This window comes from Mycobacterium sp. DL440 (genome assembly GCF_011745145.1).
In the GTDB taxonomy this organism is placed as follows: Bacteria; Actinomycetota; Actinomycetes; order Mycobacteriales; family Mycobacteriaceae; genus Mycobacterium.
The window spans coordinates 5,300,886-5,357,957 of the sequence record NZ_CP050191.1; the positions used below are offsets into that span (position 1 = coordinate 5,300,886).

54 protein-coding genes and 1 pseudogene (2 of these 55 running past the window's edge) are annotated in these 57,072 nt (G+C 65.1%); 35 read left to right on the forward strand and 20 right to left on the reverse strand.

Going from position 1 to position 57,072, the window contains the following annotated elements; genetic code table 11:
• From HBE63_RS31205 to HBE63_RS25875, 3 genes are all read left to right on the forward strand, one after another.
• Window positions 1-1,885: the 3' portion of a hypothetical protein gene (locus HBE63_RS31205; RefSeq protein WP_208301212.1), read on the forward strand. Its footprint begins 581 nt before the window's first position; only the last 1,885 of its 2,466 coding nucleotides appear in the window; its start codon lies off the left edge, out of view; it ends in the stop codon at window positions 1,883-1,885.
• 1 nt (window position 1,886) lies between these two features.
• A complete protein-coding gene (locus HBE63_RS25870; protein ID WP_166907445.1) occupies window positions 1,887-3,044 on the forward strand; it encodes a hypothetical protein in 1,158 nt (385 codons plus the stop codon).
• An 84-nt stretch (window positions 3,045-3,128) separates the two neighbouring features.
• Complete coding sequence (locus HBE63_RS25875; RefSeq protein WP_166907447.1) at window positions 3,129-3,638, forward strand: pyridoxamine 5'-phosphate oxidase family protein; 510 nt, start codon at window positions 3,129-3,131, stop codon at window positions 3,636-3,638.
• 4 nt (window positions 3,639-3,642) lie between these two features.
• Here the strand turns inward: HBE63_RS25875 and HBE63_RS25880 are convergent, their stop codons facing one another.
• Window positions 3,643-4,608: a pirin family protein gene (locus tag HBE63_RS25880; protein ID WP_166907449.1), complete on the reverse strand. Its 966-nt coding sequence runs from the start codon at window positions 4,606-4,608 to the stop codon at window positions 3,643-3,645.
• Between the two features lie 45 nt (window positions 4,609-4,653).
• Here HBE63_RS25880 and HBE63_RS25885 point away from each other — a divergent pair, with 45 nt between their 5' ends.
• Complete coding sequence (locus HBE63_RS25885; protein WP_166907451.1) at window positions 4,654-4,920, forward strand: DivIVA domain-containing protein; 267 nt, start codon at window positions 4,654-4,656, stop codon at window positions 4,918-4,920.
• A gap of 230 nt (window positions 4,921-5,150) precedes the next feature.
• Here HBE63_RS25885 and HBE63_RS25890 read toward each other — a convergent pair whose 3' ends face one another.
• Entirely contained in the window at window positions 5,151-5,444 is a 294-nt protein-coding gene (locus HBE63_RS25890; RefSeq protein ID WP_064878633.1) for a WhiB family transcriptional regulator, read from the reverse strand.
• 385 nt (window positions 5,445-5,829) lie between these two features.
• Here HBE63_RS25890 and HBE63_RS25895 point away from each other — a divergent pair, with 385 nt between their 5' ends.
• Window positions 5,830-6,621, forward strand: a complete 792-nt coding sequence (locus HBE63_RS25895) for a transcriptional regulator (RefSeq protein ID WP_166907453.1) — start codon at window positions 5,830-5,832, stop codon at window positions 6,619-6,621.
• 10 nt (window positions 6,622-6,631) lie between these two features.
• Here HBE63_RS25895 and HBE63_RS25900 read toward each other — a convergent pair.
• Window positions 6,632-8,093, reverse strand: a pseudogene (locus tag HBE63_RS25900) (MinD/ParA family protein).
• 392 nt (window positions 8,094-8,485) lie between these two features.
• On the opposite strand from HBE63_RS25900, the gene HBE63_RS25905 reads away from it, so the two are divergent.
• From HBE63_RS25905 to HBE63_RS26000, 20 genes are all read left to right on the forward strand, one after another.
• Window positions 8,486-9,994 carry an EspA/EspE family type VII secretion system effector gene (locus HBE63_RS25905; protein WP_166907455.1) on the forward strand — a complete coding sequence of 503 codons (1,509 nt, stop codon included), beginning with the start codon at window positions 8,486-8,488 and terminating at the stop codon, window positions 9,992-9,994.
• A 29-nt stretch (window positions 9,995-10,023) separates the two neighbouring features.
• Window positions 10,024-10,335, forward strand: coding sequence for a type VII secretion target (locus HBE63_RS25910; protein ID WP_166907457.1), 312 nt, complete (start codon window positions 10,024-10,026; stop codon window positions 10,333-10,335).
• Window positions 10,336-10,349: 14 nt separating this feature from the next.
• Window positions 10,350-11,198: an ESX secretion-associated protein EspG gene (locus HBE63_RS25915; RefSeq protein WP_166907459.1), complete on the forward strand. Its 849-nt coding sequence runs from the start codon at window positions 10,350-10,352 to the stop codon at window positions 11,196-11,198.
• A 14-nt stretch (window positions 11,199-11,212) separates the two neighbouring features.
• The gene (locus HBE63_RS25920; RefSeq protein WP_166907461.1) at window positions 11,213-11,749 is read left to right on the forward strand and encodes a YbaB/EbfC family DNA-binding protein; all 537 of its coding nucleotides are present in this window, start codon (window positions 11,213-11,215) and stop codon (window positions 11,747-11,749) included.
• A complete protein-coding gene (gene eccA, locus HBE63_RS25925; RefSeq protein WP_166907463.1) occupies window positions 11,742-13,466 on the forward strand; it encodes a type VII secretion AAA-ATPase EccA in 1,725 nt (574 codons plus the stop codon). Before HBE63_RS25920 ends, eccA begins: the two co-directional genes overlap by 8 nt.
• 3 nt (window positions 13,467-13,469) lie before the next feature.
• The gene (eccB, locus tag HBE63_RS25930; protein WP_166907465.1) at window positions 13,470-14,912 is read left to right on the forward strand and encodes a type VII secretion protein EccB; all 1,443 of its coding nucleotides are present in this window, start codon (window positions 13,470-13,472) and stop codon (window positions 14,910-14,912) included.
• Entirely contained in the window at window positions 14,909-17,140 is a 2,232-nt protein-coding gene (eccCa, locus tag HBE63_RS25935; RefSeq protein WP_166907467.1) for a type VII secretion protein EccCa, read from the forward strand. The genes eccB and eccCa overlap by 4 nt, the downstream gene beginning before the upstream one ends.
• Entirely contained in the window at window positions 17,137-18,909 is a 1,773-nt protein-coding gene (eccCb, locus tag HBE63_RS25940; RefSeq protein ID WP_166907469.1) for a type VII secretion protein EccCb, read from the forward strand. Before eccCa ends, eccCb begins: the two co-directional genes overlap by 4 nt.
• A 159-nt stretch (window positions 18,910-19,068) precedes the next feature.
• Window positions 19,069-19,362, forward strand: coding sequence for a PE domain-containing protein (locus HBE63_RS25945; protein WP_166907471.1), 294 nt, complete (start codon window positions 19,069-19,071; stop codon window positions 19,360-19,362).
• A gap of 42 nt (window positions 19,363-19,404) precedes the next feature.
• Window positions 19,405-20,733, forward strand: coding sequence for a PPE family protein (locus HBE63_RS25950; protein ID WP_166907473.1), 1,329 nt, complete (start codon window positions 19,405-19,407; stop codon window positions 20,731-20,733).
• Between the two features lie 91 nt (window positions 20,734-20,824).
• Window positions 20,825-21,127, forward strand: coding sequence for a WXG100 family type VII secretion target (locus tag HBE63_RS25955; RefSeq protein ID WP_166907475.1), 303 nt, complete (start codon window positions 20,825-20,827; stop codon window positions 21,125-21,127).
• A 31-nt stretch (window positions 21,128-21,158) separates the two neighbouring features.
• On the forward strand, window positions 21,159-21,446 hold the full coding sequence (locus HBE63_RS25960) for a WXG100 family type VII secretion target (RefSeq protein ID WP_166907477.1): 288 nt from the start codon (window positions 21,159-21,161) through the stop codon (window positions 21,444-21,446).
• A 130-nt stretch (window positions 21,447-21,576) separates the two neighbouring features.
• Window positions 21,577-23,007, forward strand: coding sequence for a MinD/ParA family protein (locus HBE63_RS31595; RefSeq protein WP_166907479.1), 1,431 nt, complete (start codon window positions 21,577-21,579; stop codon window positions 23,005-23,007).
• A complete protein-coding gene (gene eccD / locus HBE63_RS25970; RefSeq protein WP_166907481.1) occupies window positions 23,004-24,536 on the forward strand; it encodes a type VII secretion integral membrane protein EccD in 1,533 nt (510 codons plus the stop codon). Before HBE63_RS31595 ends, eccD begins: the two co-directional genes overlap by 4 nt.
• A gap of 436 nt (window positions 24,537-24,972) precedes the next feature.
• Window positions 24,973-25,308: a DUF4333 domain-containing protein gene (locus HBE63_RS25975; protein ID WP_243858286.1), complete on the forward strand. Its 336-nt coding sequence runs from the start codon at window positions 24,973-24,975 to the stop codon at window positions 25,306-25,308.
• 425 nt (window positions 25,309-25,733) lie between these two features.
• The gene (locus HBE63_RS25980) at window positions 25,734-26,543 is read left to right on the forward strand and encodes a hypothetical protein (protein WP_166907483.1); all 810 of its coding nucleotides are present in this window, start codon (window positions 25,734-25,736) and stop codon (window positions 26,541-26,543) included.
• A gap of 31 nt (window positions 26,544-26,574) precedes the next feature.
• The gene (locus tag HBE63_RS25985) at window positions 26,575-27,744 is read left to right on the forward strand and encodes a hypothetical protein (protein WP_166907485.1); all 1,170 of its coding nucleotides are present in this window, start codon (window positions 26,575-26,577) and stop codon (window positions 27,742-27,744) included.
• A 5-nt stretch (window positions 27,745-27,749) separates the two neighbouring features.
• A complete protein-coding gene (locus HBE63_RS31600) occupies window positions 27,750-30,011 on the forward strand; it encodes a hypothetical protein (RefSeq protein WP_243858289.1) in 2,262 nt (753 codons plus the stop codon).
• 225 nt (window positions 30,012-30,236) lie between these two features.
• On the forward strand, window positions 30,237-31,790 hold the full coding sequence (locus HBE63_RS31790; protein WP_166907487.1) for a hypothetical protein: 1,554 nt from the start codon (window positions 30,237-30,239) through the stop codon (window positions 31,788-31,790).
• Between the two features lie 524 nt (window positions 31,791-32,314).
• Window positions 32,315-33,001 carry a hypothetical protein gene (locus HBE63_RS26000; protein ID WP_243858291.1) on the forward strand — a complete coding sequence of 229 codons (687 nt, stop codon included), beginning with the start codon at window positions 32,315-32,317 and terminating at the stop codon, window positions 32,999-33,001.
• A gap of 54 nt (window positions 33,002-33,055) precedes the next feature.
• On the opposite strand, the gene HBE63_RS26005 is transcribed toward HBE63_RS26000, so the two are convergent.
• The 8 genes from HBE63_RS26005 to mycP form a co-directional block, all read right to left on the reverse strand.
• Window positions 33,056-33,625: a hypothetical protein gene (locus tag HBE63_RS26005; RefSeq protein WP_166907489.1), complete on the reverse strand. Its 570-nt coding sequence runs from the start codon at window positions 33,623-33,625 to the stop codon at window positions 33,056-33,058.
• A 2-nt stretch (window positions 33,626-33,627) separates the two neighbouring features.
• Window positions 33,628-33,957: a type VII secretion target gene (locus tag HBE63_RS31980; protein WP_166907491.1), complete on the reverse strand. Its 330-nt coding sequence runs from the start codon at window positions 33,955-33,957 to the stop codon at window positions 33,628-33,630.
• A 9-nt stretch (window positions 33,958-33,966) separates the two neighbouring features.
• Window positions 33,967-34,758 carry an EspA/EspE family type VII secretion system effector gene (locus tag HBE63_RS26015; protein ID WP_166907493.1) on the reverse strand — a complete coding sequence of 264 codons (792 nt, stop codon included), beginning with the start codon at window positions 34,756-34,758 and terminating at the stop codon, window positions 33,967-33,969.
• A gap of 770 nt (window positions 34,759-35,528) precedes the next feature.
• On the reverse strand, window positions 35,529-35,918 hold the full coding sequence (locus HBE63_RS26020; RefSeq protein WP_166907495.1) for a hypothetical protein: 390 nt from the start codon (window positions 35,916-35,918) through the stop codon (window positions 35,529-35,531).
• A gap of 27 nt (window positions 35,919-35,945) precedes the next feature.
• Entirely contained in the window at window positions 35,946-36,092 is a 147-nt protein-coding gene (locus HBE63_RS26025; RefSeq protein ID WP_166907497.1) for a hypothetical protein, read from the reverse strand.
• Between the two features lies 1 nt (window position 36,093).
• The gene (locus tag HBE63_RS26030; protein WP_166907499.1) at window positions 36,094-36,432 is read right to left on the reverse strand and encodes a YbaB/EbfC family nucleoid-associated protein; all 339 of its coding nucleotides are present in this window, start codon (window positions 36,430-36,432) and stop codon (window positions 36,094-36,096) included.
• A gap of 49 nt (window positions 36,433-36,481) precedes the next feature.
• Window positions 36,482-37,879 (reverse strand): type VII secretion protein EccE, encoded by a 1,398-nt coding sequence (gene eccE / locus HBE63_RS26035; protein WP_166907501.1) that lies wholly within the window; start codon window positions 37,877-37,879, stop codon window positions 36,482-36,484.
• On the reverse strand, window positions 37,876-39,225 hold the full coding sequence (mycP, locus tag HBE63_RS26040; RefSeq protein WP_166907503.1) for a type VII secretion-associated serine protease mycosin: 1,350 nt from the start codon (window positions 39,223-39,225) through the stop codon (window positions 37,876-37,878). Before mycP ends, eccE begins: the two co-directional genes overlap by 4 nt.
• 344 nt (window positions 39,226-39,569) lie before the next feature.
• On the opposite strand from mycP, the gene HBE63_RS26045 reads away from it, so the two are divergent.
• The 5 genes from HBE63_RS26045 to HBE63_RS26060 all read left to right on the forward strand — a co-directional run bounded on the left by HBE63_RS26045 (window position 39,570) and on the right by HBE63_RS26060 (window position 43,536).
• Window positions 39,570-39,935 (forward strand): WXG100 family type VII secretion target, encoded by a 366-nt coding sequence (locus HBE63_RS26045; RefSeq protein ID WP_166907505.1) that lies wholly within the window; start codon window positions 39,570-39,572, stop codon window positions 39,933-39,935.
• A 2-nt stretch (window positions 39,936-39,937) separates the two neighbouring features.
• Window positions 39,938-40,222: a WXG100 family type VII secretion target gene (locus HBE63_RS26050; RefSeq protein WP_243858293.1), complete on the forward strand. Its 285-nt coding sequence runs from the start codon at window positions 39,938-39,940 to the stop codon at window positions 40,220-40,222.
• A gap of 419 nt (window positions 40,223-40,641) precedes the next feature.
• Window positions 40,642-41,982 carry a hypothetical protein gene (locus HBE63_RS26055; RefSeq protein WP_208301213.1) on the forward strand — a complete coding sequence of 447 codons (1,341 nt, stop codon included), beginning with the start codon at window positions 40,642-40,644 and terminating at the stop codon, window positions 41,980-41,982.
• 290 nt (window positions 41,983-42,272) lie between these two features.
• Entirely contained in the window at window positions 42,273-42,698 is a 426-nt protein-coding gene (locus HBE63_RS31985) for a putative adhesin (RefSeq protein WP_371815057.1), read from the forward strand.
• Window positions 42,699-42,765: 67 nt separating this feature from the next.
• The gene (locus tag HBE63_RS26060) at window positions 42,766-43,536 is read left to right on the forward strand and encodes a hypothetical protein (protein ID WP_243858295.1); all 771 of its coding nucleotides are present in this window, start codon (window positions 42,766-42,768) and stop codon (window positions 43,534-43,536) included.
• A gap of 323 nt (window positions 43,537-43,859) precedes the next feature.
• Here HBE63_RS26060 and HBE63_RS26065 read toward each other — a convergent pair whose 3' ends face one another.
• From HBE63_RS26065 to HBE63_RS26075, 3 genes are read right to left on the reverse strand one after another with little or no spacing between them, the layout of a single operon-like run.
• Window positions 43,860-44,459: a hypothetical protein gene (locus tag HBE63_RS26065; protein WP_166907513.1), complete on the reverse strand. Its 600-nt coding sequence runs from the start codon at window positions 44,457-44,459 to the stop codon at window positions 43,860-43,862.
• Between the two features lie 50 nt (window positions 44,460-44,509).
• Complete coding sequence (locus tag HBE63_RS26070) at window positions 44,510-44,830, reverse strand: type VII secretion target (RefSeq protein WP_166907515.1); 321 nt, start codon at window positions 44,828-44,830, stop codon at window positions 44,510-44,512.
• Window positions 44,823-45,710: an EspA/EspE family type VII secretion system effector gene (locus HBE63_RS26075; protein WP_166907517.1), complete on the reverse strand. Its 888-nt coding sequence runs from the start codon at window positions 45,708-45,710 to the stop codon at window positions 44,823-44,825. Before HBE63_RS26075 ends, HBE63_RS26070 begins: the two co-directional genes overlap by 8 nt.
• A gap of 132 nt (window positions 45,711-45,842) precedes the next feature.
• Between HBE63_RS26075 and HBE63_RS26080 the strand changes: the two genes are divergently transcribed.
• Window positions 45,843-46,283 (forward strand): hypothetical protein, encoded by a 441-nt coding sequence (locus HBE63_RS26080; RefSeq protein ID WP_166907519.1) that lies wholly within the window; start codon window positions 45,843-45,845, stop codon window positions 46,281-46,283.
• The gene (locus HBE63_RS26085) at window positions 46,280-46,726 is read left to right on the forward strand and encodes a hypothetical protein (protein WP_166907521.1); all 447 of its coding nucleotides are present in this window, start codon (window positions 46,280-46,282) and stop codon (window positions 46,724-46,726) included. Before HBE63_RS26080 ends, HBE63_RS26085 begins: the two co-directional genes overlap by 4 nt.
• 85 nt (window positions 46,727-46,811) lie before the next feature.
• On the opposite strand, the gene HBE63_RS26090 is transcribed toward HBE63_RS26085, so the two are convergent.
• The 4 genes from HBE63_RS26090 to HBE63_RS26105 are packed head-to-tail and all read right to left on the reverse strand — an operon-like array spanning window position 46,812 to window position 50,841.
• Window positions 46,812-47,069, reverse strand: coding sequence for an HPr family phosphocarrier protein (locus tag HBE63_RS26090; protein WP_166907522.1), 258 nt, complete (start codon window positions 47,067-47,069; stop codon window positions 46,812-46,814).
• Window positions 47,070-47,078: 9 nt separating this feature from the next.
• Window positions 47,079-49,112, reverse strand: a complete 2,034-nt coding sequence (locus HBE63_RS26095; RefSeq protein WP_166907524.1) for a fructose-specific PTS transporter subunit EIIC — start codon at window positions 49,110-49,112, stop codon at window positions 47,079-47,081.
• The gene (locus tag HBE63_RS26100; protein WP_166907526.1) at window positions 49,109-50,077 is read right to left on the reverse strand and encodes a 1-phosphofructokinase family hexose kinase; all 969 of its coding nucleotides are present in this window, start codon (window positions 50,075-50,077) and stop codon (window positions 49,109-49,111) included. Before HBE63_RS26100 ends, HBE63_RS26095 begins: the two co-directional genes overlap by 4 nt.
• Window positions 50,074-50,841, reverse strand: a complete 768-nt coding sequence (locus HBE63_RS26105) for a DeoR/GlpR family DNA-binding transcription regulator (protein WP_166907528.1) — start codon at window positions 50,839-50,841, stop codon at window positions 50,074-50,076. The genes HBE63_RS26100 and HBE63_RS26105 overlap by 4 nt, the downstream gene beginning before the upstream one ends.
• Before the next feature lie 102 nt (window positions 50,842-50,943).
• On the opposite strand from HBE63_RS26105, the gene ptsP reads away from it, so the two are divergent.
• Together ptsP and HBE63_RS26115 are read left to right on the forward strand one after the other, a co-directional pair.
• Window positions 50,944-52,623: a phosphoenolpyruvate--protein phosphotransferase gene (ptsP, locus tag HBE63_RS26110; RefSeq protein WP_166907530.1), complete on the forward strand. Its 1,680-nt coding sequence runs from the start codon at window positions 50,944-50,946 to the stop codon at window positions 52,621-52,623.
• Window positions 52,624-52,770: 147 nt separating this feature from the next.
• A complete protein-coding gene (locus tag HBE63_RS26115) occupies window positions 52,771-53,745 on the forward strand; it encodes a pirin family protein (RefSeq protein ID WP_166907532.1) in 975 nt (324 codons plus the stop codon).
• 4 nt (window positions 53,746-53,749) lie between these two features.
• Here HBE63_RS26115 and HBE63_RS26120 read toward each other — a convergent pair whose 3' ends face one another.
• Together HBE63_RS26120 and HBE63_RS26125 are read right to left on the reverse strand one after the other, a co-directional pair.
• Window positions 53,750-55,894 (reverse strand): FUSC family protein, encoded by a 2,145-nt coding sequence (locus tag HBE63_RS26120; protein ID WP_166907533.1) that lies wholly within the window; start codon window positions 55,892-55,894, stop codon window positions 53,750-53,752.
• Between the two features lie 11 nt (window positions 55,895-55,905).
• Window positions 55,906-56,481: a TetR/AcrR family transcriptional regulator gene (locus HBE63_RS26125; protein ID WP_166907535.1), complete on the reverse strand. Its 576-nt coding sequence runs from the start codon at window positions 56,479-56,481 to the stop codon at window positions 55,906-55,908.
• 123 nt (window positions 56,482-56,604) lie between these two features.
• On the opposite strand from HBE63_RS26125, the gene HBE63_RS26130 reads away from it, so the two are divergent.
• Window positions 56,605-57,072, forward strand: the 5' portion of a protein-coding gene (locus HBE63_RS26130; protein ID WP_166907536.1) for a TetR/AcrR family transcriptional regulator. It continues 168 nt past the right edge of the window; only the first 468 of its 636 coding nucleotides appear in the window; it begins with the start codon at window positions 56,605-56,607; its stop codon lies beyond the right edge, outside the window.

Sequence of the window (57,072 nt, forward strand, 5' to 3'; positions counted from 1 at the left end):
TGCGGCAGCACAGTGGATCGGGTTGGTGAGTTTCCTGATGTCGCCGGGAACCGCGGCGAGACTGAGCTTTTCCACGTTCGATCGGGCCGAGCAGATTGCGCTGCACGGCGGGCAGGTGCTGAGCGCGGTGCCGATCGAAGACCTTCCTGCGGTCGAACCGGGCCTGGTGGTGATCAGCGAATCCGAGACCGTGTCGCTGGGTGAGCTCGGCGGCGATCCGCACCGCACTGCGGGCGGGCACCGGATCGAGGTGACCCGGTGGTCGGTGATGGCGCAGGTGGTGCTTCTCGACGTGGCCTCGGCGCGCGGGGTTCTCGACGACATCGACACGTTGTCCAGCCAGGTACGCGATGACGGGCTGCATCCGGCCTGGCCGATCGCGATGGCGGTGGCCGGACACCCGGAATTCGCCGACGCGCAGGCCGAGGCCCACGAGGTGATCGCCGCGCATTCTCCGGCGGGTGCACTGGTCGGGTCCGAGGCGGCCCACATCATCGCCGATGTGCTCGCGGCGGTGGTCGGTGTCACCACAGCCGACGCCTGGCGGGCGCGGCACGAGTTGCCGGACGGAGCCGGGGCGACGTACGCCGACGCCACCTACTTCGCCCGGGCCATCGTCGACGACGCGTGGATGGCCCAAGACGGACCAATCCCGTTGGGGCCGAGAATGTTTCACGGGAAACCAACCCCTTCGTCACTGCGGGTGGCCATCGGGCCGGCCCTGGATCGCGGCCGGCAGCAGGGCGCCGACCGGTTGCTGAGGGTCGTTGACCTGCTGTTACGGGCGGGGGTCGTCGATGACCGGCTGCAGGCGGCGTTGGTCGCCGATGTGGTGCCCGGCCTGGCCGATCCGGGGGTGCGCGGTTTGATCAGTACCGCCGATCGGCTGTCGTTGGGCGTCTGGTTGCTAGGCGAGGGCGACACCGACGGCAGCGCCATCGGTGACGATCTCCTGGACTGGCTCGCCGAGGCCGGCCCGGTGCCCGAGCCTGCCGAACTCGCCCGCGCCCAGCCCTGGGATGCGGTGTGGATCCGGGCTGCGCTGCGCGGGCTGCGGTCGCGTCGTCGCGGAGCGCGGCAGCCGGGCGATGCCGGTGCGCAGTTGTGGTGGCTGCGGGTGACCGATCCGGAGAATTTCGAGGCCGCTGCGTCGGCCTCAGTCTGGAATCCGTCGGACCTGCTGCTGGCGGTCGGGGCCGCCCCGCTGCCGGGCCGGGCTGCGGTGCGCACGCTCGTGGGTGCTGCGGATTCGGCCGTGCTGCAGCAGTTGGCCGGCAAGGTGATCGACGACAACGATGACGGCGACGGTGTGGTGGTGGCTTGCGCGGCGGTTCGCCACATCGAGCCGCGGGACTGGCTGCAGCAGCGCTACCTGCACACCCACCAGGGCTCCTATGCGCCGCTGTGGGATCAGGTGCTGGCCGAGGTGGAACCGGAGTCGGTCCACAAGGATTTCTCGGTGCGGCTGCTGGCGTTCGCGCTGTTGGGCGTGCTCGCCGGGCAGCCCTATCCGCAGGCCTGCAACGCGTTGGCTGCCGAAACCGGTTGCGGCACACAGGCGGTGGATCGAGTACTACCGTTGGTCGACGGCGGTCTGTTGGCGCCGGTGACGGTGGTGGCGATCAGCCTGCTGCGCACCGCGGCAGCCGAGTCCGCCGCTTATGTCCTTGATCCGGTGGATGAGCTCGCGGGCGTGCTGGCCGGCAAGCTGGCTGCCACCATGGGGGGCGCCGACGCCGAATCCGTGGTGGTGTTGATGGCGCAGTTGTCGGGTGATTCCTCTGAGGGGACGATGCGCGGGTACCGCAAGATGGTGAACAGGCTGCTGACGCGGCGGAGTGAGAGTCCGTCGCTGGCGGAGCGACTGAGGGGGAGCCGGGGCTGACATGAGTAAGTGCCCGCGTTGCTTCACCCTGTTGAGTCCCAACAACCACCTGTGGACCCTGCCCGCCCAGGCCGGCGGTACCCGGTACCGCGACGACGTCGCCTCGGCCTATGTGGGTGCACCCGCCGACTGCGGTCCGCTGTACACCTGGACCCGAAGCCCGGGCTACAACGGTCCGCCGCCGCCGACGTCTGAGGCCAACCGGGCGTTGCAGGGCGCCGCGGTGGAGATCTGTCCCGTCTGCCACTTCACCCTCCCCGAGGGTTTTCGGGAGGGCCACGCCATCTGTATCGCGCTGGCCGGCGCGCGGGCGACCGGCAAGAGCCTCTACATCGCGGTGCTGATCAAGCAGTTGGAATTGCTCTGCGAGCGCTTCGGTGTGGTGTTGGAACCGGTTACCCGGGCCACCGCCCAGAACTACGCCACCAACTACGAGGGGCCGCTGTACGTGCAGCGGGGCCTGTTGCCTCCCACCCCGACAGTGCACACCCAGGCCCCGAATCAGCGTGAGCCCCTGGTGTTCTCGATCGGTGTCTGGCATGGCGTGCGCCGGTTCTTGGTATTGCGCGACGTGGCGGGCGAGGACTTGGAGAACGGTGACCTGCGCGCGCCACCCTTTCAGTTCTTCGGCCACGCCGATGCGGTGTTCTTCATGTTCGACCCGCTACGGGTCAAGGCCATCCGCGATCAGTTGCAGGATCTGCTGCCGCCCCAGCCGTTCAGCGGTGGGGAGCCGCGGTCGGTCCTGGGCAATCTGCTGGTGGCGGTCAACCCCGGTCAGCCCAAGCTCGCGGTGATCCTGTCCAAGTTCGACGTGCTGCGGGCGCTGCGCGACGTGCAGGGTTCGGAATGGGCCCTCGTCATGTCCAACGGGGGAGCGGCCTTCCTGCGGGACACCTCCGACGGCAAGCAATACGACGACGTCGACGGTCAACTGCTGGACCAGGAGGTGCGCAGCCTGCTGGTCCGTCTGCACGGCGGCTCGATCGTGGCGGCAGTGGAGAACCCGTCCGCAGGTGCCCGGCTGGCCAGCCGGTACTTCGCAGTCTCCGCGCTCGGGCATCCGCCCACCGGAAACCGGTTGCACGCCAGGGGTATTGCCCCGTTCCGGTGTGTGGATCCGGTCCGTTGGGTGACCTCACAGTTCGGCGTCCTGTAGCCGGCAGGTCCGGTTACCGACCGCGTTCGCAGGTCGCTGTGAGGCCGTGGCTATGGTGGGCTGACCGATCAGAGAGGTGACCAGGTGGGCACGAACGAGCGCACGAAGATCGTCATGAGCGACGACGAGATCGCCGAATTCATCGAACGCAGCCGGACCGCGACGATGGCCACGGTGCTGCCCAGTGGCCGACCTCACCTGGTCGCCATGTGGTACGCGGTGCTCGACGGTGAGATCTGGTTCGAGACAAAAGCCAAGTCGCAGAAGGCGGTCAACCTGCGTCGCGACCCCACGATCACGGTGATGATCGAGGACGGCGACACCTACAACACCCTGCGCGGGGTGTCGATCGACGGCACCGCCGAGATCGTCGACGATCCGGAAACCATTCTGCGGGTGGGCATCAGCGTGTGGGAGCGCTACACCGGCCCCTACACCGACGAGATGCGCCCGTTTGTCGACCAGATGATGAACAACCGCATCGCGGTGCGGGTGGTGCCCAGCCGGCTGCGCAGCTGGGACCACCGCAAGCTCGGACTGCCCGAGATGCCGGTGGGCGGCAGCACGTCGGAGTATTTGAACGCGAGTACCTGAATCTCTAGCCCGCCGGGCGCGGCCGCGGCTTGAGCCGTCCATTCGGCAAGGGCGGTGCGGGTAGCCGCGGGATGTTGCCGCTGTAGCCCTGTACATCGCCGAAGCGTGCATCGTTGGCCTGCCAGAGTTCGCGGTAGGCCGCGATGTCGTCGTGGCTGCGGCCGACGAAGTTCCACCACATCACCAGTTCCTCGGTGAACGGTGTCCCGCCGAGCAGAAGCGCCCGGGCCGGGTCGCCGCCGCGGTTGACCAAATGCAGCTGGGTACGCCCGGGGGCCTGATATCCCAGATCGGCGACGGCCAGCGTGGTGCCGCACACCTCGATCGCACCTTGATCGAGCAGCACGCCATGTTCGAAGGCCGGATCGACGTCGAGCGTCAACTCGGCACCCGGGTCGAGGTCGATCTGTGCGCCCAGCAGCGGAGTGAAGGTGTGCACCGGCGACTGCGACTGGGCCAGCTCGCCGAGGAACACCCGGACGGTGGCGCCGTCGACGGTCCGCGGCGGCGGCGCGTAGTGGGCGAAGTCGCGGCCGGTGTCGCGGGCGGCACCGGGCAGCGCGACCCACAGCTGCACGCCGTGCAGGATCGGCGCCTCGGGCATCGAGACCTCCGAGTGGCAGATCCCAGCTCCGGCCGTCATCAGGTTGAGCTCGCCGGGTCGGACCATGGCGTGGACTCCGGCGCTGTCGCGGTGTTCGATGAGGCCCTCGAAAAGCCAACTCACCGTTTGCAAACCGGTGTGCGGATGGGGCGGCACATCCATGCCTCTGCCGGTTCGGGTGTCGTACGGGCCGTAGTGGTCGGCGAAACACCAGGCACCGATCATGGACCGGTCCCGTTGCGGCAGGGTGCGCCGGACCAGGATCGCGCGCGGTCCACCCAGCGGCACCTCGCGCGGGTGCAGCACCCCGGTGAACTCCGAGTTGGCGCACGTGACTTCGGTAGGCGCCGTATCGGTGTTGCTCATGAACCTGACGGTAACCGCGTTCGGCTGAACCGGCGCGCGGTTAGCATGACGGGCATGACCGGGGGATTGACTGCCGAAGCTGTTCGGACCACCGAATTTTCGAAGCCGCCGCTGGGCAAGCGAGGTTACGACAAGAAGTCGGTCGACGATTTTCTGGCGTTGGTCGCCCGCAGGCTCGACGGGCGCGGGCACCTCGGACCCGATGATGTCCGCAACATCGTGTTCCCGAAGCCGCCGATGTTTCAGCGCGGGTATGACGAAGACGAAGTGGACCGGCTGCTCGATGCGGTGGTCGTCACGCTCGAGCGGTAGGCGAAAAAGAAGTTCGGGGACGGTGCCGTCACTGCGCCTCGCGGCGAGTGGTCGCTCGAAGCGACGGTTCTGGTGTGGGGCCCGGGGCAATGCCCGGCACCGTCTGCGGGTGTAACGACATACCCCGGGCCCCTATTCCTCCCCCGGTGGAAACTCGCCCTCGCCCTGCCGTCCCCTCGAATCGGCAGGGAAAGGGCCAGACAAAAAGATCTGGTGTTGCGCGAGCGGGATCAGGCGGCTTCGGGGAAGACCAGGCCGAGCTTGCGCACCGGGTAGCCGTTGCGCTCGGCCAGCGATCGCAGCTGCTTGAGCGCGAAGCTGCGGCCACGGCCGGCCTCGGGAACCATGATGCCGGCCCAAAGCCCTTCGGCGCGGGGCAGTTCGCAGGCCTCCCGGGCGCACAGCCAGCGCCGCGGGCATTCCCGGCAGATGACCTTGGCCTGATCGTCGGGCGTGGAGGTCCACCGCTCCGGGTTGCTGGTGCAGACACCGAGTGGGATGCCGTTGGCCATGAGTGCGTTCATGCTGCTGCTCCTGTTGGGGCTCCTGTTGCGGTGTGTACCGCGTTGAGGGGAACGCTATAACAAGAACCGTAGCAATGCAACAGTTTGGCTCCAACCGCAGCGGTGCAACGCTACGGAAATTTGCATTGGTAACGATGCGGAACCACCAGGGGAAAGTCGCTATGGATCTAAATGCGCACGTCAGGCCCCGACAGGTACTTCGATGTACCCGTAGCAGGGCTGCGGTTTGTCCGGCTGAGAAGCCGTAGCGTCGAAGTTGTTTGCTACAGATGAGAAAAACCCAAGGTGTAGCGGTGCTGCAGTCTGGGGTTAGGATTGAGAGGTCCCGGCAACCGCTTCGGCACGTGCGCTGAAGCTGAGCACATCGGCGAGGAAACAGCCCCGTATGACCGACGCTGAGTACGATCTCGCCACTGGCGAGTTCGATGTCGGACTCATCCGCGCTGGTGCTGCAGCCGCAGCCAGGCGCCGCGAACTGGACATCAGCCAGCGCAGCCTCGCCGCCGACGGAATCATCAACGCCGGGGCGCTCATCGCGTTCGAGAAAGGCCGCAGCTGGCCCCGCGAGCGCACTCGGCTCAAGCTCGAAGAGGTGTTGCGCTGGCCGCCGGGCACCATCGCCCGCTTGCGACAGGGCGGGCCGGTACCCGATCCGACCATGCCCGCTCCGGCACACGTCGAGCCGCCCACCGTGGTCACCGCGATACCGGGCGCCGTGCCATTGGCCACCACACCGCCGGCCAGCGACGAGGTACCGCTGATCGCCCAGGCGGTCCTCACCGCGGTGAACACCCTCGAGTCGACGATCGCCACCTTGCCCGCCGTCGGGGAACCGGAGTTCACGCCGCGGGTCACGTCGGTACTGGCTGACCTGCGTCAGCTCGAGGCGGTGGCCGCCCGTGCGGCGCGGCTCAGCATGGTGACCCCGGCACTGATCAAGGCGCTCAGTGCGGTGCGGCGCCAGATCGATGAGCTGACCACCCTTGCCGCCACCGCCCCCGGCGCCACGCTCGGGCAGCGACTGTATGCCGCCCGTCGGCAGTCGAATCTCACGATCAGTGAAACCGCAACGGCCGCCGGCGTTTCCGAGGACATCGTGGCGCGCGCCGAGGCGGAGTACCCGGTCGACGCGCCCGCAGTCCACGCCCTGGAGGCGCTGATCGGCGCGATGCGCTGATCAGACCCGGCTAGCGGTCCCGCCGCTCGTCATGCGTCGGGAAGTGCTCGGCCAGCGCCGCGGCGATCTCCAGGAACCGGCGCCGCGTCGGGGTCGACATCTCCCGCGGGTCCACGACGCCACCGGGCCGCAGATGCCCGTCGAACGGGACCTCGATCACCCGCTGACCCTGACCCGAAAACTGCCCGGCCAGGATCGTCCGCGTGCGTTTGTCGGCGTGGCCGTCGGAGTCGTTGAGCACCACGACGGTGCGCTGCAACAGGTCCGTCATCTCGTGGGCGGCCAGCCAGTCCAGGGTCTGCCCGGCAGTCGCGGCGCCGTCGACCCACGGGGAGGACACCACGATCAAGCCGTCGAGATCGCGCAGGACCTCCTGGGTCACCGGCGAGTCCATGGTCGAGCTGCAGTCCACCACAGAGATGGAGAAGTGCCTGTCGAGCCGGGTGGTGGCCTCGCGGTAGATGGCCGCGTCGAGCACCCGGCGGCGGGCCGGGGTGCCCTCGCCCGCGAGGACGAAAAGCCCCGCGGCGTTGGTGCCGACCCGGCTGCGCACGTCGGCGAACGAGTCCAGGTGTTTGTCGTTGGCCAGCTCCCAGTACGAGCTCTGGGCCCCGGGATCAACGCGGCTGCCGAGCTTGCCGAATGACGTGTCGGCGTCGATGGCCACCACGCGATCGTCCTGGCGCAACTGGGCGAAGATCGATCCGACGCTGGCCGAGACGGTCGTCTTGCCGACCCCGCCCTTGCCCATCACCCCGACCTTGTAGTGGCCGCGCAGGAGACCCTTGATCTTGGTCTCCAACTCGGTCATCCGAAGGTCTTCCGGCGACGGGCCGGGATTGATCATCCCGAAACTGGCCCGGTACACGAACAATCGCCAACCGCTGCCCGGTGGCTGACGCTTCGGCGGAACCAGGTCGTTGACCCGGATGCGATCGGCGTATGACCCGGTCGGCAGGGGCGGCACGCCGGGTGCGGCCGCACCCGGATCCGGTGCGAATCCGCCCTCGGCGGGCCAGGGCTGACCGGGTGGTGGCCCGTACGGACGCTGCGGTGGGCCCCCGGGTCCGGGCGGACGCTGCGACGGAAGCTGCCAGCCGGGCGGGTTCTGCTCCCACGCATCCGGCCGGCGGCTGTCTCTTAGACACCTCTGACGCGGCCTACGATGCGGCGAGTGTATCTCTCCGCCGGCACTGTACGCTCCAACACAGCATCCGTCCGTGCCGTTGGCATACACCTGAGGCGCGCTCGGCGTCACGGTCGACGGGTACGACCTGCGATTGGCCGGAATCGTCGGAGTCGGAACCGGCCGGGGCCTTCGACGGTATGAAATCCACCGGCGGCCGCCCAGGTATCGACGGCGGCGGCTCTGGGGGTTTGCGGCGGGTCGGCCGGGTGTCGGGTTCGAAGTGTGATTCCTCCGGCCCCGTCCAGCCGAGCTCTCTACGCAAGGTGTCGTCGGGGTCGGGCACGCCTGAATCTCCTCCGGAACTCACACAAGGGAACTTGGACCGTGTTCAAGTATCGACTACAACCCGTCCGGCTTGCAGGATCCGTCCGTAATCCGGCGGAACTAACGTCGCAGCAAATTCGGATGGCAAATCCCGCAGCAGGTCGCGGAGCGCGTGGGCGGCGCGCTCGGCGACACCCCGAAGTGCCCTTGGGTCGGTGCCCCGGGGATGCCGCACTGTAGTGCGGCCCACCCCCTCGGATGCTTCCGGAAAAACGACCAATCAACTGCAATAGGTGGTGGTCGGAGCGAGTTCTGGGGCTGTCGTCCGGAGGCCGTCGGAGACGCGAAATTGGTGCGCTGACCGGGTCGGATGCGCTGGTAATCTCTGTTCCGGCGAAGGGGATACGGGGCATGGGACTGCTGGGGGATATTGCCGATTTCGGCAAAGGCGTGATCGAGAACAATCTCAAGTGGACCGAGCATGCCGCGAAGGTCGGAGAGTTCATCGCATCGCAGATCGGCCGGCGTCTGATCAGAGCCGCCCGGTCGCCCATCCTGGTCGCCGGTCAGCAGACCATCGAGTCGATGAAGCACAGCACCGGAGTCGGCGATCCGGAGAACGGGCAACGTTTCGGTGAGGGGGCCGACAAGATGGGCGCGGTAGGGCAGGTGCTGGTATCGGCCTTCCCGGACGACAGCTGGGACAGCAGCGGGGCCAGTGCCTACGCGGGCCGCAACAGCGAACAGGTCGGCCGGGTCCAGACGATGCTCGGGTTGGACAACGTGGTGGCCGGGGTGCTGTCCACCGAAGCCGGCCAGATCGCGGCCACCCGCGACAGCCTCGACGGACACTCGGACTGGCTGGGCGCGATGAGCCTGCTCACCACGACCGCGGGAATCGTTCCGGGTTTCGGGACGGCGGCCCAGATGGCGGCCGAGTTCGCGATGGTGGCCAAGGCCGTCGGCGACTCGAACAGCGATCTCCGAACTCTGTGCGGCCACATCGATGAGAACGCGGCCGTATTGCAGACCACGGTGGCGCAGTACGAGACCCTGGCCGGCGGCGCCACCTCCACCGCTGCGGAGTTCCAGCCCCCGGCCGGCGAGCCCCAGGTGCCGACCGCACCGGGGGATCCCGGAGCCAAGGATCCGGGCGGTCCCACGGGCGACGATGCTCCGTCGGGCGACGATGCTGAGTCGGGCGGCCTCCCGTCGGGTGGCGGTGGCGGTGTCCCGTCGACCGGCGGTGGGGGAGGCACTCCGTCGGGCTCCTCGTCGGCGCCGTCGATGCCCACCGGCATGTCAGGTACGGGATCCCCGTCGCCCGATGCGGCCTCAAATGCGGCCGGTGCCCTCGGCGGGATTCTGGGCTCGCTGGTGAGCCCGCTCAGCGGAATCCTCGGCGGGATCACCCAGGCTGCCGGACAGGCGGCGCAGGCGGCCACTCAGGCCGGGACCCAGGCTGCGCAGATGGCCAGCCAAGCGGCCGGGCAGGCGGGCGGCCCCGCCGCCGATGCCGGCCAGCTCGACAAGGCGTCGGGCAGCACCGGCGTCGACCCCGACGACCGAGACGACGAGGATCGGAACGGCCGCGACGAGGACGACGAGAAAGACGAGCACGCCAAGGATCGCGAGAAGGACGGCGAGGACCAGGTGGGCGAGCCCGAAGAGGGCGAGGCCGGTGGTCTGCCTGCCACGGATTCTGTGGGTGGGCCGGCCGATCCGCTGGGCGCCGGTGAGGATGACGAAGCCGCCAAGACACTGCCTCCCGACCTGGAAGCCATGGCCGCCGGCGGTGCCGCGGCGGGTCCGGCTCCGGTGCATGTCGGGGCGGATTTCGAGCAGGGCCAGCTGCATGTGGCAGCGGCGGCTACATTAGATCGCGGTGTACCCGGATCTGCAGCCGTAATCGACAGGTAATTCGGGGACAGGGATCGAGGGGAATATTCATGGCGGGTGATTTGCGGGTTGCCACCGCGCATTTGCACGAGCTATCGGCCAAACAAGGCCAGGCTGCGACCAGCCTGACCGTCGCTACCGGCGTGGTCGAAGGTGTCGACACCGCGGTGCGCCTGACGCATGGGCCGATTTCGTCGTCGACGGCCTCAGCCGTCGCGGCTGCACTCAACGCGCGTCGAGCCGCGGGAACTTGTATCGCCAGTGTGTCGCGAGACCTCGGGGCGAAGCTCTCCCGTGCAGCGATCGGGTACGACCGGGCGGATTCGACGATGTCCGGCGCCCTCCACGGGACCGTTCGGTAGAGGCGGAGCGGACGATGAGTACTCCCTATGGCGCCGACGCGAATGCTGCGGCGATCGACGATGTCGTCGGGGTCGAGCTGACCATCGACGGGATCCTGGTGGTCGCCGACAAGCTGGGGCTGAGCGATTTCCCGCCATCGATGGGAATCCGGTTGAACATCCCGCAGCCCGACTTGCGCAACATCGTGTGGGAACAGGTGACCCGTGATCTCACGTCCCAGGGCGTGCTGGATGTCTTCGGCAACCCCCATCCCGAGGTGGCGGCGATGCTCGACACCCTGAGCCGGCCCGAGCGCACGCTGGAAGGGCGGTGGTGGCGTCGCGACTTGGGCGGCAAGATGATCCGGTTCGTGGTGTGCCGCAAGGGTGGTCGGCATGTGGTCGCGGCCCGCGACAACGACATGCTGGTGCTGCAGCGGGTGGCCGCACAGGTGGGCCTGGCCGGCATGGTGATGACCGTGCTCGGCGAGGGTCTGCCGGCCAGCGTCGAGCCGTTGACCGGGGTCGCGGCGACGCTCGCCAATTGCCGGACCGCCGACGAGCTGGCGGGCTACGGGATCCCACCGACCTCGGCGCGGGTCTACGCGAACATCATCTCCGAGCCCGAGAGCTGGGTGGAGCTGGTGGTGTCCGAGCGGAATCCAGGCGGCACCATCGCTCAGGTCGACGTGGCCGCAGGCGTGCTCGACTCGAAGCAGGGACGCATCGTGTCCATCCCGCGCCGGGTGAACGGGGAGCTCTACGGCAGCTTCCTGACCGGGACCAAGGACAACCTGCAGCGGGCTTTGGACGGTTTGATCGAATTCCTGCCGTCGGGTTCGTGGTTCGACAAGTCTGATCCGGACAGCTCCTACGCGTACTGAAAGAGGCCGCCACGGTGGGTGACTTTCCGCCACATTCTCCGGACGACGATGACGACTATGACGACCTCTCGGCGCTGGATGCCTCGTACTCGGACGACGCGTCGAACGCGGCGGGCCTCGATGCGCTCGGCACCTACGACGACTTCGTGCCGGTCGACGATGCGGCATCGGGCGACGGGTTCTCGGAGGTGTCCGGTGCTGAGGACGAGCAACTCACGGTGCCGCTGTTCACCGTCACCAACCCGCCTGAAACCGTCACGGTGACGGCGTTCATGGATGGCCGGGTGCATCAGATCGAGTTGGCGCCGAAAGTCACCAGCCTGACCGAACGGGATCTCGCCGAGGAGATCCTGGTGATCGCGGGCCTGGCTGCTCAGCAGGCCAAGTCCGCCCAGTACTCGTTCATGCTCGCCGGAATGCGGGAGCATGGACACGACGACGCGGCGACCCGCGACTTTCTGACCCGTGACCTGGATCTGCCCACCCCGGAGCAAGCTGATGATGCTCGGGCCCAGGTCTTTTCGACCCGCTATGGAGGCGACGATGGCTGACCACCTTGCTGGAATGTTCGGTAGCGCGGTCGGCATGCTGTCCGGCTCGCCGGCCCGCTCACTCGAGATATTCACCGAGATAACCAATTACGACGAAACCGCCTGTGATGCGTGGGTGGGCCGGATCCGCTGCGGTGACACCGACCGGGTGACGTTGTTCCGGGCCTGGTATTCACGCTCGAACTTCGGCCAACTGGCCGGTACCGCCGAGATCTCGATGAACGGTGTCGGCGCGCGGGTGCCGATCGGCGGTATCTACGGGAAGGACATCTCCTACCCGATCAACTCGCCGCTGGCGATCACCCTGGGCTTCGCCGTGCAGGAGGCGGCCGAGGGCAACTACGCCGACGCGATGGAGGCCCTGGAAGATGCCCCCGCCGGCGGGTCCGACCATCTGGTGGCCTGGGTCAAGGCGGTGATTTACGGTGCGGCGCAACGCTGGACCGATGTGATCGACCAGGTGCGTGGCGCCGACCAGTGGCCGGACACGTTCCTTGCTGCCGCGGCCGGTGTGGCGCACGGTGTGGCGGCAGCCAACCTCGGACTGTTCACCGAGGCCGACCGCAGGCTTACCGAGGCCAATGACACACCGGCCGGTCAGGCATGCGCACCGGCGATCGCCTGGTACCTGGCGATGGCCCGCCGTAACCAGGGCAACGAGGAATCGGCTCAGGTTCTCCTGGAATGGCTGCAGGCGAACTTCCCTGAGCCCAAAGTCACTACAGCACTGCGTGATCCGGCTTACCGACTGGAGACCACGACCGCCGAGAAGATCGCTGCCCGCACCGATCCGTGGGATCCGTCCAGCGTGGTGGCCGATACCTCCGGGCGGGACAAGCTGCTGGCCGAGGCGCAGGCCGAGCTGGACAAGCAGATCGGACTGAGCCGGGTCAAGGAGCAGATCGAGGCGTACCGGGCGGCGACGCAGATGGCCCGGATCCGTGCCGCGCGCGGCATGAAGGTGGCCCAGACCTCCAAGCACATGATCTTCGCGGGTCCGCCCGGTACGGGTAAGACGACGATCGCGCGTGTGGTGGCCAACATCCTGGCCGGCCTCGGGGTGATCGGGGAGCCGAAGCTGATCGAAACCTCGCGTAAGGATTTCGTCGCGGAGTACGAGGGTCAGTCGGCGGTGAAGACGGCCAAGACGATCGACCGCGCCCTGGGTGGCGTGCTGTTCATCGACGAGGCTTACACCCTGGTGCAGGAGCGCGACGGCCGTGCCGACCCGTTCGGTACCGAGGCGCTGGACACGCTGCTGGCCCGGATGGAGAACGACCGTGACCGTCTGGTGGTCATCATCGCCGGTTACAGCAATGACATCGACCGTTTGCTGGAGGCCAACGACGGTCTGCGTTCCCGGTTCGCCACCCGTATCGAGTTCGACTCGTACTCGCCCGACGACATCGTCGAGATCTCCAAAGTCATTGCCAAGGCGAATGATTCGTGGCTCGATGATGACGCCTGCAAGCGGGTCAACGAGGCGGCCGCGTTGTTGAGCCAGCGCACGCTCAACAACAAGCCCGCGCTGGACATCGCCGGTAACGGTCGGTACGCACGGCAGCTGGTGGAAGCCGGCGAGCAGAACCGCGACATGCGGCTGTCCCGATCGCTGGACTTCGAGAATCTAGGTGTCGAGCAGCTCAGTGAGGTCAACGGAGACGACATGTCGGCGGCGATCGCGGCGGTTCACAGCCGCCTGAATATCGGCGAATAAGCGATGGCAGGCTTCCGGCTCACCACCAAGGTCCAGGTCAGCGGCTGGCGCTTTCTGCTGCGTCGTGTCGAGCACGCGATCGTGCGCCGCGACACCCGGATGTTCGACGATCCGCTGCAGTTCTACAGCCGGGCGGTGTTCGCCGGTGTCGTGGTCTCGGTGCTGATCTGCCTCGGCGCGGGGATGATGGCGTACTTCAAGCCGCTGGGCAAGCAGGGCAGCGATCAGTTGTTGGTGGACCGCACCACCAATCAGCTCTACGTGATGCTGCCCGGAAGCAATCTGCTTCGCCCTGTCTACAACCTGACCTCGGCCCGGTTGGCGCTCGGTAATTCCGGTACCCCGTCCGCGGTGAAGTCCGAGGAGCTGAACCGGTTGCCCAAGGGCCAGCCGATCGGTATTCCCGGCGCGCCCTATGCCACGCCGACCGGGGCGCCCGCCTCGCGGTGGACGTTGTGCGACACCGTGGCCAAGCCCGACAGCTCCGCTCCCAAGGTGGAGTCCTCGATCCTGATCAGGTCGCTGGCAACGGATACCGCGGTCGGCTCGATGCGGCCGAACCAGGGCATGCTGGTGTCCTTCGAGGGGGGCAACTGGCTGGTCACCGAAGACGGCAGGCACAGCATCGACCTGTCGGACCGGGCGGTCAGCTCGGCCGTGGGCATCCCGGTCACCGCGAAGGCGACGCCGGTCTCGGAAGGGCTGTTCAACGCCCTGGCCAACCGGGGCCCCTGGCAGCTGCCGGGGATTGCGGCCGCCGGTGCGCCGAATACCGTTGGGCTGCCGGAGAATCTGGTGATCGGCTCGGTGTTCCAGACGGCCACCGAATCCGATCCGCAGCACTATGTTGTGTTGCCGGACGGGGTGGCCCGCGTCAACGACACCACCGCTGCGGCGTTGCGCGCCACCAACTCCTACGGCCTGATGAAGCCGCCGTCGGTGGAGGCCAGCCAGGTCGCCAAGATCGCCGAGCAGGTGTACGTGTCGCCGCTGCCGGACAAGCCCATGGACGTGCTGCTGCGTCAGGACTCGCCGGTGTTGTGCTGGGCCTGGCAGCGTGAACCCGGCGATCAGGCGCCGAAGACCACCGTCATCGCCGGCCGCCGACTGCCGATTCCGTCGTCGGCCGTCGGCACCGGGATCGACCAGATCGGCGGCGATGCAACGGTATACATCGAAGGTGGCCAGTTCGTGCGGCTGCAGTCGCCGGATCCCCGGGTGGGCGAGAGTCTGTACTACATCGACCCGCAAGGAGTGCGGTACGGCATCGCCAATGACGATGCCGCGAAGAATCTGGGCTTGTCCGGTTCGGTGAACGCACCGTGGCAGGTCGTAGGGCTGCTGGTGGAGGGCCCGGTCTTGTCGAAGGACGCGGCGCTGCTTGAGCACGACACGCTGCCTGCCGACCCCCATCCGCGCAAAGTGGAAAGCAAGCAAGGCTCATGACAACCAAGAAGTTCACCCCGACCATCAAGCGGGGCCCGCGCCTGACACCGGGCGAGATCAACGTCGCCGCACCGGATGACCTCGGTATCGAGATCCCGCCGTCGGGTATGCAGAAGGCCATGCCCTGGGTGATGGGCGGCTGCATGATCGGCATGATCGCGATCATGATCTTCACCGGGGTGCGTCAGCTGTCTCCGTACATGCTGATGATGCCGTTGATGATGATCATGGGCACCGTCGGAATGATGGGCGGTGGTGGCGCCGGTGGCAAGAAGGTCCCGGAGATCAACGCCGACCGCAAGGAATACCTGCGATACTTGGCCGGCCTGCGCACCCGCGTCACGTCGTCGGCGTCGGCGCAGGTCTCGTTCTTCGGTTACCACGCACCGCATCCCGACGATCTGTTGTCGATCATCGGCACCCACCGGCAGTGGTCCCGTCAGGCCAACTCCGACTTCTACGCCGCCACCCGGATCGGCATCGGCGCCGAGATCGCGGTGGACCGGCTGCTCAAGCCGAACACCAGCGGTGAGCTGGCCGGTCCGCAGGGCGCGCCGCAGCCGCACCTGGAGCCGGTCAGCCACATGTGGGTGACCAAGTTCCTGCGCACCCACGGCCTGATTCACGATTGCCCGAAACTTGTTCAGCTGCGGACATTTCCGACGATCGCCGTGGGCGGCGACCTCGACGGTGCCTCGGCGATGCTGACCGCGATGATCTGTCATGTGGCGGTGTTCCATCCGCCGGACCTGTTGCAGATCCGGGTGCTCACCGACAACCCGGAAGACCCGAAGTGGTCGTGGCTCAAGTGGCTGCCGCACGTGCAGCACCAGACCGATACCGATGCGGCCGGGCCCACCCGATTGGTCTACACCCGTCCCGACGGTCTGAGCGATCTGACCGCGCGCGGCCCGCACAGCGCCGACGCCGCGCCCGGCGGCCCGTACGTGATCGTGGTGGACCTGACCGGCGGCAAGGCCGGTTTCCCGGTCGACGGCCGGGCCGGAGTCACGGTGCTCACCCTCGGCAATCACCGGGGTTCGGCGTACCGGTTGCGGGTCGATGCGGACGGGACGGCCGACGACAAGCTGCCTAACCAGAACTACCGCGAGGTCACGCGGGTCGTCGATCGGATGACCCCGGCGCAGGCCGGCCGGGTCGCCCGCAAGCTGGCCGGCTGGTCGATCACCGGCACGATCATCGACAAGAACGTCCGGGTGCAGAAAAAGGTCTCCAAAGAATGGCACCACCTGGTGGGCGCCAAGTCGGTCGAGGAGGTGACGCCGGCACGCTGGCGAATGTTCACCGACACCGACCGCGACCGGCTCAAGATCCCGTTCGGCCACGAGCTCAAGTCCGGCGAGGTGATGAAGCTGGACATCAAGGAGGGCGCGGAGTTCGGTGCCGGCCCGCACGGCATGCTCATCGGAACCACCGGCTCGGGTAAGTCGGAATTCCTTCGCACCATGATCCTGTCGTTGGTGGCCACCCATCACCCCGATCAGATCAACCTGTTGCTCACCGACTTCAAGGGTGGTTCGACCTTCCTCGGTATGGAGAAGCTGCCGCACACCGCGGCCGTCGTCACCAACATGGAAGAGGAAGCCGAGCTGGTCGGCCGTATGGGCGAGGTGCTCACCGGTGAACTCGACCGGCGCCAGCAGATCCTGCGTCAGGCCGGTATGCAGGTGGGTGCCGCGGGTGCGCTGTCCGGTGTGGCCGAGTACGAGAAGCACCGCGAGCGCGGCGCCGACCTTCCGCCGTTGCCGACGCTGTTCGTGGTGGTCGACGAGTTCGCCGAGTTGCTGCAGAACCACCCCGACTTCATCCAGCTGTTCGACCGCATCTGCCGCGTGGGCCGGTCGCTGCGCGTGCACCTGCTGCTGGCCACCCAGTCGCTGAACACCGGCGGCGTGCGGATCGACAAGCTCGAGCCGAACCTGACCTACCGAATTGCGTTGCGTACCACCAGCTCGTCGGAGTCCAAGGCGGTGATCGGGACGCCCGAGGCGCAGTACATCACCAACAAAGAGAGCGGCGTGGGCTTCCTGCGGGTGGGTATGGAGGATCCGGTGAAGTTCAGCACCCTCTGGACCGGAGCCAACTACGTGCCCGAGGTCGAGGAGTCGGCCGACGGTGAGGTCAGGCCACGCTCGCAGCGTCAGGCCCGGCTGCGGATTCATCAGTTCACGACGACACCGATTTTTGATACGGCGGTGAGCCAATGAGCACAGATGCTGAACCCAAGGTGCTGCGTGAGGTCGTCCTCGGGCAGCTGGGCACCGGTGAGATCCGCGCCTACAAGATGTGGCTGCCGCCGCTGACCGATCCGACCCCGGTCAACGAGTTGATCGAACGCGACTACCAGCGTCAGCCGCTGCGCTTCCCGCTGGGAATCATGGACGAGCCGCGCCGGCACCGGCAGGACATCTGGGGCGTCGACGTCTCGGCCGCCGGCGGCAACATCGCGATCGGCGGTGCCCCGCAGACAGGCAAGTCGACCTTCCTCCAGACCCTGATGCTGTCGGCCGCCGCGACCCATACGCCGCGGCAGGTGCAGTTCTATTGCATCGACCTCGGTGGTGGTGGCCTGATGTACATGGAAGACCTGCCGCATGTGGGTGGCGTGGCCACCCGTGCCGAACCGGATCGGGTCAACCGGGTGGTGGCCGAGGTCAAGGCGGTGCTCAGGGCCCGCGAGCAGGTGTTCAAGCAGTACCGCGTGGGCTCGGTCTCAGCCTACCGCGAGATGCGGGACGACCCGAACAACCCGGCCGCCCAGGATCCCTTCGGCGACGTCTTCCTCGTGATCGACGGTTGGCCGGCGTTCGTGGCGGATTTCCCCGATCTCGAGCCCGCCGTGCAGGATCTGGCCGGCCAGGGGCTGGCGTACGGCGTGCACGTCATCATCTCCACGCCGCGCTGGACCGAGCTCAAGTCACGTGTGCGTGACTACCTGGGCACCAAGATCGAATTCCGCCTCGGCGACGTCAACGAGACCCAGATCGACCGGATCACCCGCGACATCCCGGCCAACCGGCCGGGCCGCGCCGTTTCGCTCGAGAAACATCACCTGATGATCGGGGTACCGCGGCTGGACGGTGTGCACAGCTCCGCCAACATCGTCGACGCGATCACGGCGGGTGTGCGGGAAGTGGCCTCGCGCTACACCGACCAGGCACCGCAGGTGCGGGTGCTCCCGGAGAAGATCTACCTCCATCAGCTCGACCCGAACCCGCCCGGAGCCGATTCCGATTACCGGACCCGCTGGCAGGTGCCGCTGGGGGTGCGCGAGTCCGACCTGGCGGTCGCCTACAACCAGATGAACATGACACCGCATCTGCTGATCTTCGGCGCTCCGAAATCGGGGAAGACCACCATCGCGCAGGCGGTGGCCAAGGCGATCTGCAATCGCAACAGTCCCGACCAGGTGCGGTTCATGCTGGCCGACTACCGGTCGGGCCTGCTCGACGCGGTGCCAGAGTCGCATCTTCTGGCTGCCGGCGCGATCAACCGAAACAGCGCGTCGTTGGAGGAGTCGATCAAGGCGCTGGCCACCAACCTGCGGAAGCGGCTGCCGCCGGCGGACCTCACCACCGCGCAGCTGCGGGCGAGGTCGTGGTGGAGTGGTCCGGACATCGTGCTGCTGGTCGACGACTGGCACATGATCACCGCGGCCGCGGGCATGCTGTCGCCGATGGCTCCGTTGGGTCCGCTGCTGCCGGCCGCAGCAGATATCGGCCTGCACGTCATCGTGACGTGCCAGATGAGCCTGGCGCACCGGGCCACGATGGATAAGTTCGTGGGCGCCGCCTATGGCGCCGGTTCGCCGACTTTGTTCCTTTCCGGCGAGAAGAACGACTTCCCGTCGCGGGAGATCATCGTCAAGAAGAGGCCGCCTGGCCAGGCATTTATGGTCGCGCCGGACGGCAAGGAAGTCATTCAGGCGGCCTATGTCGATCCGCCCGAAGAAGAAGTGTTCGCAGCACCCCAATAGGGCAGTTAGTATTTGACCAACGCACTCAGCAACGCTGGCGGCGGCCCGCCAGCAAAGAGATCGGGGGACAGATCTCTTGACGGCATGGCAAACTTTCTGCCACGTCGCCTTTGGGTGCTTGTCCCTGGTTATTTGTAATCGAGACAGGGGAGCAAGCAAATGGAACCATTGATGCACAACCCGGGTGCCGAAGGTGTTGCGGCACAGGTGATCGCAAACGCGGCCCGCGGTTTGGCCGGCGGCACCACCGCTACTGCGGCCGTCACCGCGCTGGTTCCGGCCGGCGCTGACGAGGTCTCGGTAATCGCTGCGATGGCCTTCGCCAGCGAGGGAGTCGAGGCTCTTGCCGCGAATTCGTTCGCCCAGGAGGAACTCACCCGGGCGGGTGCGGCGTACCAGGAGATCGCGGGTATCTACAACGCGGTCGACGCAGCTCAGGCCACCACGCTCTAGCCGCCAGTCGGCAAAATCGTCTTCAGATAGGGTCGTCCAACAATGGTCATGGCACCACCGGTTCCGCCGACCTGGTTTGCACTGCCGCCAGAGGTCAACACCGCGCGCTTGATGTTGGGTGCCGGCCCGGCGCCGATGCTGCAGGCGACAGCGGGCTGGGAAGGTCTGGCCATCCTGCTGGAGACCCAGGCCGACGAGCTAGCCGGGGCGCTGAGCACCCTGACCTCGGTGTGGAGCGGCGCGGCAAGCGAACGCGCTGTTTCCGCAACCATGCCGATGATCATGTGGCTGCGGACCATGGTGTTGCAGGCGCAGAAGCGGGCGTTGCAGGCAAGCGCGCAGGCGAGCTCGTACACCCTGGCTCTGACGACCACTCCGCCGATTCCCGAGATCGAGCAGAACCACGTCACGAACGCAGTCCTGAACGCCACCAACTTCCTCGGTATCAATACGATGCCGATCGGGTTGAACGAGATGGACTACTTCGTCCGGATGTGGAATCAGGCGGCCGGTGCGATGGAGGCCTACCACGCGGAAACCACCGCCAACCTGCTGTTCGAGCCGTTCGTGCCGATGCAGCCGATCGTGATGCCCGGGATCGGTGAGACGACCGCGGCAGCGGCGATCGCGTCGACGGCGCCACGAACGGCCGTAGGTCTGGCCCGCAACGCGACGGTCGAAGCGATCAGCGCGGTATCCACGTTGTCGTCGATGAAATTGGCTGTCGGCAATGCCGCTGCGCAGGCCAACCATGCCGAGCAGCGGGCGGTCGGTGCGGCGGGCAAGGGTGAGAACGCGGGGCAGCAGCAGAAGGATCCGAACGAGAAGAACCCCATGCAGCAGGGCATGCAGATGGCCATGCAGATGGCGCAGCAGGGTGGTCAGCTCGCAGGGCAGATCCCGTCGATGCTCCAGAGCCCGATGCAGGCGATGACGCAGCCGTTGCAGCAGGTGACGCAGATGGTCAGCCAGTTCTCCAGCATGGGGGGCAGTGACAAGGGCATGCAGATGGGGCTGATGGGGGCGTCGCCCTTCTCGAGCCATCCGCTGGCCGGGGGTACGGGCCCGAGTTCGGGTGCCGGCCTGGTGCGCGCGGCGTCGCTGCCGGGCGCACTCGGATCTCCTCCGCGCACGGCGCTGTTGTCCAGCATGTTGGGCATCAGCGGCGAGGCCAAGCCGGCCGCGTCGGCCTTCGCGGCGGGGCCCGCAGGTCCGACGGCGCCGGCAGGTGGCGGTAGCGGCGGGGGCGGCGGGGCACCGGTGCACGCCGCCAAGAACAAGGAAGAGCAGAGCGGCGGCACCAAGGACGGATTGGTGTCACCGACAGCTCTCACATACGACCAAACAGACGACGGGGACGACGACTGGTAGTCGTCCACCACACAGACTTTCCGGCCACCCGGCCGGGGGACTCGCCAAATTTTCTCTGGTGAGGACAAAGGAAAAATAAGGGGAATCCAACATGGCACAGATGAATACAGATGCCGCCGTCCTCGCCAAGGAGGCTGCGAATTTCGAGCGTATCTCCGGTGAGCTCAAGAGCGTGATGGCTCAGGTCGAGTCGACCGGCGGCACCTTGGCGGCCCAGATGCAGGGCCAGGCCGGCACCGCTGCTCAGTCGGCGCTGATGCGGTTCCATGAGGCTGCTGACAAGCAGATGCAGGAACTGAACGAGATCTCGACCAACATCCACACCTCGGGTACCCAGTACTCCAGCACCGACGACGATCAGGCCGGCACCCTGGCCTCGTCGATGAACATCTGACCTAACTGACCACAAGAAACGGAGACAAGACATGACAGAACAGGTTTGGAACTTCGCAGGCATCGAAGGCGGAGCCGGAGAGATCCAGGGCGCCGTCGGCACCACCGCCGGCCTGCTGGACGAGGGCAAGGGTTCTCTGGCCACGCTCGCCTCGGCGTGGGGCGGCTCGGGTTCGGAGGCCTACCAGGCCGTTCAGACCCGTTGGGACAGCACCGCCAACGAGCTGAACCAGGCGCTGCAGAACCTCGCGCAGACCATCAGCGAGGCAGGGCAGACCATGGCCCAGACCGAGGCCGGCGTCTCGGGGATGTTTGCCTAGTACTACGCGGCAACAAGCATGCTTTGGTGGGCGGGTGTTCGGACTATCTGATGATGGCCCGAACCCGCCCACCACTTGTGCTTGGGTGTAAAGATCTAACCATCTGTTTTTGACTATCTGAGGGGTCCCCATGTCGGCCGACTATGACCGGCTCTTTCACTCGTCGGAACCGGGCAGTAAACCGGTCGACGACGCCACGACCATCGTGGACAGAGATGCCATCCTGAAGGCCGCCGCGGCAGCGGCGCCACCGCCGGTCCCGGTTGGGGAAACCAGTTCCACGGACGTACCCGTGGCCCCCACGGCCTCCACCCAGACTCAAGCGGCAGCGCAGCCGCGGCACGCGGAGACCGCGCAGCAGATGCCTGCGCCCATGCCGGCGCCGCCGGCAAGTGCGCCGCAGTGGCCGCAGAACTCCATGCTGCGGGCCCCACAGCAGCAGCAGTTCGGCCAGGGCGCACGGCACGAGCAGGCCCGGGCCATGCCCGGTCCGGCCCCGCGCGTCGCGCCGGGCCCGGCGCCGTCGCAGTTCGCCGATCTCGATCCTGAGGTCAGTGGTCAGTGGCGAGCGGGGCAGGCTATCCCGACGCCGGCCGCGCCCGGCCCCACCTCGGCCGCCACGATGGGCAACCACCGCGCGATCGACGCCTTGTCGCACGTCGGGGTCAAGACCGGGGTGAAGATGCCGTCCCAGCGCGGATGGCGGCACTGGCTGTATCTCACGACGCGGATCAACCTCGGTCTGTCGCCCGATGAGGTCTACGAACTTGATCTGCACAACCGGATTCGGCGCAATGCCCGCGACTCGTACCAGATCGGGGTCTTCGGTCTGAAAGGCGGCGTCGGCAAGACCGCGGTCACGGTCGCGCTGGGATCGGCGATGGCCAGGGTTCGCGGCGACCGCATCCTGGCGATCGACGCCGACCCGGACGGCGGCAACCTGGCCGACCGGGCCGGGCGTCAGTCCGCGGCGACGATCTCGGATCTGCTCGCCGACCAGGAACTGTCGCGCTACAACGACATTCGTGCCTACACGAGCATGAACGGCGCCAACCTCGAGGTGCTGTCGTCCGAGGACTACAGCGGCGCGCAGCGCGAGTTCAACGACGATGACTGGAAGGGCGCCACCGCCGTGGTGTCGCGCTACTACAACCTTGTTCTCGCCGACTGTGGCGCGGGTCTGTTCCAGAAGGCTTCCCGCGGTGTGCTGTCCACCGTGTCGGGCATGGTCATCGTGGCCAGCGCCTCGATCGACGGAGCGCGGCAGGCCGCCATCACGATGGACTGGTTGCGCCAGAACGGATACCAGGATCTGCTCGGCCGGTCCTGTGTCGTCATCAACCACGTCACGCCGGGTAAGCCGAACGTCGACGTCGAGGATCTCGTGCAGCAGTTCGAACGCCACGTACCCCCGGGCCGCGTTGTCGTACTGCCGTGGGACAAGCACGTCGCTGCGGGCACCGAGATTCAGCTCGAGCTGCTCAGCGACACGTTCCAACGCCGCATCACCGAACTGGCCGCGGCGCTGTCCGACGATTTCGACAGGCTTGAACGGCGTTGACCACGACCGCAGCTGCCGCTGACACATCGAGCGCGACGCCCGGCAGGCCGTCCACCACCCGGGTCACCATCCTCACCGGTAAGCGGATGACGGACCTGGTGTTGCCGGCCACGGCGCCGATTGAGACCTACATCGACGAGACCGTGAGTGTTCTGGGCGACTTGCTCGAGGACACTCCGAAGGACACCCTCGCCGGTTTCGATTTCTCCGAGCAGGGCATGTGGGCGTTCGCCCGCCCGGGTGCGCCGCCACTGAAGGCCGACGAATCCCTGGATGATGCCGGGGTGGTCGACGGCTCGTTGCTGACCTTGGTGTCGGTCAGCCGCACCGAGCGGTACCGCCCGCTGGTCGAGGACGTGATCGACGCGATCGCGGTGCTCGACGAGTCACCGATCTTTGACCGCACGGCACTGAATCGCTTTGTCGGCCTGGCCATCCCGGTGGTCGCCACGGTCATCACCGCCGTGTCGCTGGTGTCCTGGAACGGGGCCGGCCAGGGTTGGTGGTGGGCGCTGGCGCTGGGATTGTTCGGCCTGGGTCTGCTCGGCGGGAGCCTCGCCGCCCAAAACCGGTACGAGAACCTGGATCTGGCCGAGAGTCTGCTGCTGGCTTCGGCGATCGTGCTGGGCGGTGCCGCGGCGTTGGCCGTGCCATTGCCCTATGACGCCGATTCCCTTGGCGCGCCACAGCTCGCCGGTGCGGGTGCAGTGGTGCTGTTGTTGACGTTGGCGACCCGTGGTGGGCCGCGTGGACGGGCAGATGTGGCCTCATTCGCGGCGGTGCTGGCGATCGCCATCACCGGGGCGGCGATCGCCGTCGGGTACGGCGGTGCCGCGTGGGTGCCGGCCGGAGCCATCGCGTTCGGGCTGATCGTGGTCACCAACGCCGCCAAACTCACTGTCGCCGTTGCCCGTATCGCCCTGCCGCCGATCCCGGCGCCCGGTGAGTCGGTGTCCAACGACGAGCTGCTCGACCCGGTCATCACGCCCGACGAGGTCGATGAGGCGTCACCTACCTGGAAGGCGATCATCGCCTCGGTGCCGGAATCGGCGGCACGGCTGCAGGAGCGCAGCCAGCTGACCCGCCAACTGTTGATCGGCTTCCTCTCGGCCGGTGCGCTGGTGCTGTCGGTCGGCGCGATTGCCGTTGTGGTGCAAGGACATTTCTTCGTACACAGCATGCTCGTGGCTGTCCTGGTGGCGGTGATCTGCGGCTTCCGCTCGCGGCTGTATGCCGAGCGGTGGTGCTCCTGGGCACTGCTCGCGGCGGCAATCGCCGTTCCCACCGGTGTGATGGTGCGCCTGTGCCTGTGGAATCCGGGCAGTGCGTGGCTGGTCCTGGCGATCTACACGGCGCTCGGATTGGTCGCGGTAATCGCTGTCGGTGCTACCGACGGCGTGCGCCGCGTGTCACCGGTGACGAAGCGAATCCTGGAGCTGGGCGACGGCCTCGCCATCGCCGCGGTGATTCCGTTGCTACTGTGGATCGCCGGCGTCTACGACCTGGTGCGGAACCTGCGTTTGCACTGAGGTTTACGGGGCGGGGCGCGCGTCGGCCGGGCCGTCGGCGCCAGGAGCCCAGCAATTGCATGGGGTGGATCAGAATTTTCCCGGGGGAGAGGCGATTCTGAAGGCCCCGGCGGCGGCAAACGGTGGTGCATCGAAGCGGTATGTCGGGCTGTTCCGGTCAAAATCGAAGCGGTGGTTGGTATTTGGTGACCAGTGCGGTGAGGCCTAGTGCACTGGTGTGGTTCGAGTGGGCGCAGGAATACGCCCGCACCGGCGGAGCTGTTCGCCAGTTGAGGTTGCTCGGCGCGAATTCAGTGACGTCATGGTGATTCGGGGCCGGCGTCCTCCCTCCAGAATTGCGCGGCTGCCGTGAGTGAGCGCGGGTTAGGCTGCTGCCCAAGTGGTCCCGCGACGGTGCGGAATCGGCGAACAACTCCGGGGGCGAATTCGAATGAAAATGACGTCACATATGCGCGGGGGCGCCGCTGCGGCAATCGTGATTGTCGCCGGTCTGCTTGGGGCATGCTCGGCTCACGTCGAAGCTGGTACGGCCTCGGGGGTCAGCAAAGAGAAGTTGGCCAAGGTCGTCAAGGAGAAGCTGGAGGCCCAGGTCGGGGCGAAGGCGGATTCGGTGGTGTGCGATGGCACTTTGCCGGCCAAGGTCGACGCCACGCAGAAATGCGTCCTGACCGCCGGCGGCAGCACGAAGTACGGGGTGACGGTCACCGCCACCTCGGTCGACGGCGACAACGTCAAGTTCGATGTCAAGGTCGACGACAAGCCGATGGGGTAAGCGGTATCGCCGCTGAGTGGCGATGGTGAGCCCGGACCAGATGTTGTCGCAGTAATCGGATCCCCTGCTGTGGCGTCGTCGGGACAGCGGCGCAGTCGGTGGACGTCGAGGCGGGAAGACCCAGATTTTGCGTGTTCGGGGTACTCGCACCTCAGGTAGTCTTTTGCTGAGCTATTTGGTGGAGGGGACCACATTATGGGCGTATCTGGGCTGGTGAGCCGGGGTTCGCGCGCTGCGGGGAAGTTTGTCGAGTTGACCGACCGAGTGGTGTCACCGGGACACGGCAACATCAGCGCTGAGCTTCGATCGATGTCGAAGCATGACGTGCAGGCCGTCTCGTTGCCGGTGGTAGGGGCCGCTGGTCGTGGTGAGCATGCTGGCGGGCTGTCGGAAGAGGTTGGTGTGCCGGGCGATTGGGGATCGCGATGAGTGGATTGAAGGTCAATCCGGCTGAGGTGCGGACGCAGGGCGCATCGATGGAATCCAGTGCCGACGCGATTCCCGCGCCACCGGACCGATTTACGGCACAGGGCACGGATCCGATGTCGGAAGCGCTAGCCAGCCGGACGCAGCAGGTCGAGGCCCCGTTCATCGACGGTGTTGGCCAAACCAAGGCTGACGCACAGGCCACTGCCCGGGATATTCAGGCTGCCGCGGATAAATATGAGCAGTCCGATCAGCACATCGCCGGGCAGATCCAGGGGACGGGGCTGGGCGGTGCTGCGGGCACGGCCAGCGGATCCGGTGCTGGTGGTGGCGCGGAGGGATTGCAGCAGCTGCAGCAGATGATGCAGATGCCGATGCAGATGGCTCAGATGGCCGCCCAGGTGCCGATGCAGATGGCTCAGATGGCTGGCCAGATACCGCAGGCAGTCATGCAGGGTGTGCAGCAGATCGGCCAGATGACCGGCGGAATGGGCCAGGGCGCCGACGCCGCGGCGGGCAAGCCCGGTGGCGGGCCTGCAGGGTCAGAGCAGCCCGGCGGCGAGAAGCCCGACGAGCGTGACGAGCGCGAGAAACGCGAGGGTGAGCGCGAGAAGCGCGACGAGGGGCGAGACGGAAACACTGAGGCATCGGAAGGTGCAGCCGCGGAGTCCGCACCCGCCGAGCGGGCCCCGGTATCCCCACCGTCCGCAGCGCAACCCACCCCTGCAACGCCCGCACCGGAAGCTTCATCGCCGCCCGCCGCCACGGCGCCGCGGCGAGCGCCCACTGATCCTGCGATCGTGTTGTAACCGTATCCGTCACTGAGTCAAAGGTGTGCCAATGAGTTTGCCTCCCCCGCCGGGTTCGTTTGGACAGCAGCCGCCTATGGGTGGTGGCGGTCAGCCTGGCGGTGCGCCGCAACCGTGGCAGCAGCAACCCGGTGGTCCGGCCGGCCCGCCGTCTGGTGGTCCGCCGCCGTGGGGTCCTCAACAACAGTGGGCGGGCGGCCCGCCGCCGCCCAACGGTGGCGGAAAAACAAAGTGGATCCTCGGCGGCCTAGCTGCGGTGCTGGCGATCGCACTGGCCGTCGTCGTCACGGTGCTGGTCGTCAAGCCTGATAATGGTGGCAATGGTCCGTCGAATGTCGGCGCGAATGGCTCGAATTCCGAATTCGCGAGCGCAAATGACACAGGGCCGGTGAACATCATCACCGAGGATCCGACATGTGCGCCATGGACGCGTGTATCGCAAGATTACGCTGACCGCACCAATGCAGTTAACTGGGGCGATCGGGACTCATCTGTTCCCGCGACAGCCTGGAGCCCAGAGCAGCGAAACATGTACGAGACTGTTGGCAACGCGACAACAGACGCGGCGAATAGGACACAGAACCTAGTCAAACAGACTCCGCATCGAGTGATGCGTGAATTGTACCAACAATTTATCGCATACGCTCACGCATTTGTAGACGCGATTCCAAGTTATGTTGCCGATCGATATAGTCTATCTATTACGTTAAACGCAGTTGGGCTCGGAATAGCCAATATATGCTCGGCGATCGATTACGGATCTGCTCAAGCAATCGCGCCGTTGGTCCCAAAGCCTGAGCCTCCGTCCGCAGTGCCGACCGACCAACCGACTATGGAGCGGTTTCTGACGTCAACCAATCCGGTATGCGCCGAGTGGGAACCCTCCGCAATCAAGTTCGATGCCGATACAGCGGAATGGCGTCAAATCGATCCGAACCTCCCTGCTGATAAATGGAATCCGGAGCAGAGAGCGCTGAGCGATGCCGCCATCCCTTTAATGTTCGCAAATGCAGACACTATGGAGCGTATGGGCCGGCAGAGTAAGAATGCAGTTCTAGAAGATGTTGCCGTACTCGCCGCGCAATATCAACGGGGATTTGCAAACGCCCTCCCGAACTACAGATTGGCTGATAATTTCCTATCGGCTGTGACGTCGTACCTTGTGAAAGGGGTTAGTTGGGGATGTAAGGCCGTGTCATGATCGGTATGGGTATCGAAGGATATAAAAAGCCAGAAGGTGACCCACGCGCTGCGATGGTGGGGCCGGGCGCATGGCCGGAGACAGATGAATCGGACTTTACCGACCGTAATACCACTTTTGACGGCATCCATTCCAAGCTGACTGGCGCCATGGACGGATGGAAATCTGGGCAGTCCTACCTTAAGGCCGAACATACGTGGTTCGGTGTCGCTGCGACAACTGCAAATGGCAAGGTCGATACCCATACGAAAGCCATGGAGCAGCACGAGCAGCAACTCATCACGGCCAAAGGGTGGTTCGGGGAAGCTGCCGGACTAATTAACAAGGTCAAGGGAGCAATTGTAGAGACCGTCGAGACGGCGGTTGACGTCATTAACGATACAATTTCCAAGTCCAACGAAAATAACACGGACTCAAAAACAGCCGTCAAGAATATTAAGGAAAAAGCGTACGCGATAAACCAGACAATTGTGCAGTGGGGTGCAGATACTGTTGCAGGGAAAGAAGGGGTTAAACCCGAGCCGCCGAAACACGGCAAAGCGGCGAAAGAGGCATTCCAGAAGGCGGCTGGCGAGCCTGGCAACGGCGAATCTGGTGGCCCTGAGGGGGATGCCGGAGGCAACCAAACCAATAGCTCACTGTTGAGCTTCGCCGGCAGGAATGGCCTTAGTGGGAAGGAACCCGCAAGTTACAAGGCGCCGCCCGCGAAGAAGCCCGCTGATCCGCCCGCTGGTGTGGTGACCCACGACCTCGGTGGGAAGGAACCCGCAAGTTACAAGGCGCCGCCCGCGGAAAAGGCCGCTGATCCGCCCGCTGGTGTGGTGGCCCACGACCTCGGTGGGAAGGAACCGACGGGTTACACTCCGCCGCTACCGGTCGTGAATCCAGGTGGGAATCCACCACCTGCTGCAGGGAAGTCCCCGACCCCCGCTGCGCCGACTCCCCCCGTTCCGTCTGCGCCTTCGACCGGTGGTTCCACTGGCACACCTGGAGGCACCGGCGCATCGGGTGCCCCTAGCCCGCTGAGCGGTGGCTTAAGTGGCAGCGGCGTGGACCAAGCCGCGAGCGCATCGCAAGCAGCGGGCCAAGCACCAGCCGGTGCGGCGCCGACGGATCCGTTGCAGGCGTTCTCGAATGGATTCGCGGATTCGGCGGGGACCCCGGTCCATGCCGCTTCTACTAGCGCGCCGCCGCTGGCGCCGGCCCCCGCGGTTCCGGCAAGCGACGCAATGGCACCGGCGAGTACTCACTCGGCGCCGACCTCGCTTAGTAGTGCACCGGCGCCTGCCGCGCCGATACAGGGCACGCCGGTTGGCGGCTCGATGGGCATGGGCGGCGGAATGCCGTCGATGCCTCTTGGGCCTCCGCCGACGGCGCCGCCCGCCGGACCAGTGGCACCGCCGCCTGCATCTGCGCCGCCGATACCCCAGCCTGCCAATATCGCGGGTGGTGCTCAGGTTGCGCCGATTCCGGTGTCGGCCGCGCGCGCGCAGCGAGATGCAGCGCAGGATGCGGCGAAGCGGTCGGGCTCGGATCCGCTTGTATTGGCGCGCAGGGTCGCAGCGGCGCTCAACGCTCCCGATATGGTCGACGAAGAGGACTTCATTTTCTTCTGGATCACAGCTGTCACCGTGGACGGAAAGATCGTGGTCGCCAACAACTACGGGCTGGCCTTTATCCCTGAGCAGGTGCAATTGCCTGAGCAGGTAGCGATGGCCACTGCGGACGAGTCGATTCCGCCTGCTGAGCGTGCCAGTTGGGTGACTCACCCAGTCGTGGCGGTGCAGCGTTGGGCACAGCACCACAACACAAAGCTGCGAGCCGTGATCGCGACCGAGGACCAGTTCAAGAACTCGGATGCGGGCGTGCACCAGGAAGTGCTGACGCCCGAGGACATCCCGGCGAAGGGCCAGATGGCCGGGCGCGACCGCTTGAAGGTGATCGCCCCAGAAATTGCAGCCCGGTTTGCGCAGTTCAGTGACGGAGACCTGGTGAAAGTCCTTCCGCCGGCACCGGTCGATACGAATCCGCCAGAGGACCGACGGCTGGACTTGTGGGATGCAGTGTGGCAGCCGTTGTGCAGCGGTGCTTCCAACCGCAGCCAGGTGCACCTACAGGCGTTTCTGGAGTACGCATCGCACGCCCAAGAGTGGGCCGTTTATGAGGCGCACGCCGCTGGAGATGGACCCGAGCAACGCCGGGCTGTCGCTGACTTCATCTACTGGCAGCACATCGGGCAGTTGGTTGCCGACGCGATGGCGGAGTAGGTGGCGACGGTTCGCGTCAGCACAGCAAAGCTGTGCAGAACCGCGCCGGATGGCGCCAAGCGCACAGAAAGAGCCGCATCCCGTGCGTGTGACTCGCCCTTATGATTGTCGCGAGAAACCGGTCGAGCGGGGTCGAGTGAACTGCCGTCACGGGACAACTTTGGTTTTCGTCAGGAGCGTCTGCGGCCGCTGGCAGCAGCACAGGCGTAGGGAGGATGATTTGCGATGAGTGATTTGAAGGTCACATCGTCGGAGCTGACCAGCGCGGCTGAGCAAATGTTGCGACCTCGCCCGAAAGGTCCGGATGCAGAGTCGGCACCGGATTATGGCCTGAAGGCTCCGGATACCCTGCCGGAGACCAATGAAGCGCTCAACCAGCTCAAGCACAGTGCTGGAAAACTGAGCGCCACACTCAAAGCCGGAGACGCCGAGGTACAACGTCTCGCCGCAACGCTGAAATCTGTTGCGGCTGCTTACGACAAGATCGACGAGCAGGCGAAAGCGCGGCTTCAGAGTGAGGTCGGCGGTAGCGAAGGTCAGAAGCCACCTCTCGAACCGGTGGTTCCTGAAGCGGTCAATATTCCGGTGCCAAGCATTCCCGACTTCGGTAGCTACCCTTCATCGCCGGACGATCAATTCCAGTCCTGGCAGGCTTCTGCACACGCCATTTTTGACAACGACACCAAAGCCCTGTCGGTGAACTACTTCCGAGACCAGTGGAAAGGGTACAAGGCTACGCTTCTCGCGTACGCAGACAACATTCCAGCCAAGGTCGGTGACTGGGATGGCACGGCCGCCAAGGCGTGTCAGAACGCCCTGCAAAGCCTCCATACCTGGTGGACGGACATGGCGGAGGAATGCGGCCGGTTGGCCGAAGAGGCTCAAAAATTTTGCGATGCACACGATCAGCTTGTGAGGGTTCACCCCAACTTGCACGATGTTGCCGAGTACGAGAAAACAAATCGGCTGAACAAGATGCGCCTATGGACCCAATGGCAGTATCAGTCGGAGTACGACCGCAACAACTATGAAAACAACATCAACCTTCAAGAAGTGCGGCCGGGCAAGGCCCCCACAATCGGCGGTATGCCGGCGGTAAATTCCAACGAGGTTGGAACCAAGCCCGACACCCCAGGTGGTCCCGGCACCAACCCAGGCACTTCTCCGGGCACTGGAGCCGGCAGCGGAGGTGGCGGCACGCCCGAGCTGCCCGAGATGCCCGAGATGCCCGAGATGCCGTCGATGTCGCCAGCCAGCGCTGATCCGTCGGCCGGTCAGGAGTCGGGAGGTTCTCCCAGCGGTGGCGGCTCACCGAGTGGCGGTCAGGGCGGTGGCCAGCCGAGTGGTGGTTCGCCGAGTGGCGGCGCCCCATCGGGCGGACTTCCCAAGGGAACCGAGGGCATGCCTGAGATGCCGGGCCTTGAGGAACCCAGCCTCAAGCCGGCCAGCGCCGGTGGCGGTGGCGGCGGCGGAATGGGCGGTGGCGGCGGAGGTACGCCGTCGATGCCGCTTGGCCCTGCCGTGGGTGCCGACTCGGTGGCCCCATCGCCAGCTGGTGCTCGTGGCGCAGGTGGCGGAACCCCTGGCGCACCCGGTGGTGCGGGTATGGGTGGCATGGGCGGCGGTATGGGCGGCATGGGCGGCGGCCACGGCCAAGGTCAGGGCAAGGAGAAGCGACGCAACCCCAACCTGTCGGAGGACGAAGATCTCTATAAGGAGGACCGTGCGTACACCGAGGCGGTTATCGGTCGGCGTGCACGCAAGGACGTGAAGGAGTAGCCCGAACGCGGCGTCCACGCGTGCGGATTGGGCGGGGTCAGCATGCCCAATCCGCTGTGCGCGCGGGGGCGGTGAAGAAGGTGCGCATTAGAATGCGAGCTACCGCCATTACAGTTCAGCTGTCTTGTGACGTCGCTGAGCTCGCCCTCGGCTCCGACGTTGTTTCGACGGACACCTCGATTGCTGGGTGAGTATGCCGACGGGCATGAAAGCCTTGTGTCGTCGGCATCCCGACCCGATCGAACGATTGGTCGGCGAGCGTCTGGATCCTGGTGGGCAGGCCGGCTACTGGTTTTTGCGCAGGAGTTCTAGGGTCGGGCGCAGACACGAAGCAACGCGGTCTATTCGACGAGACCTACACCGTCGAACCGATAGTGTTGTAGTAAATCTCGCCTACGGCGTAGAGCGATAGGAGCCGTGTCATCGGAAACCCTGACGCCACCAACGCTGAGCCGGGATGGCTCATCGACCCGCGGGATCCAAACCAACTGCGGTATTTCGACGGACGCGAATGGACAGGCGCGGTGGTAGCACGCTCGGATGCGCATGTCGTGCAAACTGTTCACGAACCGACGCTCCAGGCGAGGCAAGACTTCCCTCTGGGGCAACGGCTTCTTCATTTTCGCGCTCTTCCTCAGCGCGCTGATATCGACGTGGCCTGTTTGGTGGAAGACGATCACGGGCGGGCGCTGGTGGAGATCCGCAAGACGTCAAACTCCCACGCGCGACTCAGAGCGTCGCAGCGGTTCGGGATGTTCGTCCCGTCCGGAGTGGCGCTGGGGTTCTTCACCCGTACCGCCAGTGCTGGTGTTCACGACGGTTTCGCCGTCACCGACGCTTCTGACCGGCCTGTGGGTCGGCTGCGCCGGACGAACAATTTTTGGCAGCGACTCCGATCTTCCGCAATAGACATGGCGTTGGAGTCCAACGACCAAGCCGTGGGCCACACCCGTGTTTCAGTCTCGCCAGGGGCGCGGTTCAGTGAGGTCAACGAGCCCATCTTTGACATCACCGGGTCGGTTGTGGCCGCAGTCAGGAGACAGTGGCGGTACATCGATACAGCCGTTACCTTCTACGATTACACGCTGGAATGCACGCGGCCCACAACAGAACCGCTGTCCCAATTGATGTTGGCAACTGTCTTCGCGCATTACTTCTACGATCGCGGCAAAGTCGGCGGTCCATTTGCGAGCAATACAAACTTTAACTGAAGAACCGCGGGTGCCACCCCACTTAAAGTGACTGAGAAACCGGGGATCCGAAGTTCAAGACTGGCCGAATGTGCGCTGCGAGGTGAACTCAGCTTCTGACGCTATTGCTTGCTCGGGTGTTGGTAGGTGCAGCATTCCTTCGACGACACTGCGGATGGAATCTCGATCTTGTCCCTGAAGTCGCATTAACTCGTACACTAATTCGTACTGTGCCGACTGTGCTTTTGCGGCGGCGACTTCTGCCACGGCAATAATTTCCGTAGCGAGTTCTCGCTCGGTCATTTCGCGGCCGGTTTGTGGAGATAGCTCAACATGGTCAATCATGCCGTTTAGCAGTGCGGTCACAGTCACAATTTGCCACGGATCGGACGCCGAGAATCGCATATCGGGCATGCCTCGATCTGAATCCTCCGTGGTGGCAGGTTTGTTCCCATCGCCGGCATCGCGGGCCACTGTTTCATCGAATGGGCTCAAGCCTTCGACATCGCCGTCATGGACCGGTACGTAGTCGCCGAATACATCGAGGCCGTCGCTATGCACAGTGCTATCGCTGGGGAGGTACTCATCGAATGCTTCGAGGTCCGAAGCGCCATCGTCCTCGGCAGAATCCCAAAAACTCGACATCGTTAGCGGCCAGGCATCTCTTTGGAGATACGGTCGCGGCCCGCCTCGTCGGTAGCGGCGTACTTGGATGCCGCACTATCAAGGTTATGCGAGTGGGCCTCAGACATTGATTGTATTGCGATACACGCGTTCTCACGGGCCGCGGCAGCCTTCTCAGCCGCTGCGGACGTGGAACTGCAAACCCCACCGTGTGTCTTCAGGATGGCGGCTGCTGTTCCTGTTGTGAGGGGAGTGATATCAGCTATATCTTTCGCTGCCGCCGCGTGGACCGACGAAAGTTTACGGAGGAGCTGCGGATTAACCCACAACGCGTCCATATTTGGCGAGGTCATCGTTGCCCCTTACATGCTAGTCGGATAACAAGCATTCGCTAGCTCCTCGTAAAGGAGCGTTGCGTCATTAATCGACTGTGCTGCTTTCTCTGAGGCCTCAGTGAGGTGTTTCATATGCAGGAGGCAGCCTGCCATGCAGGATCCGGTCACGCCGCTCTCGAGAGTTCTGGCAAATAGCTTTCCATACCTTGGTATTGCCTGCATAGCAAGTACAGGTGCGATGGCATTGCCCATGACCGTTGCGGATTCTGAAAGTACGTCTCGGGTCGTGTGCAGCTGGTTAGCTTCCATCGACACCGCCATGACCACATCCAAATCAATGTCCGGCATCGTCCGTGCGCGATTGATTTGACTAGTGTTTGCCTCCGCGTATGCGCGCGCAGCCGGCCCTCTCCAACCGTCATTGGGCACAGCCTTTTCGAGGTTATCTGCAACTACATTGAAGCGTTGCGCGCTGTCGCTGTAACCCTCGGCCATCTCTGGTTTGGCATTGCCTCCGCACAAATACTGCATACCTAGGACCGACTTCAATCCAGCGGCCAATATCTCAGCCTTGGCTATCTTGGCCTTCGACAAAAGAAATTCAGTGGCTGCAAGACCTTCGCCTACATCGGACGCTGCATTCCATAAGCCATCGACGCCCTGTTCCCGGATGGTGTCGATCGTCGAAAAAATACTCGTTATTGATTCACCGGCTTCGGACAAAATGCCGAAGGGTGCCGGCATAGCAACTGGAATTGGTGGTTGGAGAAACCGTCCAATATTTTTCATGGTATCGCTATAAGCGTCGAACAATCCCATGTCTTCGTGGATTCCTTCCGACCGAGTAAAGCTGCCCCAGTTCAGTGATCGACGAGTTGGCTCCGAAGAGCCTAACACTGTGATTGCTGCTGCGAGCGCATAAAAAGTCACGCATTGAAGAGGGCAGGTTCAGGTCAAGGCTGGGCGCGAGACCTGACATGTGCCGGCATCGCGTGAAGTTCGATCCGGAGCACGTCCGTCGTTGAGTTCGATTCGTTGCTAGGGGTGGCGGCAGGAGAACCGCACCAATTCGATTAGGGCGTTGCCTTCCCGGGTATCGCTGCCCGGCGAGTCCATCGCCACTATGGAACCGTCCTTCATAGTGATAACCATGGGGTCCGGAAACATTCCTCGGCCGGGATTTTGTTCGCTACCGTGGTAATGGCGTCCCAATTTGCCGAATTCGATGATCCCAGATTGGGGAACTCGAAATTCTTGGGAAAGGTAAGAGGCAGAGGGTTTAGGCCCACATCTAGATCGGTGTGGACTTGGCGTTCAGTTGGACCTGGCGTGGCCGCTCAAGTGCACGGTCATCGCTGAACTCGGAGCGACTGTCGGGGTTTTGAGCCAGTAGAACCGCAGGGACTTCAGGATGGCCGCTCCGTTGGGAGTGCAGCGACGACTCTTTGGTCATCTAGACTTCGCCGTCCGCCATCACCATGACCAGCGGCTTCTTTGTCGGCACGCTGTCGGGTGCTCGATCTACGATGTCGACTACCTGTGACCACTCACCGCTGGTTGTTGAGAACGCCACGACGAACGTGAAGCCGTCAGCAGTCAGCCGGACAAAACCCGATGCCCCCGCGCTTGACCGTCGGCACTAGGCCGGCGGCGAACACCAACGCCGGTCCGATGAAGGCCATGACGAACATTGGGCCAATATCGGGAGGCAGGGGAATGGACAGTTTGTTCATCGCTCCGAGCGCACCGGCGGAGCCGAGGGCGAGTACGCCGGCGATGACACCGATGAAAAGCAGAATGTCGACGCGCTTGTCAACACGGATGGTCGTCCCCTGAGCATCGCAGGTGCGTCGTGCGATGACAGTAGGCATAATCTGCCATACGCGTGTAGGTGCGAGCCAGAATACGGTGGCCCGAACGGCTATCAACGCGGTCAGATAATCACCCTGGAACAGGGCAATCCGGCCCAGGCCGCGCACGCCACAGCTCTGTTTCAGCGCATTAAATCAGTGCCCGGCCGCGAAGACTCGCACAGCGAGCCCGAACCATTCCACCGACAGTGATTGGCGCACAGCCAGTTTCGCGAACCGCGGCAGCCGGCAGTTCACGGTGCGGTAGCCGACGATGTGCGTCAACACCAGATCGGAGAACACCTCAGCCCCGTGGCATACCGTCCTCAGTCAGCTCCGCAACCATGGCATCGAGCCGTTCCCGATCGGCCTCGATCGATGTGGTCGCTGCAGCCGTTGCCTTCTGGATCGCTTCATTGAGCCGCTGTTCGACGGCTTGTGCACCCAACCGCAGCAATCCATCTTTGATGTACACGTCGATCAGATGGTGATGGCCGTTCAGCGTCACCTCGACGCTCTTGGCTTCGTCTGCCGCCGTGAACGTTTCGGTGTTCATCTTGTGTAGCTGGTCATCCATCAGCGACTGCAGCTGCTGCGCTTGGCGCAAGACCGCAGCGACCTGCGGATGCATCTCCTCTGTCATGACTTTTCCTCCCGACCCTTCTGGGACCCCTCTCCCAGCAAGCTTGACGTCATTGCTCCAGCGCCATCTGGTAGCGGCTCTCTTCACGCGGATTGATCAACGTGATGGGCAGCTGACGGTGGCGCGGTGTGTCAATGAAGTTGGGCCGCATGATTACTCGGCCGACGCCTTGATGCGGGCCCAGGTACGTCGTCGAGTGCGGCCATGCCACACGCGGCACGCGGCCGACACGGCCGTTGATCATCGTGGCGAATTCGCGGAACTGCGGCCCGAGGGTCACCACGGCGCCGGATGCTGCGGAGCGGATGACGAACTGGGTGAACAGGCGCGAGTCGCCGAGGTTGATGCTGACGTCGACGTTGTCGAACGGCATGTACACCGGGTAGCGGTCCGACGTCTCACCGACGAGCACCCCGGCCGAACCGATGGGTAGCTCGTGGTGCTTGTCGGTCACCGGGGTGAGGCCTTGAAGGGCCGCCCGCTGCCCGCCGTACAGGCAGGAAAACCCGCGTGGCGTTGTGGGATTGGACAATGTGGTCAGCAGCACCGTCGTCGTCGGGGCCGCCCCGGGCCGAACCCGCACACAGGTGGTGGTGTGGTCGGCCCGCGCCGACCACCAGACGTCCGGGCCGCCGGGAGCGTTGTAGGCCGCGGTAAAGGTGCTGCGGCCCTTGATCACCGACCAGGTCTCCTTCTCGAAGGAGATCTCGGTGGCCTTGTCGAAATCGTCGAAGCTGCGCGAGCACTGCGCGTCAATGCCGTTGCTGGCCAATTGGTCTGCGATACGGGTGGCCGAGGCCACCAGGTACCGGGCCAGCCCGGAGACTCCGCTGTCGCGTCGCTGGGCGGAGCGCCGGGTCTCCTCCGGGTTGGCACGGAGCACAATCCAGGTCCGCCGGTTGGCCGGTGCGGGGTACGGGCCAACCACCTGCTCGTAGAGGGCGACCAGGCTCGAGGGAGCGGTCTTGCCAACCCGATAGCCGGCCGAGACGATGTCGGCCTCCAGGTCGGGGCAGTACGCCGCCAGCAGTTTCTCGACCAGCTTGGTGCTGACGGTGTCGTCGGAAACAGCACCGCCGTTGACGATCACCGTCGGCGTGAAAGGTCTTGGCACCAACTCGATCACCGCCACCAGGTAGTCACCCTGCCAGCGCACCGCGACATGATCGCCGGGCATCACGGTGGCGCCGACCGCAGGCTCCGACGGCGCATCGGGGGTACTGCGGTGGCGGCGCCGCCACGAGAAGATCGCTCGCACCCAACCGGTGAGCCGGTAGCCACGGATGGTGAGCACCGAGAAGATCGCGATCAGCACCGAGAGCGTGATCCCCAGCCACAACAGGTTGAAGTGCAGGCATATCGCGATGCACGCCGGGATCAGCGTGGCCGCCCAGATGGCGTGCCCCGTCGTGAAGCGGAAGCCGAAATGCCGCTGCAGGAAGCTCATTGGCGGCGTCGCAGTGCGCGTCGGGTCATCGCGGCGATTCCGAGAATCAGGGCCAGTGCGGCCCCGGCGACCACCACACCGGTGATCGGGCCACGGTCTGGCGGCGGGATGTACGCCGGCGGTGGAACTTCCTTGACGCGGAACGGTGCCTTCTCCGGACCATTGGGAACCTCCCACGTCAGTGCGGCCACCGGATCGACCACGCCGGCACCGACATAGTTGTCGACGCCGCCGCCGGGATGGCGTGCGGTGGCGGTGATCCGGTTGATCACCTGCGCTGGGGTGAGATCCGGGAAGCGCTGCTTGACCAGCGCCGCCAGACCGGAGACGAAGGCGGCCGAGAACGATGTGCCGTTGAGCGGTACCGGGCCGTCCTCACCGGGGGTGGCATTGATGGGCTGGCCCTCATAGCCGAGTGCGGTGAGGTTCTCGCCGGGAGCCGCCGCGCCCAACCACGGGCCCGACATCGAGAAGTTGCTCGGCTGACCGTTCTGGCCGACGCTGCCGACGGTGAGCACCAGCGGGTCGTACCAGGCCGGGCTGACGATCGTCTGCACGCCCCTCCAGCCGCGGGCATCGGCCGGGAGCGACTGATCCGGCGGCGGGTTCTGGGTGCAGTCCTGACCGGTGTTACCAGCGGCGACCACGATCACCGCGCCCTTGACGTTCACCGCATAGTTGATGGCCGCGCCCAGGCTGGTCTCGTCGATCCGGCGGGTCACCTTGTAGCAGGCAGCCTCACTGATGTTGATCACCTGCGCGCCCAGGTTGGCCGCGTGGACCACCGAGCGGGCCAAACTGCGGATCGAGCCCGCGGTCTGGGTGGAGTTGGGGTCGTTCGGGTCCTGGCGCGAACCCTTGGGCTGGAACGCCACCGACGTCTGACGCAGCGAAATCAGTCGCGCATCGGGGGCCACACCGACGAATCCGTCAGTAGGGGACGGGCGTCCGGCGATGATCGACGCGGTCAGGGTCCCGTGGGCGTCACAGTCCGACATTCCGTTGCCGCCCGCGTCGACGAAATCGCCACCCGGCTCGGCCGGAACCCGGGGTGAACCGTTGACCCCGGTGTCGATCACCGCGACAGTTACGCCGGCGCCGGTTGCGAACTTCTGCGCCTCGGCCAGCTTCAGGTAGTCGGCCGCCCAAGGCTTGTCGGCGAAGTTCGAATTCGGCATGACCGTCGGCGCCGCGCAGATCTTGCGCTGCTCGGTCGGCTGATCAGGACCGGTCTCATCAGGCGGAACGGCCGCGGCATCGATCGCCGGAGGATCGATCGCGAACGCCGGAGGCGCACTGAATAGAGCCAACAAAACTGCCAGCAGCATCACGGCTAAGCGCTGCACGCCTCACACTCCCCCATGACATCGGACATGTCTGCAGTGTGCTGATGCACTTTCAGCAAACAACGTCCAGCCTGTTCGACAATGCATCTTCTCACTTCAAGCCGTCCGGCTATTTGCACGCAGGCAATCATAAGCGTGCCCAGGTGAGGCTGGTAACGCTTTGTGCCCGCAGTGAGCGTTGCACCCTGCAAGGCGGGGCGTGATGGCGTTGCCGCTCGTGAATTTTGCGCACGGAGACGCAGACTCCGCGGGATAACATCTGTGAGCAGGGACAGCCGCGAATCAGTTCGTCGGCGGAGTGATGGGTCAAGCTGGACAGTCGGAGCCAGCGAGGGGGTGCCGGGTTGAGCCGTTCGGTTGAAGTCGTTGTTTCGGAGCTGACTTTGGGAGCGTCACGCCTGCAGGACGCCGCTCAGCGTTTGCAAGATGGCTTGTCAGGTGTAGATCTCGAAACCCGCGAGTTGCTTGGTTCCGGATGGAAAAGCGATGCTGCGTCGGCATTTGGCAATGTTTGGGAGCAATGGCACGGCGGCGCGGGCCAAGTCGTGCGTGGGTTGCAGATGATGTCGCAACTGTTGATGGTCGCCGGTGGTGAGTACGCCAAGACCGATGAGCAGGCGGCCGGGGACATCGGTTCGTCCGGCCAGGCTATCGATGCGGCGGGTGGTGGCGGAGGCGTTACTGAGCCGTCGGGCGATAGGTGGCGATGACGATGCTCATAGTGGATCGGACTCAGCTGGAATCGGCTGCGAATCACATGGCGGCGTTTGGACGTGTGGTCGACGAGTGCCTGGAAGGCGTCGAGCAGACGATGGCGGTGTTGCGGTCGTCATGGCATGGGGATGGATCTGATGCGCAGGCGCAAGCCCAGCAGCAATGGAAGGACGGTGCCGAACAGATGAAGACGGCATTGTCGGCTTTGCAGCAGAACCTGGAGGCGGCGCACAAGAACTACTCCGAGGCCGTCGACAAGAACGGTCGCATGTGGCAGGTGTGACGGCTACCGGTGGTGGGCCGGGGGCCTCAGGCGGCCGGTTCGAGGTCGATCCGGATGCGCTAATCCGTGACGGTCGGGAATTAGGGTCGCTTGGGACTCAGCTGGGAATGCTCTCGGACTCTCTGGGTGCGGCCCTGTCAGACGGGATTGCATCGGGCACCGATCCAGCCGGCGCGAACTTCGGGCTTACCTACGGGGATTTGGCGCAGAACTTCGCCAACTACCTGGCTATGGCGGCAAATGCGTCGAAGTCGGTGGGCTACATGTTGGAGGCCACGGGCTTCAACTACAAGAACGCCGACGCAGCCTCGACCGTGGGCGGGGCTGGTGCGTCCGGTGGCGTCGGCGACCTACCGGATACGACGACGGCTGCAGATTCGTCGCTGGGGCCGAGTGTGACCAGGATCCCGCCTCCAGGCGTGTGGCGCCTGGTCGAACCGCTCGTGCCGTTTCCGTGGCCCTCCGGAGTTCCCGCATTGATGCGTGTCACCGCGGCACAGTGGGAAAATTACGCCAACGGGTTTGTGGCGGTCCAGGAGCAAGTCGATGGGGTGAAAACCGCTGTATCAGTTCACGTTCGACACGTTGCTGAGGCGCCAAAGATCAATGAGGCAATGCAGGCCCTGCATGACGGGGTGGCGCACCTGGCAGAGCTGGCGTCGGATACCGCGGACGTCGTAAAGGGCTTCGCCACGGGCGTCCAGGAGGCTCAAGATGCGATGCGTCGGCTTCTGGACAGAGTCTCGTCGTCGAGTGGGTTGATCGACACCGTCAAAGGCATCTTCACCGGTGACGGGGCGAAGGTGCTTCGCGAGATTGCTGACGATGTGGGCGCCGTGTTGAAGTATCTGCAAAGCCAGGTGAAGGCGTTTGTCGGGCTCCTCGAACAGCTCGCCCAAGCCCTTGGTGATGCGATGACCGGGTTGCAGAAATGGGTGAGGCCAAAGCTGGAAGCGGTGTTCGGGGAGAAGGCGGGCCGAGAGTTTGCCGCTCACTTCACGTTGTTGAGCGACATGAACGTAGGTATGACCACGGGCCTGATCCATGCGGTGTCGGGGGCGGTGGCTATGGCGGACCCCGACACATGGAAGGGCATGTACGAGGTCGGGATGTCGGTGCTGGCCGACCCCTCGAAGTTGGACGACGTGTTGTTGACGATGAGCAAGGAGTTCGGCGCGTATGACGCCCTGAATAGTGACCACCCCGGCCGGGGCATCGGAGAGGCTGGGTTCAACGTCGTTTCGTCATTGAATCCTAGTGGTGCGGCATCAAAGGCTGGGCTGGCGGGCAAGGTTGCGAAGGGGATCAAGGGGCTCGGCGAAGACGGAAACCTCAGCAAGCTAGGCGATTTGGCCAAGCTAGGGTCCGGCAACGGCAAGCTGGACGGATTGGTCAGTCACCCCGGGACCAAGCCTCCCGAAGTGCCGGAGTTCGCGTCAGCGCCCCGCATCCCTGAGTCAGTAATCGGTCCAAAGGGGCCCGACGGCCATGGCGCCCCGGTGGGTCGGCCAGGCCCCGACGGACTCGCGGGTCCCGCCGAGTCCCCGGCTCCCCGTAGCTATCACGGAGGCGGTGGTGACGATCGACCGGGCGGCGCAACCGGGTCGTCAGAACCCGGGCCGCCCCATCGGGCTGACTCACCACATTCGACTAAGCCGTCGACCTCAATCATGTGCCGTCCTCCGCTGGGTCGGCGGCGCCAAGTATCAACCATGTGCCTGAATCATCCAGTCCCGCACGCACTCCCGAAAATGGTGTGACTCCGCAGAATCCTGACCCGCCTGTCAACAACTACACGCCGATTGAGAACCCCCGACCAGATTCTGGTGAGCGTGGTCGAGGTCCGGATGAATCTGTGAACACGCATGCTGAAGACCATCCTGGCCACACGCCGGCTTCGGATCAGCCAACTGGTCGAAGTGATCCATCGGGATCAGGCACCCGGGGTGGCCAGGACGATTCGGGGCGTGGCGATGTTCCGGCGGACATCGGCGACAGTTCCCCAGACGGACCGGGCGTGGACGCGATCGGTCCTGACAATCGATACAAAATGAGTGGTCATGGGGACTACTTCGAAGTGAATGGAACTGTGCGTGTGCCAGAAGGTACATCCATCACTACATACGCCGAACACGGGTCTCCGATAACCGGGGCACTCGGTAATCTCATCGAAACCGGCGGAGATACATCGAGGGTCTATTCTCGAACGTTCTATGCGGGTGAAGAAATTCCGAATTACACGCTGTTTCCACCACGAGAGCTCAATATAATAGGAACGCCCCACACGGTTGATAGGGCAACTTTGTTGAGTGATCTGCTAGGGCCAAACATGGGTAGCGTTGATTTCGCGGCATGCCTAGGTGAGTGGAACAACAAGGTGTTCGACGTGGATGTTATATATGACGCGGTGACTAGTACGCCAGTTCATACTTACGATAGGCCGATAATTCATGTGGATGAGTACGATGATTGGTAAGGCTTGCCAAATATCGTTGTAGGTACCACGCAGTCGATCTAACAACTAGACGATAGAAATCTACATAGTGAAAGGCTGGGTATGTAACATGGATGGTAGGGATCGCATCGAACTCCTGGTTGCGGTTGCTGCTCGAAACGACAGTGGCGACTCGCGCGTTGCGCTTTTCCGCGCGTTGGATGGTGTCGAGTTGTTCTACGTGGCAAATGAGGTCGTGGTCGATGGTCGACCTATGAGATCGACTCCGCTGCGTAAACTTGGTGACGGCAGTTCCGCCATGGTCGTTTACACCTCTAAAGGGCATCGCGACTTGCCCCCGGCAATTGCAGGTGCTGACTGGTCGACTGTGCTCAAGATCGCTCATGACTCGGTGCGCGCAGACTGGCTCGTGATTGTCAGCCGCAACAACGAGACAGTAGCAATCGCACGAGATCAGCTACCCATTATCTCGGCAGAATTACTGGACTCGACGGCCGATTCGTCAGTCCTGAATTCGACAACCTCCGATGAATTGGAAGCCGCAATCTCGAATGCGGTCGAAGAGCACTCCGAGGATCGATTCGAAACAGCGTTGGCGCAGCTGCGCGGGCGTGAGGTGTACGTGCATCTGACAGATAGCGTTTCTGAAGATGGGCGGTCCGCATTACTCACGTCAGCGGCCGGCGGTATCGACGGGTGGGTCTTGACCTACACAACGCGGATGCGACCTGGCATAAAATATGGCGGTCTCGTATGGGAAGAACTCGTGAGAATGATCAAGAACAACGCGGGGATGCCCGGAGTTCGGATTGTCAACGATGCTGATGACTGGATAATCCTCGGCCGGGATGTCATTTGATGGGATTTGAGTACGAAACTCAGTGTTGCGAACCGAGGGGATCTGACCTGCTCACTTTTCGAGAGTATCGCCGCAACGAGACATTTGACATGACTTAGGGGTCTCCGGAGGAAACGTAACCGTGGCAGGTGAGTCGTGGCGCCGCGCCATCGATATGAGTATTTATGCGCCATTATTTATCGAAAATCTTGATCGTGAGACCTATCAGACACAAGCTTTGCACGCGTGTGCGTCGTAGTTGTTGACGGCAAGAACCCGCGAGCAGGGATCATCAAAGAAGAACCGCATACTCAGCCGTCGAAGCGCCGGTATCGCCCCCGACGTCAGCCGGTCTGACCGGCGTGCCGTGCGATAAGTGCCAGCTCCGCTTCGCCGGCCTGCTCCGGCGTCGCGAACGGCATATTGGTCGCTACGAAATCCCGTGCTTCGTGCAGGGCCATGCCCTGCTCGATGAGCATGTTCACCACACCGATGTGCATTACTGCTGTCGCGCGCTTGGCGGCCACCCCGGCCACGAACCGGACCTCGTCGGCCAGTTGAGCTTCGGTTAGGGCGGTCACCTTCGGGTCCAGGTCCACTTGGGCGACGGAACCATTCAGGTATGCGGCGACGATGACGGTGCCTGGAGGATTGATGGCCTGGACTACCGGGATCTGCTCTTGGTCCCCAGGTTCGGCCTCGCCATCGTAGGCACCGAAGCCGTCGTCCTCGGCTTCCTCGACTGCGTGGCTGGTGAGGTCATGGACAGCGTCGAGGCCGCTGTCGTGCGCCGTGTCCTGGTCGGCGTCGTCCCCCGCATAGTCCGGCAGGGCATCGAGTCCCGACACATCGTCGCCGAACACCGGGGTGTCGAAGTCGAGCGCGTCGAGGCCGTTCTCGTCGGCGTCGTCATCGTCCCAGTCGTCGGAACCGTGAGGCGTCATGTGTTAGTCATACCTGTTTCGGGTCAGTCAACGAACATGCGGTCAGCAGATCAACGCGGGTGCATCTCCTTGCCGATGTCTGCCCCAGCTTGGGTGTCTGTCTGGTCGTACTGCGCTGCGGAGATGTTCAGTTTCTCCGACATGTCCTGTGAAACGGATGCCATCGCCGCACACGCGGCCTCGCGAGCGCTGTTCGCAAATTCTAGGGCCGTGATGCTCACAGCGCAGATCGGACCATGGTTCACCAGCATGGACGCGCTGACGCCGCCGGTGATCTCGGCGTTCAACTCGATATACCGCTGTGCCGTCTTCTGGTCGTCGGACAGCTGACGAACATGTGAAGAAGTGACTCCCAGCATCCCATCAGACATTGATCGACCCCTCCCCGGTACCTGTGGCTGAGCCACCGGACGGAGACCATGGCTTCGACGTCGTACTTCCGCCTGGCGGTGACACGGACACTGGTGGCGCTCCCGTGGGCTTAGCGCCGGCGGCTACCTCGTGGTAGGCGCTGGCTGCTCGCCGGAACTTCTGCGCATTCGCCAACGTCAGGGACTCCATGGTCCCAAACGCCCCCAACGCGATCGGCATTGATCCCGCGACTGCGCCAATCTCGAACGCCATCTGGTTCGCCGGACCCGTCGGCGGGATCTTTCCGATGACAATCGCTATAGGAATCATGAAGGTCAGCGACGTCGCGACAATTTCGAGGGCTTTGCGTGTGTTTCCGATCTGCTCGGCCTCGTTGGCGACGATGCCCTTTACCTCCGTGTCGATTTTGCTCATCTGCGCGGCACGGTCCTGCTGCTGCTCGTTCTCGGCGGAGTATGCATTTGCTCCGCGGCCATGCCACTGTTCGGTGGGCGTTGCCCGCTTAAGGGTGTCTGAGATCGCTGTGAAACCGTGTGCGCCCTTCGCGAACCGATCGCCGGTCTCCGGATCGCCCACTCCGCACATCAACTGCATCCCATTAAGCGCAAGAAGGGCCGCGCCGATGATGGGTGTCCCGATGCCCGGAATTCTTTTCGTGGGTGAGCTGTACGAGCTGAAGCTGGTAGGCGTAACCCCGAAGAGTTTGTCCGCACCAATCTCGCCGGCCATCTGGGCTGCGCCTATGCCGTCTGCCACAAATCCAAGTTTGGCGAGGCGCGCATCCCCCAGATTCTCTGAATCCTTCGCGTCCAAATGCTCTAAAAAACCCTTGCCGGCGAAGGTGATTTCTACGACCTGCTTGGCCTGCTCCAGCTTCATTGATCTCCTATCCCCAGCCTTTCGCCAGCCTAACAGCGTGATTGAGATCGTCGGTGCACGAATTTGGGCGGTTGGTGTACTGCCCCGACGACTACGTCTACTGGGGCGACGCTGCGTGGTTACACTGCGAGCATGCTGGTTCTGAGGGGAGGTTCTATCCCGCTGTCCGGACGTAGTTGGCCGGACACTCCACAAGAAGCACTGGCTCGTGTGATCTTCCTAGTCATCTTGGCGGCGGTGGTTGTGCCGGCTGTGTGCTGGGTCTGGTGGTGGTTCAATACGAATCGGCCGACGGCCTGCCGGCGGCGTTTGGAGAAGGAATCGGCGGATTTCCGCGCCCGCTGGCCCGCCGATCAATTAGGGCGCGCGCCCTATGGAGAGTTGGACAAGGAAGCCCAACGGTGTTGGCTATTGGTTCTTCTACTCGAGGAGCGCAAGTATGACATCACCGGAACCGAAGTGTTCTCGAGAGACATTGATGCCGTGCGCCACTGGATAAGTATGGTTGTTACGGCATTGAATGCGGCCGCTGCCCGAGATCGGCAGGATTTCATTGCGCGGGATTTCGGGTGACAGCGAGCGCCACCTTCGACGTTGGTTCCTTCATCGAGGGGGCGGTTCCCTTTGCCATTATTGGGCTGGCAACCATTATCGGAAGTGCGACATTCTTCTTTGGGCTCGATTGGTACAGCAGAAAGGCGTCGTATCGCGAGCTTGCCCAGTTGTATGCACACTCATCGGCATTCTGGGCGCGCTGGCCGGGGGACCGGCTTTGGTCGGCGCCCTACGATGAGTTGGCCGCTGAAGCGAACAGGTGTGACGAACTCATCCGGAGCGTGGGCGACAAGCGGCTACACGTGGGTAGGAAAAAGGGGCCGGCGAAGAAGCAGGCCGAAGGCCTGCGGGCTGAGTTCCGCGAGCAGATTGACCGCGAAGTTGCTTACTACCAAGGCATGCTTGCCGCGGTGGGCAACGCGATGAACTACGCAGTCTCGCAAGGCCGGGGCCCGCGGTAACCGCCCTCCAGAGCGCGAATTCCTCTGTAGATCAACTGAGATGCGATCACGAACGATGTGATTCCAATGAGGGTGTGGACCTCAGCTACGCGTCCAAATCCTGCTCCACCAAACCAGCCACAGTGGACAACGCATCGGCGTCGTCGGAGTCCACAGTCACCTGAGCGCCTTTGGCCGCACCTAGCGTCATGATCATCAGGGCCGAGCCGGCGTCGACGGGTTCGCCGCCATCGACGGACAGGGTGACGGGCACACCGGCGTTGACCACGGCCTCGGCGATGATCGCAGCGGGGCGGGCATGGAGGCCGATGGCCGAACCGACGGTGACAGTCTTGCTGGGCATTGTTTCTCCTTAGGTGGTGGCCAGCGCCGGAGTTTCCGGCGTGGTGACGGTGAGTTTGGCGAATTGCTTGGCCGTGATGACGGCCAGGGCGCTGACGACGGTGCCGGCAGCCAGGGCGACCAGGAACCACAGCAGGTTGCCGATCGCGAAGAACACGAAGATGCCGCCGTGCGGCGCCTTGAGCGTGACATCGAAGGCCATGACCAGCCCGCCGGTGACGGCGCCGCCGAGCATCATCGACGGGATCACCCGCAGCGGATCCGCTGCGGCAAACGGAATGGCGCCTTCGGAGATGAAGGACGCGCCCAATAGCCATGCAGCGCGGCCATTCTCACGCTCGGGCTCGGTGAAGAGTACCGGCCGCAGCGTCGACGCCAGTGCCATCGCGAGCGGCGGCACCATGCCGGCGGCCATCACCGCGGCCATGATGCGCAGTGTCGCGGGGTCGGCGACGTTGAGGCCCGCGGTCGCAAATGCGTACGCCGCCTTGTTGACCGGACCGCCGAGGTCAAAGCACATCATCAGGCCGAGGATGACACCGAGGATGACGACAGAGGTTCCGGTCATGCCGCTCAGCCAGTTGGTCAGGCCGGTGGTCAGCGCGGCAAGTGGCCGGCCGAGCAACAGAAACATCAGCAGGCCGACGATCAACGACGCGCCGAGCGGGATCACCACCACAGGCATCAGCCCCCGGAACCACTGTGGCACCTTGAAAGAACTGATCCAGTGCGCGGCAAACCCGGCGATCAGGCCGCCGACGATGCCGCCGATGAACCCGCCGCCGACGAACACCGCCACCGCTCCAGCGGTGAAACCCGGTGCGATGCCGGGCCGGTCGGCGATCGCGAACGAGATGTATCCGGCCAGCGCAGGTACCAGGAACATGAAGGCCAGCCCGCCGAGCGTGAAGAGCACCGCCCCGAGATACTGCGTCAAGCCGCCGGGCGGCAGGTCGGCCAGGGTATTGGTGACGGCGATGTGGTGGCCCAGCGAGTTCATGCCGTAGGCGAGCGGGCCGGGTTGTCCCTCGGGAGTGTTGCCGATGTCGTAGCCGGCGAACAGAAAGCCCAGCGCGATGAGCAGACCGCCCGCGGCGACGAACGGGATCATGTAGCTCACGCCGGTGAGCAGGATCTGCCGGATGCGGGTGCCCCAGCTCACGTCGCCCGAACCGGCCGCTACAGCGGCGGCGTCCACTGAGCCCGTCACCCGTGCGGCGTTGGGATTGCTTGCCGCACCGATGGCTTCAGCCACCATGACGGCGGGCTCGTTGATGGCGCGTTTGACGCCGGACGCGATGACGGGTTTGCCCGCGAATCGCTGCTTGTCCTTGACGCCGACATCGGTGGCGAAGATGACCGCATCGGCCGCAGCGATCGTCGCCGCGGACAGCGGCGTGCTGCCCGCGGACCCCTGGGTTTCGACCGTCAATGCAACCCCGGCCTCCTCGGCGGCCTGTTTGAGCGCGTCGGCCGCCATGTAGGTGTGGGCAATGCCGGTGGGGCAGGCCGTGATCGCGACGATCGACACCGCCTTGACGGGTTCAGGAGCGGGCTCAGAAGCGGCCTCACCAGCAGAAGCAGCAGGCGCCGGGTTCACAACATCATCGACGAGCGTCACTACCTCGTCGACACTCGCGGCCTCCCGCAGCGATGCCACGAAGTCCTTGCGGACGAGTGCCCGGGCCAGGCTGGACAGCAGTTTCATATGTTCGGCGCCACCGGATTCCGGCGCGGCGATCAGGAACACCAGATCCGCTGGTCCGTCGGGAGCCCCGAAGTCGACCTTGGGGGCGAGCCGGGCGAAGCCGATCGTCGGGGTGTCGACGTAGGGCGAGCGGCAGTGCGGGATCGCGATCCCGCCGGGCAGGCCCGTGGCGGACTGCGCCTCACGGGCCATCGCGGCGCCCACCAGCCCGTCGGTGTCGCTGGTGCGGCCCGCCTCGGCGAGCGCCCCCACCAGACGGTCGATGACGGCCTCTTTGTCGCCGCCCGCATCGACGTCGAGCAGGACGAGGCCTGGGGTGATGATCGGTTGAGTCATAGCGGCACCTTCAAGGGGTGGGTACGGGCTGCGTCGAGGTTGAGCTGGGCGGGTGTGGGCAGCGCCGATCCGGGGAGTGCCGCGGCGGCACTGCCGTAGGCGACGGCCATCTGCAATCGTTGCGGGGCTTCGGCACCGGAGACGGCGGCGCGAAGGTAGCCGGCCAGCGACGCATCGCCCGCTCCGACGGTGCTGCGCGGAACGATTGGCGGCGGCGTGGCCAGCCAGGCGCCGGCGCCGTCCACCAGGACTGCGCCGGCAGCGCCGAGCGTGGCCAGTACCGCACCGACGCCCCGTGCGACGAGACCAAGAGCGGCGGTCACCACGGGCGACACATCGCCCTCAGCCGCAGCGGTTTCCAGCGCCAAGGCCGATACCCCGGCCAGCTCGGCCAGCTCTTCCGCGTTGGGTTTGATCAGATCGGGCGCGGCCGTCGAGAACCCGGCAGCCAACGCGACCGACGGTGCCTCGGAGGTATCGACGGCAACGCGGCAGTCCAACGGCGCCAGCAGGGCGACCACGTCGGCATACCAGCTGACTGGAACTTCGGGCGGCAACGATCCCGACAGCACCACCCAGGACGCATCCTGTGCCTTGGCCAGGACGCAGCGGGTGAGCGCGGAGAGTGCTTCAGCGTCCACCACAGCGCCGCGCTCGTTGAGTTTGGTTGTGGTGCCATCGGATTCGGTGATGGCGAGGTTGGTGCGGACGGGTTCGGCGATCCGCACACCGACAAACGGCACACCCAGGCCCCGCAGCCCGGCGAGCAGCGGATCGCCGTCCCCGGCGGGCAGCACCGCCTCGGCGGCCACGCCGGCCAGGGTCAACGCGCGGGCCACGTTGATGCCCTTGCCGCCCGGTTCGACGGTGACGGAATCGATGCGCTGCACCGCTCCGCGCGTCAACGGCGATCCCAAGGTGAGGGTGCGGTCCAGGCTGGGGTTCGGGGTGACGGTGATGATCATGCGATCACTACCTCGACGCCGCGTTCGGTGAGCAGTGCCCGGTCGGCATCGGAGATCTCGCTGTCGGTGACCAGGGTGTCCACGCTGTCCATGGGGGCGAAGCTGACGAAGTCCTCTTGACCGACCTTCGATGAGTCTGCGACCACCACAACGTAATTGGCGGCCTGCACCATGGCTCGCTTGACGGCAGCTTCCTCGGTGTCCGGGGTTGAGAGTCCGTGTCGCACGCTGATGGCGTTGGTGCCGATGAACGCGATGTCCACCCGCAAGGTTTCGAGTACGCGCAGCACCTGCTCGCCGACGGCGGCCTGGGTGAGGCCGCGGACCCGTCCGCCGAGCAACTGCAGGGTGACGGTCGGCACGGCGGCGAGGAGGCCGGCGATCGGCACGGAGTTGGTCACCACGGTGAGCTCGCGGTCCGTCGGCAATTGCGCGGCAACGCGCGCCGTGGTGGTGCCGGCATCGAGCAGCACGCTGGCGCCGCTGAGGGGGAAGAAGTCGACCGCGGCCGCGGCGATCGCATCCTTCTGTGCGGCGCGGGTGGTGTCGCGCTCGCCGACGCCGGCTTCCACGAGGTGCAGCGTCCGGGTCGGTACGGCCCCGCCGTGCACGCGGCGCACCACGCCGGCCTTGTCGAGCACCGCGAGATCGCGTCGGACCGTCTCGGTGGTGACGTCGTAGGTCTGCGCCAGTTCCGCGACGGAGGCGCGGCCCTTGCTCATGACCAGCGCGGCGATGGCCTGCTGGCGCTCCTCGGCGTACATGACCCTCCGTTTGTGTGGATTCAAACGCGATGAAATGTTGATATATGTTGTTTTACGCTTGACTGTGTTGACTTGTCAATCGATTCTTGTAATCTGTCTCACATGAGCGCTACATCGTCGGTTGCCTCACCCACTGTCCTTCGTGGGGTGCCCGTGGTTCCGGGTGTGCAGTACGCACCGGTGATCCGGGCCAGCAGGCTTCCGGAACTCCAGATACCTGCCGCAGATATCGATGAGGCGGACCGGGCGGCCGAGGCGGGGCGGTTCGCAGCCGCGGCGACGGCTGTCGCCACCCGGCTGCGGGACCGGGCCGCGCACGCCACGGGTGCGGCGTCGGAGGTTCTCGCCGCCACCGCGATGCTTGCCCAGGATCGGGCCTGGCTGGGGGCCGCCGAGAAACGCATCGCCGCCGGTGCCCCGGCGGTACGTGCCACTACAGAGGCCGTCGACCAGTTTGTGGATCTGTTCACGCAGCTCGGCGGGCTGATGGCCGAACGCGTCACCGATCTGCGCGACATCCGCGACCGGGTCATCGCCGAGCTGTCCGGACTGCCGGAACCTGGTGTGCCGCTTCCGGATATCCCGTCGATCCTGTGCGCCGAAGATCTGGCACCCGCCGACACCGCGGGCCTCGACCCGCAGCTGGTGGTCGGGCTGGCCACTACGCTGGGCGGGCCGACCAGCCACACCGCGATCATTGCGCGTCAGCTGGGGATTCCCTGCGTCGTGGCGGTCGGCGGGCTCGATGCCGTCGCCGCCGGCGTCATGGTTCTGCTCGACGGCACCGCGGGCACGCTGACCGCCGATCCCGATGCCTCGCAGGCCGCCGCCGCGGTGGCCGCCGCGCAACGGGATGCCCTGGCAGCCCGGCAATGGAAAGGCCCGGGTGCGACCGCAGACGGTCACAGTGTCGCGATCCTGGCGAACGTGCAGGACGGTGCCGCCGCCCGCGCGGCTCGCGAAACCCCCGCCGAGGGCGTCGGGCTGTTCCGCACGGAGCTGTGTTTCCTCAACCGGGACACCGAGCCGACCGTCGACGAACAGGCCGAGATCTACGGCGAGGTGCTCGAAGCGTTCGCCGGGCAGAAGGTGGTGGTCCGCACCCTGGATGCGGGCTCGGATAAGCCGTTGAAGTTCGCGGGTCATCCGGAGGAGGCCAACCCGGCACTGGGCGTGCGCGGTATCCGCATCGCCGAGGGCAATCCCGGTCTGCTGGACCGTCAGCTCGCATCGATCGGCGCGGCTGCCAAGAAAACCGGCAACCCGCCGTGGGTGATGGCGCCGATGATCGCTACCGCAGCCGAGGCGAAAAGCTTTGCCGATCAAGCACGTTCGTACGGGCTCACGCCCGGCGTGATGATCGAGGTGCCCGCCGCGGCACTGTTGGCCGACAAGATTCTCCAGCATGTCGACTTCCTGTCGATCGGCACCAACGACCTTGCCCAGTACACGATGGCCGCCGATCGGATGTCGGCCGATCTGGCTGCTCTCACCGATCCGTGGCAGCCGGCGGTGCTGGCACTGGTGGCGATGACTGCGCGGGCCGGTGCGGCGGCAGGTAAGCCGGTCGGGGTGTGTGGTGAGGCGGCGGCCGACCCGCTGTTGGCCGCGGTGCTGGTGGGGCTTGGGGTGACGTCGTTGTCGATGGCGCCGGCCGCGATCTCGGCGGTGGGTGCGAAGCTTGCGCAGGCGACGCTGGAGCAGTGCCGCGCCGCGGCCGAGGCGGTCCTGGCCACGGCCACCGCGGCGGATGCCCGGGCGGCCGCGATGGCCCACCTGTAACCCGCGAGCAGACGCTGCGGTACCCGAAAACCCGCAGTTCCGGGTGCCTAACTGTCTGCTCGCGGGAGGGAAAGGGACCGCCCTGGGAATAATCGGACCGCAGTCCGGTTATAGCTGGCGTCAGACTACACAAATAGGAGGTAGGAGATGCCAGCCATCACCGCAGACACCTTGACCCTGCCCCGTATCGCGGCAGCTCAGGCGTCGGAGACCGAACGCCCGGTCCGCTCGATCACCACCGGCCCGCGTGGATTCGAGGGCGAGGGATTCCCCGTCGTCCGCGCATTCGGTGGAGTCAGCGCCGCCGACCTCGACCCGTTCGTGCACATGGACCAGATGGGTGAGGTGGAGTACCAGCCCGGCGAGCCGCGAGGCACCGATTGGCACCCGCACCGCGGCTTCGAAACCGTCACCTACATGATCGACGGCCGATTCGCCCACCAGGATTCACACGGTGGCGGTGGCCTGATTACGGACGGCGCCACCCAGTGGATGACCGCCGGATCGGGCATCCTGCACATCGAAACTCCGCCGGCCGAACTGGTCGAGAATGGCGGTACGTTCCACGGCATCCAGCTGTGGGTGAACCTGCCCAAGAAGGACAAGTTCGCGACGCCGCGTTACCAGGCCATCGAGGGTCCCGACGCCAAGCTGCTGTCGTCCCAGGACGGCGGGTCATTGGTCCGCATCATCGCCGGCGAGATCGACGGCAAGCAGGGCCCGGGCAGCACGCACACCCCGATCACCCTGGCGCACGCCACGATTGAACCGGGTGCCCAGCTCAACTTGCCGTGGAACCGCGATTTCAACGCGCTGGTGTACGTACTGAGCGGACGCGGCAGCGTCGGTCCGGTCGGCCACCCGATCCATCAGGGTCAGCTGGCGGTACTCGGCCCGGGTGACCGGATCACTGTGTCGGCCGAGGGAACTCAGGATTCGCACCGGCCCGCCATGGAGATTCTGCTGCTGGGCGGCAGGCCGATCCGGGAACCGGTCTTCCACTACGGCCCGTTCGTGATGAACTCGAAGTCCGAGCTCATCGAGGCGCTGGAGGATTACCAGGCAGGCAAGTTCGGCCAGATTCCGCCGAATGCGCTGATGCCGCATCGGCCACTGAACTGACGCATCAATTCACGGACTCGGCGGGCTGCGGGTACAGCAACTCCAGCTCGCCGAGATGCGCTGCAGCCGCCACCAGCGGCAGAGCCGCCGAGACCGCCAGGTCGGTCCCGGTGGCTTCGGCGCGCAGTGACACCACGAAACTCTCCCCGATCGGTACCAACGCCGACGTGCTGTCCTTGCCGGCGAGCCGGGCGCAGATCGCCGCGGCATGCTCCTCGATCACCGAACGGGTCTGCGGATAGACCCCCAGCGGGGGCGGTACCACGTCGGCGATCAGCTCGGCTGCCGCCCGGACCCGGATGGCCCGGTTAGCCGCCCGTACCACCGGAGCGCGCTGGTCGGAAGGACCCCCGCTTTCCGAAAGATATTGCCGGACAGCGTCATCGAGGGTGCGGGTGACGGTCAGAGTGTCGTGACTCAAGGCGATGACGCGGTTGGTGGCCTCCTCGGAGGCGCCCCGGGTGACCCGTTGTACGGCCGCTGTGAGGAACCGCGCACCCGCTTCGCGGGCTCGGTCGAGCGCTTTCGACACCGATGCCTTGGCACCTCGTGGCCACAACAGCACCGACGCCACGATCCCCACGAGTGCGCCGACCAGGACATCCTCGACCCGGACCAGTCCCACCCGCCACCCGGTCGGTGCGATCAGGTTGAAGTTGATCAGCACCATCATCGTGAACGCCGCCTGCCCGGCGATGAACGATCCGACCTTGGGCACATAGGCCGATCCGAATGCCACGAGCGGCAAGATAATCCACATCACCACCGGGTCCACGCCGACGAACTCGATGAGCACCGCGCCGAGGATGAAACCGATCGTCGTTCCTGCCACCGCCCGCAGCACGCGTGTCCCGGTGTCCAGGGCGCTGCTGCGAAGCACCGACATCACCCCCAGCACCACCCAGAACCCGTGCTGTACCGGGAACAGGTGGGTGACCGCCACTGCGAGGGCCAGCCCCAGCCCGGTGCGCAGGCTGTTGCGCAGCACCACCGCGCGGGCGGCCACCAGGCCTCGGGTGATGGCGGCGACCGCGACGGTCTCGGGCATAACCCAGTCCGCGGCACCGGTTTCGGGCAAACGCCGGCCCAGTACCCGCGCCCACACCGGCCGGGCATCGGCCAGTGCGGCGTTTCCGATCACCCGTCCGGTGACCGAGATGGTGGCTGAGATGGTGCGACGGATCAGCAGGGCACGACCGACCTCGGCCGCCGCTGCGTCGTCGTCCATCGCGAGAATCTGGGTGACGTCTTGGCGGTAACTGCCCTGCGCCACGGTGCGTTGCTCAGCCAGGGCGGCGCGGAGATCGGTCTCGCGCGCTGCCCGCTCGGCCCGGTCGGGAACCTTCAGCAGCGCGGCGCTATCGCGCAGTACGCGCACCGTGGGGCCCCGCATGGCGCCGAGCAGTTCCCCGGTGTCATCGGTGACCTGGTCGCAGATCCAGCCGAGATCGTCGACGACGCGGACCAGGGCCCGGCTGCCTGCGCTGAGGGCGACGGGGCGGTAGTCCGCGCCGAGGAAGCTCTCGTACAGCGCGTTCATCGCTCGGGTGACGTCGCGGGCCGAGGCCTGGCCCTCGAGCCGGTCGGCCAGCAGCCGGCACACTCGGGCCGCGTCGCGGCGCAGCTCGTCGTGATGGCGGGGAGCAAAGAGGAACAGGGCCGCCGGCACGCAGATCACGAGCGCGATCAGCCAGCCCAGTAGCCGGTCGGGAATCGGGCCGACGGGCGTGCACAGCGGCAGCACGAAAAGCAACAGCGTGGCGCGCTGCCCGGCGGCGACGATCTCGCTGAGCACTCCGGAGAACGACACCACCATGCCGACGACGAACATCGCCGCCACGCTCAGCCAGGGATGCGGGGCCAGCACGGTACCCAGCACGATCAACACCACGCCGTTGACGGCCAGGCCGCCGTAGGCCAGCGCGCGGGCCGGTCGGTTGCCCGGGAAGTCGACCGTGATGAGCAGGGAGACCGCTCCGAAGATCGCGAACAGCGGAGTCTGGGAGTCGCCGCCGACGGCGAAGCCGACCGCGGCGGCGACGGGCAGGACGATGGCGGCCCGCACCGCGCGGCGCAGCGCGTCGTAATCGGGATCCTTGTCGCGCAGGCGGTCAGCTGCCCGGTGCCAGATCTCGGCCGGGGTCAGCATGATCGCCGATGTTAGACCGGTTGATCCGATCCGGCGCCCGGAGTGAACCGGCCCGATTCCAGCGCGTCGCGCATCTGGCCGGTGATCCACTGCAGGGCATCGGTGTCGCGCGGCAGGGTGCTCTGTTCGAAACCGACGATCAGATAGACGCCCCAAGCCGCGAAGTACCGGGCGTTGCGCTCATCGCCGATGAGCTCGAGGGCGGATTCGAAGAGAAGGTCGAAGCGCACCTGATCGACCATCGCCTGGACGGTGTAGACGTCGGGGTCCAGCGAGCTCCACACCCGGATCGCCGCCTCGGCGCCGTAGGGCAGGTCCAGTGTCTCGCCGATCAGGGTCTCGATGCGGTGGTGCGGATCCTCGTCGGCACGCACCATCTCGACCACTCGCAAGGTGCGGGCCTCCTGCCAGTGCGCGATCAATTCCTTCGTGTAGGAAGCCCAGTTGGGGAAGTAGTGATAGAACGACCCGGTTGTGACGCCCAGCCGGTTGCACACCTCGGCCAATTTGAGGCCGCCGTATCCGCGATCGGACAACACGTCCAGGCCGGTTTCGAAGTACGACTCCCGTGAAACAACCCCCGCCATGGGGGACCACGCTAGTTCGTCGTCAGCTTTTTGGGCGCGGCGGGCTTTGCTGGTCAGCCGCATTTAACGCACACAAACGTGACAGCATCGGGACTCCCAGGTGACGTGTGGCACAATTTGACTGTGGCCCACACAGCGAGCCGAGGTCCGGGACGTCCTCCCGCAGCAAAGGCGGCGGAGACGCGTGAGCGCATCGTGCGTGCTGCCCGTGAAGTTTTCAGCGAACTTGGCTACGACGCAGCTACATTTCAGGCAATCGCGATTCGCGCCGATCTCACCCGTCCGGCAATCAACCACTACTTCAGCAGCAAACGTGTCCTGTACCGCGACGTGGTCGAGCAGACCAACACGAAGGTGATCGCCGCGGGCATTGCCAAGGCGCGGGAAGCCACCAGCCTGCTGAACCGGATTTCAGCGTTCTTCGCCGCGGCGATGGATGCCGAGTCCACCGACCGGTCGGCGGCCGCGTTCCTGGTGACCTCCGTGCTGGAAGCGCAGCGCCATCCCGAGCTCGTCTCCGAGGAGCACGACGCATTGCGTAGCTCGCGGGAGTTCGTCAAGTGGGCGGTCGACGAGGCGATCGCAGCCGGG

Coding starts and splice junctions, on each gene's coding strand:
- HBE63_RS25870 (WP_166907445.1), top strand. CDS start 1,887: ATGAGTAAGTGCCCGCGTTGCTTCACCCTGTTGAGTCCCAACAACCAC.
- HBE63_RS25880 (WP_166907449.1), bottom strand. CDS start 4,608: ATGAGCAACACCGATACGGCGCCTACCGAAGTCACGTGCGCCAACTCG.
- HBE63_RS25885 (WP_166907451.1), top strand. CDS start 4,654: ATGACGGGCATGACCGGGGGATTGACTGCCGAAGCTGTTCGGACCACC.
- HBE63_RS25890 (WP_064878633.1), bottom strand. CDS start 5,444: ATGAACGCACTCATGGCCAACGGCATCCCACTCGGTGTCTGCACCAGC.
- HBE63_RS25895 (WP_166907453.1), top strand. CDS start 5,830: ATGACCGACGCTGAGTACGATCTCGCCACTGGCGAGTTCGATGTCGGA.
- HBE63_RS25905 (WP_166907455.1), top strand. CDS start 8,486: ATGGGACTGCTGGGGGATATTGCCGATTTCGGCAAAGGCGTGATCGAG.
- HBE63_RS25910 (WP_166907457.1), top strand. CDS start 10,024: ATGGCGGGTGATTTGCGGGTTGCCACCGCGCATTTGCACGAGCTATCG.
- HBE63_RS25915 (WP_166907459.1), top strand. CDS start 10,350: ATGAGTACTCCCTATGGCGCCGACGCGAATGCTGCGGCGATCGACGAT.
- eccA (WP_166907463.1), top strand. CDS start 11,742: ATGGCTGACCACCTTGCTGGAATGTTCGGTAGCGCGGTCGGCATGCTG.
- eccB (WP_166907465.1), top strand. CDS start 13,470: ATGGCAGGCTTCCGGCTCACCACCAAGGTCCAGGTCAGCGGCTGGCGC.
- eccCa (WP_166907467.1), top strand. CDS start 14,909: ATGACAACCAAGAAGTTCACCCCGACCATCAAGCGGGGCCCGCGCCTG.
- eccCb (WP_166907469.1), top strand. CDS start 17,137: ATGAGCACAGATGCTGAACCCAAGGTGCTGCGTGAGGTCGTCCTCGGG.
- HBE63_RS25945 (WP_166907471.1), top strand. CDS start 19,069: ATGGAACCATTGATGCACAACCCGGGTGCCGAAGGTGTTGCGGCACAG.
- HBE63_RS25950 (WP_166907473.1), top strand. CDS start 19,405: ATGGTCATGGCACCACCGGTTCCGCCGACCTGGTTTGCACTGCCGCCA.
- HBE63_RS25955 (WP_166907475.1), top strand. CDS start 20,825: ATGGCACAGATGAATACAGATGCCGCCGTCCTCGCCAAGGAGGCTGCG.
- HBE63_RS25960 (WP_166907477.1), top strand. CDS start 21,159: ATGACAGAACAGGTTTGGAACTTCGCAGGCATCGAAGGCGGAGCCGGA.
- HBE63_RS31595 (WP_166907479.1), top strand. CDS start 21,577: ATGTCGGCCGACTATGACCGGCTCTTTCACTCGTCGGAACCGGGCAGT.
- HBE63_RS25975 (WP_243858286.1), top strand. CDS start 24,973: ATGACGTCACATATGCGCGGGGGCGCCGCTGCGGCAATCGTGATTGTC.
- HBE63_RS25980 (WP_166907483.1), top strand. CDS start 25,734: ATGAGTGGATTGAAGGTCAATCCGGCTGAGGTGCGGACGCAGGGCGCA.
- HBE63_RS25985 (WP_166907485.1), top strand. CDS start 26,575: ATGAGTTTGCCTCCCCCGCCGGGTTCGTTTGGACAGCAGCCGCCTATG.
- HBE63_RS31600 (WP_243858289.1), top strand. CDS start 27,750: ATGGGTATCGAAGGATATAAAAAGCCAGAAGGTGACCCACGCGCTGCG.
- HBE63_RS31790 (WP_166907487.1), top strand. CDS start 30,237: ATGAGTGATTTGAAGGTCACATCGTCGGAGCTGACCAGCGCGGCTGAG.
- HBE63_RS26005 (WP_166907489.1), bottom strand. CDS start 33,625: ATGTCGAGTTTTTGGGATTCTGCCGAGGACGATGGCGCTTCGGACCTC.
- HBE63_RS31980 (WP_166907491.1), bottom strand. CDS start 33,957: ATGACCTCGCCAAATATGGACGCGTTGTGGGTTAATCCGCAGCTCCTC.
- HBE63_RS26015 (WP_166907493.1), bottom strand. CDS start 34,758: ATGGGATTGTTCGACGCTTATAGCGATACCATGAAAAATATTGGACGG.
- HBE63_RS26030 (WP_166907499.1), bottom strand. CDS start 36,432: ATGACAGAGGAGATGCATCCGCAGGTCGCTGCGGTCTTGCGCCAAGCG.
- eccE (WP_166907501.1), bottom strand. CDS start 37,879: ATGAGCTTCCTGCAGCGGCATTTCGGCTTCCGCTTCACGACGGGGCAC.
- HBE63_RS26050 (WP_243858293.1), top strand. CDS start 39,938: ATGCTCATAGTGGATCGGACTCAGCTGGAATCGGCTGCGAATCACATG.
- HBE63_RS31985 (WP_371815057.1), top strand. CDS start 42,273: ATGAGTGGTCATGGGGACTACTTCGAAGTGAATGGAACTGTGCGTGTG.
- HBE63_RS26065 (WP_166907513.1), bottom strand. CDS start 44,459: ATGACGCCTCACGGTTCCGACGACTGGGACGATGACGACGCCGACGAG.
- HBE63_RS26070 (WP_166907515.1), bottom strand. CDS start 44,830: ATGTCTGATGGGATGCTGGGAGTCACTTCTTCACATGTTCGTCAGCTG.
- HBE63_RS26075 (WP_166907517.1), bottom strand. CDS start 45,710: ATGAAGCTGGAGCAGGCCAAGCAGGTCGTAGAAATCACCTTCGCCGGC.
- HBE63_RS26080 (WP_166907519.1), top strand. CDS start 45,843: ATGCTGGTTCTGAGGGGAGGTTCTATCCCGCTGTCCGGACGTAGTTGG.
- HBE63_RS26090 (WP_166907522.1), bottom strand. CDS start 47,069: ATGCCCAGCAAGACTGTCACCGTCGGTTCGGCCATCGGCCTCCATGCC.
- HBE63_RS26095 (WP_166907524.1), bottom strand. CDS start 49,112: ATGACTCAACCGATCATCACCCCAGGCCTCGTCCTGCTCGACGTCGAT.
- HBE63_RS26100 (WP_166907526.1), bottom strand. CDS start 50,077: ATGATCATCACCGTCACCCCGAACCCCAGCCTGGACCGCACCCTCACC.
- HBE63_RS26105 (WP_166907528.1), bottom strand. CDS start 50,841: ATGTACGCCGAGGAGCGCCAGCAGGCCATCGCCGCGCTGGTCATGAGC.
- ptsP (WP_166907530.1), top strand. CDS start 50,944: ATGAGCGCTACATCGTCGGTTGCCTCACCCACTGTCCTTCGTGGGGTG.
- HBE63_RS26115 (WP_166907532.1), top strand. CDS start 52,771: ATGCCAGCCATCACCGCAGACACCTTGACCCTGCCCCGTATCGCGGCA.
- HBE63_RS26120 (WP_166907533.1), bottom strand. CDS start 55,894: ATGCTGACCCCGGCCGAGATCTGGCACCGGGCAGCTGACCGCCTGCGC.
- HBE63_RS26125 (WP_166907535.1), bottom strand. CDS start 56,481: ATGGCGGGGGTTGTTTCACGGGAGTCGTACTTCGAAACCGGCCTGGAC.